Annotated in this window: 47 protein-coding genes and 6 pseudogenes (1 of these 53 running past the window's edge); 23 read left to right on the forward strand and 30 right to left on the reverse strand. The window is 44.0% G+C overall.

Annotation, left to right across the window (positions count from 1 at the left end; genetic code table 11):
* Positions 1-413 precede the first annotated feature (413 nt).
* Entirely contained in the window at positions 414-686 is a 273-nt protein-coding gene (locus tag IQ209_RS09515; RefSeq protein ID WP_193851078.1) for a hypothetical protein, read from the forward strand.
* Positions 687-815: 129 nt separating this feature from the next.
* Here IQ209_RS09515 and IQ209_RS09520 read toward each other — a convergent pair whose 3' ends face one another.
* Complete coding sequence (locus tag IQ209_RS09520) at positions 816-1328, reverse strand: putative adhesin (protein WP_193851079.1); 513 nt, start codon at positions 1326-1328, stop codon at positions 816-818.
* 368 nt (positions 1329-1696) lie between these two features.
* On the opposite strand from IQ209_RS09520, the pseudogene IQ209_RS09525 reads away from it, so the two are divergent.
* Positions 1697-2086: pseudogene (locus IQ209_RS09525) on the forward strand (IS630 family transposase); the annotation flags it as partial.
* A 14-nt stretch (positions 2087-2100) separates the two neighbouring features.
* Positions 2101-2450: pseudogene (tnpA, locus tag IQ209_RS09530) on the forward strand (IS200/IS605 family transposase); the annotation flags it as partial.
* Positions 2451-2547: 97 nt separating this feature from the next.
* On the opposite strand, the gene IQ209_RS09535 reads toward tnpA, so the two are convergent.
* Both IQ209_RS09535 and IQ209_RS09540 read right to left on the reverse strand, forming a co-directional pair.
* Positions 2548-3498 (reverse strand): hypothetical protein, encoded by a 951-nt coding sequence (locus tag IQ209_RS09535; protein WP_193851080.1) that lies wholly within the window; start codon positions 3496-3498, stop codon positions 2548-2550.
* Positions 3499-3940: 442 nt separating this feature from the next.
* Positions 3941-4138, reverse strand: a pseudogene (locus tag IQ209_RS09540) (IS1 family transposase); the annotation flags it as partial.
* 439 nt (positions 4139-4577) lie between these two features.
* On the opposite strand from IQ209_RS09540, the gene IQ209_RS09545 reads away from it, so the two are divergent.
* Positions 4578-6251 (forward strand): condensation domain-containing protein, encoded by a 1674-nt coding sequence (locus tag IQ209_RS09545; RefSeq protein WP_193851081.1) that lies wholly within the window; start codon positions 4578-4580, stop codon positions 6249-6251.
* Between the two features lie 100 nt (positions 6252-6351).
* Here the strand turns inward: IQ209_RS09545 and IQ209_RS09550 are convergent.
* A pseudogene (locus tag IQ209_RS09550) lies at positions 6352-6947 on the reverse strand (SDR family oxidoreductase).
* A gap of 333 nt (positions 6948-7280) precedes the next feature.
* Here IQ209_RS09550 and IQ209_RS09555 point away from each other — a divergent pair.
* The gene (locus tag IQ209_RS09555) at positions 7281-8318 is read left to right on the forward strand and encodes a zinc-dependent alcohol dehydrogenase family protein (RefSeq protein WP_193851082.1); all 1038 of its coding nucleotides are present in this window, start codon (positions 7281-7283) and stop codon (positions 8316-8318) included.
* Between the two features lie 198 nt (positions 8319-8516).
* Here IQ209_RS09555 and hpaR read toward each other — a convergent pair whose 3' ends face one another.
* Entirely contained in the window at positions 8517-8966 is a 450-nt protein-coding gene (gene hpaR, locus IQ209_RS09560) for a homoprotocatechuate degradation operon regulator HpaR (protein WP_193851083.1), read from the reverse strand.
* 387 nt (positions 8967-9353) lie between these two features.
* Between hpaR and IQ209_RS09565 the strand changes: the two genes are divergently transcribed.
* From IQ209_RS09565 to dtpB, 13 genes are all read left to right on the forward strand, one after another.
* Positions 9354-9986 carry a fumarylacetoacetate hydrolase family protein gene (locus tag IQ209_RS09565; RefSeq protein WP_193851084.1) on the forward strand — a complete coding sequence of 211 codons (633 nt, stop codon included), beginning with the start codon at positions 9354-9356 and terminating at the stop codon, positions 9984-9986.
* The gene (locus tag IQ209_RS09570; protein WP_193851085.1) at positions 9983-10747 is read left to right on the forward strand and encodes a fumarylacetoacetate hydrolase family protein; all 765 of its coding nucleotides are present in this window, start codon (positions 9983-9985) and stop codon (positions 10745-10747) included. The genes IQ209_RS09565 and IQ209_RS09570 overlap by 4 nt, the downstream gene beginning before the upstream one ends.
* Positions 10744-12210 carry a 5-carboxymethyl-2-hydroxymuconate semialdehyde dehydrogenase gene (gene hpaE, locus IQ209_RS09575; protein ID WP_193851086.1) on the forward strand — a complete coding sequence of 489 codons (1467 nt, stop codon included), beginning with the start codon at positions 10744-10746 and terminating at the stop codon, positions 12208-12210. The genes IQ209_RS09570 and hpaE overlap by 4 nt, the downstream gene beginning before the upstream one ends.
* Before the next feature lie 32 nt (positions 12211-12242).
* Positions 12243-13124, forward strand: a complete 882-nt coding sequence (gene hpaD / locus IQ209_RS09580) for a 3,4-dihydroxyphenylacetate 2,3-dioxygenase (RefSeq protein ID WP_193851087.1) — start codon at positions 12243-12245, stop codon at positions 13122-13124.
* A 12-nt stretch (positions 13125-13136) separates the two neighbouring features.
* On the forward strand, positions 13137-13526 hold the full coding sequence (locus IQ209_RS09585) for a 5-carboxymethyl-2-hydroxymuconate Delta-isomerase (RefSeq protein WP_193851088.1): 390 nt from the start codon (positions 13137-13139) through the stop codon (positions 13524-13526).
* Between the two features lie 119 nt (positions 13527-13645).
* Positions 13646-15118: an NAD-dependent succinate-semialdehyde dehydrogenase gene (locus IQ209_RS09590; RefSeq protein ID WP_193851089.1), complete on the forward strand. Its 1473-nt coding sequence runs from the start codon at positions 13646-13648 to the stop codon at positions 15116-15118.
* Between the two features lie 5 nt (positions 15119-15123).
* Entirely contained in the window at positions 15124-15927 is an 804-nt protein-coding gene (gene hpaH, locus IQ209_RS09595) for a 2-oxo-hept-4-ene-1,7-dioate hydratase (protein ID WP_193851090.1), read from the forward strand.
* 18 nt (positions 15928-15945) lie between these two features.
* Positions 15946-16713, forward strand: coding sequence for a 4-hydroxy-2-oxoheptanedioate aldolase (hpaI, locus tag IQ209_RS09600; RefSeq protein WP_193851091.1), 768 nt, complete (start codon positions 15946-15948; stop codon positions 16711-16713).
* Between the two features lie 170 nt (positions 16714-16883).
* Positions 16884-18254, forward strand: a complete 1371-nt coding sequence (gene hpaX / locus IQ209_RS09605) for a 4-hydroxyphenylacetate permease (protein WP_193851092.1) — start codon at positions 16884-16886, stop codon at positions 18252-18254.
* A 51-nt stretch (positions 18255-18305) separates the two neighbouring features.
* A complete protein-coding gene (hpaA, locus tag IQ209_RS09610) occupies positions 18306-19223 on the forward strand; it encodes a 4-hydroxyphenylacetate catabolism regulatory protein HpaA (protein WP_193851093.1) in 918 nt (305 codons plus the stop codon).
* Positions 19224-19462: 239 nt separating this feature from the next.
* On the forward strand, positions 19463-21025 hold the full coding sequence (gene hpaB, locus IQ209_RS09615; protein ID WP_193851094.1) for a 4-hydroxyphenylacetate 3-monooxygenase, oxygenase component: 1563 nt from the start codon (positions 19463-19465) through the stop codon (positions 21023-21025).
* Between the two features lie 23 nt (positions 21026-21048).
* Positions 21049-21567 carry a 4-hydroxyphenylacetate 3-monooxygenase, reductase component gene (gene hpaC, locus IQ209_RS09620; RefSeq protein WP_193851095.1) on the forward strand — a complete coding sequence of 173 codons (519 nt, stop codon included), beginning with the start codon at positions 21049-21051 and terminating at the stop codon, positions 21565-21567.
* A gap of 579 nt (positions 21568-22146) precedes the next feature.
* Entirely contained in the window at positions 22147-23601 is a 1455-nt protein-coding gene (gene dtpB / locus IQ209_RS09625) for a dipeptide/tripeptide permease DtpB (protein WP_193851096.1), read from the forward strand.
* On the opposite strand, the pseudogene IQ209_RS18290 reads toward dtpB, so the two are convergent.
* From IQ209_RS18290 to IQ209_RS09645, 4 genes and pseudogenes are all read right to left on the reverse strand, one after another.
* Positions 23502-23744 (reverse strand): annotated as a pseudogene (locus IQ209_RS18290) (hypothetical protein); the annotation flags it as partial. The gene dtpB and the pseudogene IQ209_RS18290 sit on opposite strands and share 100 nt — an antisense overlap.
* A gap of 332 nt (positions 23745-24076) precedes the next feature.
* The gene (locus IQ209_RS09635; RefSeq protein ID WP_193851097.1) at positions 24077-30364 is read right to left on the reverse strand and encodes a TcdA/TcdB pore-forming domain-containing protein; all 6288 of its coding nucleotides are present in this window, start codon (positions 30362-30364) and stop codon (positions 24077-24079) included.
* A 39-nt stretch (positions 30365-30403) separates the two neighbouring features.
* Complete coding sequence (locus IQ209_RS09640; RefSeq protein ID WP_193851098.1) at positions 30404-32569, reverse strand: type I secretion system permease/ATPase; 2166 nt, start codon at positions 32567-32569, stop codon at positions 30404-30406.
* Positions 32569-33846 (reverse strand): HlyD family type I secretion periplasmic adaptor subunit, encoded by a 1278-nt coding sequence (locus IQ209_RS09645; protein ID WP_228005808.1) that lies wholly within the window; start codon positions 33844-33846, stop codon positions 32569-32571. Before IQ209_RS09645 ends, IQ209_RS09640 begins: the two co-directional genes overlap by 1 nt.
* Here IQ209_RS09645 and IQ209_RS18755 point away from each other — a divergent pair.
* Positions 33826-34005, forward strand: a pseudogene (locus tag IQ209_RS18755) (hypothetical protein); the annotation flags it as partial. The gene IQ209_RS09645 and the pseudogene IQ209_RS18755 sit on opposite strands and share 21 nt — an antisense overlap.
* On the opposite strand, the gene IQ209_RS09650 reads toward IQ209_RS18755, so the two are convergent.
* The gene (locus IQ209_RS09650; RefSeq protein ID WP_304952575.1) at positions 33954-36083 is read right to left on the reverse strand and encodes a type I secretion system permease/ATPase; all 2130 of its coding nucleotides are present in this window, start codon (positions 36081-36083) and stop codon (positions 33954-33956) included. The pseudogene IQ209_RS18755 and the gene IQ209_RS09650 sit on opposite strands and share 52 nt — an antisense overlap.
* A 777-nt stretch (positions 36084-36860) precedes the next feature.
* Between IQ209_RS09650 and IQ209_RS09655 the strand changes: the two genes are divergently transcribed.
* A complete protein-coding gene (locus IQ209_RS09655; protein WP_193851100.1) occupies positions 36861-37556 on the forward strand; it encodes a hypothetical protein in 696 nt (231 codons plus the stop codon).
* Between the two features lie 243 nt (positions 37557-37799).
* On the opposite strand, the gene IQ209_RS09660 is transcribed toward IQ209_RS09655, so the two are convergent.
* From IQ209_RS09660 to IQ209_RS09725, 14 genes are all read right to left on the reverse strand, one after another.
* The gene (locus IQ209_RS09660; protein ID WP_193851101.1) at positions 37800-38057 is read right to left on the reverse strand and encodes a helix-turn-helix transcriptional regulator; all 258 of its coding nucleotides are present in this window, start codon (positions 38055-38057) and stop codon (positions 37800-37802) included.
* Positions 38058-38334: 277 nt separating this feature from the next.
* Positions 38335-39996: a terminase large subunit gene (locus IQ209_RS09665; RefSeq protein ID WP_193851102.1), complete on the reverse strand. Its 1662-nt coding sequence runs from the start codon at positions 39994-39996 to the stop codon at positions 38335-38337.
* An 11-nt stretch (positions 39997-40007) separates the two neighbouring features.
* Positions 40008-40367 (reverse strand): phage terminase small subunit P27 family, encoded by a 360-nt coding sequence (locus IQ209_RS09670; RefSeq protein WP_193851103.1) that lies wholly within the window; start codon positions 40365-40367, stop codon positions 40008-40010.
* Positions 40368-40502: 135 nt separating this feature from the next.
* Complete coding sequence (locus IQ209_RS09675; RefSeq protein WP_193851104.1) at positions 40503-40922, reverse strand: HNH endonuclease; 420 nt, start codon at positions 40920-40922, stop codon at positions 40503-40505.
* The gene (locus IQ209_RS09680; RefSeq protein WP_047964566.1) at positions 40922-41224 is read right to left on the reverse strand and encodes a head-tail connector protein; all 303 of its coding nucleotides are present in this window, start codon (positions 41222-41224) and stop codon (positions 40922-40924) included. The genes IQ209_RS09675 and IQ209_RS09680 overlap by 1 nt, the downstream gene beginning before the upstream one ends.
* Positions 41217-41555, reverse strand: a complete 339-nt coding sequence (locus IQ209_RS09685; protein WP_193851105.1) for a phage head closure protein — start codon at positions 41553-41555, stop codon at positions 41217-41219. The genes IQ209_RS09680 and IQ209_RS09685 overlap by 8 nt, the downstream gene beginning before the upstream one ends.
* The gene (locus IQ209_RS09690; RefSeq protein ID WP_193851106.1) at positions 41552-42775 is read right to left on the reverse strand and encodes a phage portal protein; all 1224 of its coding nucleotides are present in this window, start codon (positions 42773-42775) and stop codon (positions 41552-41554) included. Before IQ209_RS09690 ends, IQ209_RS09685 begins: the two co-directional genes overlap by 4 nt.
* A 2-nt stretch (positions 42776-42777) precedes the next feature.
* Complete coding sequence (locus IQ209_RS09695; protein WP_193851107.1) at positions 42778-43317, reverse strand: HK97 family phage prohead protease; 540 nt, start codon at positions 43315-43317, stop codon at positions 42778-42780.
* A gap of 44 nt (positions 43318-43361) precedes the next feature.
* Positions 43362-44513 carry a phage major capsid protein gene (locus IQ209_RS09700; RefSeq protein ID WP_193851108.1) on the reverse strand — a complete coding sequence of 384 codons (1152 nt, stop codon included), beginning with the start codon at positions 44511-44513 and terminating at the stop codon, positions 43362-43364.
* A 167-nt stretch (positions 44514-44680) separates the two neighbouring features.
* Positions 44681-45148 carry a hypothetical protein gene (locus IQ209_RS09705; RefSeq protein ID WP_193851109.1) on the reverse strand — a complete coding sequence of 156 codons (468 nt, stop codon included), beginning with the start codon at positions 45146-45148 and terminating at the stop codon, positions 44681-44683.
* The gene (locus IQ209_RS09710) at positions 45093-46262 is read right to left on the reverse strand and encodes a hypothetical protein (RefSeq protein ID WP_193851110.1); all 1170 of its coding nucleotides are present in this window, start codon (positions 46260-46262) and stop codon (positions 45093-45095) included. Before IQ209_RS09710 ends, IQ209_RS09705 begins: the two co-directional genes overlap by 56 nt.
* 4 nt (positions 46263-46266) lie before the next feature.
* A complete protein-coding gene (gene tssD, locus IQ209_RS09715; RefSeq protein ID WP_228005803.1) occupies positions 46267-47010 on the reverse strand; it encodes an Hcp family type VI secretion system effector in 744 nt (247 codons plus the stop codon).
* Positions 47011-47499: 489 nt separating this feature from the next.
* The gene (locus IQ209_RS09720) at positions 47500-49929 is read right to left on the reverse strand and encodes a primase-like DNA-binding domain-containing protein (protein ID WP_193851111.1); all 2430 of its coding nucleotides are present in this window, start codon (positions 49927-49929) and stop codon (positions 47500-47502) included.
* Between the two features lie 3 nt (positions 49930-49932).
* Positions 49933-50334, reverse strand: coding sequence for a hypothetical protein (locus tag IQ209_RS09725; RefSeq protein WP_193851112.1), 402 nt, complete (start codon positions 50332-50334; stop codon positions 49933-49935).
* Between the two features lie 320 nt (positions 50335-50654).
* Here IQ209_RS09725 and IQ209_RS09730 point away from each other — a divergent pair, with 320 nt between their 5' ends.
* Positions 50655-50987, forward strand: a complete 333-nt coding sequence (locus tag IQ209_RS09730) for a YlcI/YnfO family protein (protein ID WP_193851113.1) — start codon at positions 50655-50657, stop codon at positions 50985-50987.
* Between the two features lie 117 nt (positions 50988-51104).
* Here IQ209_RS09730 and IQ209_RS09735 read toward each other — a convergent pair whose 3' ends face one another.
* The 3 genes from IQ209_RS09735 to IQ209_RS09745 all read right to left on the reverse strand — a co-directional run bounded on the left by IQ209_RS09735 (position 51105) and on the right by IQ209_RS09745 (position 52897).
* Complete coding sequence (locus IQ209_RS09735) at positions 51105-51389, reverse strand: AlpA family transcriptional regulator (protein ID WP_193851114.1); 285 nt, start codon at positions 51387-51389, stop codon at positions 51105-51107.
* Positions 51390-51453: 64 nt separating this feature from the next.
* Entirely contained in the window at positions 51454-51678 is a 225-nt protein-coding gene (locus IQ209_RS09740; RefSeq protein WP_193851115.1) for an AlpA family transcriptional regulator, read from the reverse strand.
* Complete coding sequence (locus tag IQ209_RS09745; RefSeq protein WP_193851116.1) at positions 51656-52897, reverse strand: site-specific integrase; 1242 nt, start codon at positions 52895-52897, stop codon at positions 51656-51658. Before IQ209_RS09745 ends, IQ209_RS09740 begins: the two co-directional genes overlap by 23 nt.
* A 168-nt stretch (positions 52898-53065) precedes the next feature.
* Between IQ209_RS09745 and IQ209_RS09750 the strand changes: the two genes are divergently transcribed.
* Positions 53066-53893: a GyrI-like domain-containing protein gene (locus IQ209_RS09750; protein ID WP_193851117.1), complete on the forward strand. Its 828-nt coding sequence runs from the start codon at positions 53066-53068 to the stop codon at positions 53891-53893.
* 516 nt (positions 53894-54409) lie between these two features.
* On the opposite strand, the gene IQ209_RS09755 is transcribed toward IQ209_RS09750, so the two are convergent.
* Positions 54410-55033, reverse strand: coding sequence for a helix-turn-helix transcriptional regulator (locus IQ209_RS09755; RefSeq protein ID WP_193851118.1), 624 nt, complete (start codon positions 55031-55033; stop codon positions 54410-54412).
* Positions 55034-55417: 384 nt separating this feature from the next.
* Between IQ209_RS09755 and IQ209_RS09760 the strand changes: the two genes are divergently transcribed.
* Positions 55418-56113, forward strand: coding sequence for a LuxR C-terminal-related transcriptional regulator (locus tag IQ209_RS09760; RefSeq protein ID WP_193851119.1), 696 nt, complete (start codon positions 55418-55420; stop codon positions 56111-56113).
* 333 nt (positions 56114-56446) lie between these two features.
* On the opposite strand, the gene fbaA is transcribed toward IQ209_RS09760, so the two are convergent.
* Both fbaA and pgk read right to left on the reverse strand, forming a co-directional pair.
* Positions 56447-57523 (reverse strand): class II fructose-bisphosphate aldolase, encoded by a 1077-nt coding sequence (gene fbaA / locus IQ209_RS09765; protein ID WP_193851120.1) that lies wholly within the window; start codon positions 57521-57523, stop codon positions 56447-56449.
* 58 nt (positions 57524-57581) lie between these two features.
* Positions 57582-57671, reverse strand: partial view of a phosphoglycerate kinase gene (pgk, locus tag IQ209_RS09770; protein WP_193851121.1) — the final stretch only. 1077 nt of this gene lie beyond the right edge of the window; only the last 90 of its 1167 coding nucleotides appear in the window; its start codon lies off the right edge, out of view; its stop codon occupies positions 57582-57584.

A 57671-nucleotide genomic window follows, 5' to 3' on the forward strand; every position in this document is an offset into this window, starting at 1 on the left:
GGGTTATCACCGCATCGATTTGGTGAAAGAGAGCCAATACAGTATCAGTGAGACTTAATGACTTGCGAAGAAGACGGACGGCAGGAGCGCTACCGTTTTATTATAAACAGAATAGAGTGGCTCCTATTTCATGTTGTGTCACTATGCACTGAGTTACACAGACGCGCCATTCTTGGCTATCTAGGGGATATATAGAGCAGATCATGGCATAAGTTTTCATTGAAGCTAAAAGAGTAGAGCCCGCCAATAGGCAAAGAAAAAGATATTTTTTCATTTTACTCACCCCATTTCATTGACGGCAACTAAAACCAATTAACCCAGTAAACCTATTTTCACTTAATAACAAGCGAATAATGCTTAATAATTGGTTACCACGTGAAACTCAATGAAATATTTCTGTGTCCATTTCCTGAGTGGATACAGGAATAACACATGCCGCCATCCCATTCCTGCCGCGTACCCAACGCATACGGACTGCATTGCCATCACTACTATTTTTTTATGGTGATTTTGGTGACGGCTCTGAACGCTGCCTGAAAGACAAAATCGACATAACCCGCAAATCAGCTCGCTATCATATCTGCGATGAAATTATCCCACCTAAATCCACAGCCAGATTATCAACATGGGTTTTTGACGGTGAAATCATGACTACCGCTGTTGTACCACCTGTTGTGATGCGATAGCTAAATTCAATGGCGATGATGACGAACTGATTGATGATCGGTATGAGATTCCTGTGCAATTATGAACTCAAGTATGGAACCAGAGGGCGAATAACACCCCACTATCTCAGAGCAAATGATTCTGGGGTTCTAATAATCAGGGCTTGGGTGAATTGGTGATATTATATACAATGCTCTTGAGTCTAGCTTATTTATCCTGCATGCTACATTGTATATGAGCCGGTAGCCTAAATTTAATTTATTGATAGCTTCAAAAACATCTGACATATGCGCTTTGTTATGAGGCTTTATTTCAATAATATCAACCTGATTGTTAGGTTCATAATCTGAAAATTTATCATTATGTGTTAAGGAATAATTTTTAATTATGCTGCCTCCTAAGATCTCATTGGTTCTAGTATGATTTGAATAATTATTGAAATACAAAACATCATCTGCCATTTTTTTACCAATTGACACTCCATCGGGTTTGCAATTAAAAACTAATTCAATCCTAAAGGGTACATAAGTGTGTCCAGAACCTTGACAAAAATAATTTCTTTTTGGGGTATAGCCACCATGGGCCAAAATAATTGCAGTCCTAGCTGAATTTCCAGCCTGTTTAATTATTAAATTTTTATAGGGAACGATTACAGTTGTCATATGTATTCATGCTCTATTGATTAGCGATAATTTCAATCTTATTTCACTATTTCCACCCAATAACAAGCGAATAATGCTTAATAATTAGTTACCATCTGAAACTAAAACAAATATTTCTGTATCCATTCCCTGAGTGGTTACAGAAATAACCCATGCTGCCACCCGTTCCTATCGGGAATATCGATATAACGCAGGCGGGGCATGGGGTGTGCATGGTGGCATCTCATCGCCGAAGAACAATAGCGGACTGGAACTCATCTACATTGATGATCAGGTACAAAAAGACGGCTGCATCACCATCAAGATATTCCACCGTCAGCACACGCATTTACCTAAGCAGTTCCAGAACAGGCGGATAAAAGACATTTGCGGGTTGTTTTAATGTTCAAAGCAAAGCAATTTTCTATACGGGTTATAGTAGAAAGAACGCTCAATTATTTATCAAAATGTTAGATGAGTTAAAGCGTCATCATCGTCATGCCAAAACGTTAACAATCATTTTAGACAATTACAGCATTCATACCAGCAAACAAGTCAAGACGTGGTTGAAGCTAAATCCGACAGTCACACTGTTGTTTTTGCCCGTTTATTCTCCATGGTTAAATAAAATAGAGCGATTATGGCAGTCATTGTACGAAACGGTGACACGAAATCATTGTTGCCAATATATGTGGCAACTTATCAAAAGAGTTAAAATTTTCTTGAATGCCGCTTCAGCAAGTAGTTGGAAAGGAATAGGAAATATAGAACGCTCATAATTATGAAAAGTTATATACTGACAGGTGAAGTCGGTATGCGGGTGCGAGAGTTAGTCCGTCAGACATGTGAATCGTTTGAAATTAGGATAGTAAAAGGTGTAGTGAGTAAAGACCATATTCACATACTGGTGAGTTGTCCCCCGACATTAGCGCCCTGAGAAATTATGAGGAGGCTGAAAGGAAGGACAGCGGTAGGTTGTTGGAAGAATTTGCACATTTGAAGAAGCGGTACTGGGGTCAGCATTTTTGGAGTAGAGGCTATTTTTGTGCGACGGTGGGTCAGTTAACAGAAGAAATGATTAAAGCCTATCTGGAGCGTCATTTTGAACCGAACCCAAATGATGACTTCAGGGTAGACAATTGACGCATCGTTTAGCCGATGCGTATCCGGACTTTCAGTCCGTTAATCACTAACCCACCGACTTCAGTAGGTGGTTGTTGAGTATAAATTATTTGTGTCGTTATAGAGCTGTAATTATTACGTTTTTGTCAGGTGATATAATTGCTAAATTAAATACTTTTTTTACACTGTTTTGGATCGTAAGATATGTACTTTTCTTTATAGGAGATTGACAGTTAGCAGAAGGAGGAATGACTTGCCCATTAGGAGTGGGAGTTTCTGCTAGTGTAAGGCATTTACCTATGTAGTGCCATTTATCCATTTTATTTATCCATTGTTCATTATATTTTTCAGCAGGACAAACAATATTTGCCCAAGGATCACATATCCATAATTCTTTTGGTAGATTATGATATAACCTACCCAATATAGGTTTAAACATATTATGATTAAAAGCACCTATTGTTATAAATACATGGTCATACATTCCTAAAGTACCAATTATTTGAATGTAGATATGATTAGGAGTTGCCGAACCAGTATTAAAAAATCTCAAAATATCATCAAGATAGTTATTTATTAAATAATGAAAAGCACAGTTACAGTAATCAGGGCAATTTCCGGTTAAGAGGTTTTCTTTATTACTCAATGTATAATTATATAATTCTTTATAAATAGTAGCTTCTCGTTCTGCTTTATGGATTTTATATAATCTTCTATATTCTTCTTGTTCACGAAAAGCAGATCTTATCTCATTTCTTTTTTTTATATTTTGTTCATTTATTCCTCTTTCATGCATAATATTTTCATATAAATTTTTGTAAATTTTGTTTTTTATTGTGCTGTCTTTTTCAATAATAGATTCATTGAATTCCCTTAATGTACCTACAAAGTTTCTTACTTTATTAAATTCGTTATATTTATGATCATTCATTTTGTCACCATATAAGAATTCCTTATACTTTCCTTTTTCCTTAAGGAGATTATCATCAAAGTAATACTTATTTCCTGCTTTCGCCTTTAGTAACTCCCTGGAATGTTTTATTGCGTTATTTAAAATTGTTTCTATCATAATAAAGCCTCATGAATAATTGAAAGATATTCTAATTCAGAAGTATTCTCCTACTGATATTAATTTCAGTAAAGAAAAATATGAGGTGAAGTTTAGGTATAACATAGTTAGAACCATTATTGATTGATATTGTTATATTTTATACATATAAACTACCTTGAAAATTGTAATTGATATGGATACATGAGATATTGTTCCTTGTATTGTCTATCTTGAAGTTATTATTGCATTTTTTGCATCATTAATTTCATTGATGAATTTTTGCAACAAAAAACCTGTTCTCAACAGTGCTAGCCAAACAAAAATTAGGCAAACAGAGGCGAAATAATATGGGGGTATTACAGGGGGTGTGGTAGATAATTGAACTAATAAAAATAATTTAAAAACAATAAATTAATTAATTTTATCGAATCCTGTAGAGACCATAAAATCAATTACTTACGATACCGGCATTATTCATCGCAAGATCAACAATGTGTTCTTTTATACCCGCTTGGCACGCGCGATAGACGTAATCCAGTTGGAAGGTTCGTTTGCAGGAGAAACAACGATAGCGTTGGTGCCCAGCCTCACCTTTGCCATGCTTTTTGACGTATTCAGTTTGCTGACAAAATCGACATCTTACTTCAACAGTCGCCATGTGATTTCTCCGAAAAAATGGCGATTATACACAACCATCAACAGGTTGAATACGTGACCCAAAATTTTAGGTCTTAATATTTTATAGATATTGATTTACTTAAAATAATCTTTAATCACTTTCAATCTATAGGTATCCTTTCCAAACAAATAGCTAATAATGGCACAACTGCATCAATGAATAAATTTATTATAAATCAATGCACTGACAAAAAATCCCCTCCTTTGCCAGACAATATAATCAAATTATTAGAATGTAAAATGTCATAAAACGATGACATTTAATGTCAATAAATGAGTTCCTGAAATAGTGATTAATTTCATTATTGGAATGGATTTAACTACCTGTTTTTTCATCTAAAAAATACAGAATGAGTATGCTTCAAAAGCAGTTATCAGGCTGTATTGAATATAATTTAGCATCATAGCGGGGCATTCACATGGATAAGATACTGGCTTCTCCATTTATTCATTTCTTTTGGAAATCATGGGTTCTCGAACCTCACTCACCTAAATACAATATTGTTATAGAACAGAGCATTAAGGGAAATTTAGATGAAAGTAGATTAAAATGGACGCTGCAAGAGTTTATTAATCTTTATCCTTTATTCAAATATCGGATTGAAGAAGAAAATGATGAGTTATATTGGATATTTGGCTCAGATAATATTGAGTTTACATACCTTTCTAATAATGAAGAACAATTGAATCAGTTTGCTCTGCGGCCATTTGATCTCAGGAAAGGGCCAGTCGTTCGTTTTGGTTTAATCAAAGAGACAGAACAACAATTTCACTTATTCATTGTACTGCACCATATCATCGGTGATGGCCAGGGTATAGAAGAGTTTTTTCACAATATCGCTGATCTGTACAACCAACGTCCTCTGCGCCATTCCCCCATGACGCTGCAACAAGCGTCAGAGAAATTTGAACAAGATCGTCAACTTTTACAATTATTGGACAAATATAACCCCGAACAATACTGGAAAAAGTGTTTGTCGGGAATGACTGCCAGTAATCCATTACCCTATTTGCCTCAACAAGCGATAGGTGAGCCTGAATTACCGAATGAATTTCGTTTCAACTTGCCATTGGAAGATTGGGAGAACCTCTCAAAATCTTTATCCCCTTGTAAACCGTTCCTCGTATTTAAAACGTTATGGGCAACATTAGTGGCCCAGTATACTGGAACGGGTGACGCTCACCTTATTTATCCCGTTGCAGTCGCTGGCGGGGCATCTGTTTCGCTTGGTGCACAAATCAATGCCGTTGTTTTCCCTCTACATTTTAATGAGACGGATAGCTTTAATTTTCTCTATCAGGCTACGTTAAACTACAGTGCATCATTGAAAGCTCAACCTGATCTGCGTTTTTCAAGTTTGCCTATATTCCAGGCTGTACCCACCGATCTTATCAATAAGCTCAATGTTGGTATCAATCAGGCCAGTTTTAAAGATCTCAACCTGGAATTAGACGGATGTGAGACCCATTACGGTAGTCGTTTCAATAACGATTTAGCCGTTACAGAGTGGATACTGGAATATCATCAGGAAGAGGGCTATTGGGCTTTTCGTATCCGCTATCATCCTAACCTTTTCCATGCAAAACAAATCAAAGCGTTAGGTGAACAATTCCAGCAATTGTTGGTTAATGCCTTGTCTTATCCCGAAACGCCAATATCGCAGTTTCCTTTATTAACGCCTGATCAGGCACAGACATTACTGGAATACGGTAGCCCACAACAACTAAGCGACACAAAATCAGAACGACACGATCCTCTGGTGATGGATTTGATCCGGAAACATTATCAACAGGCAATCGGGCAAGCACAATTCGCTGGAGTATCAGGCATCCAAGCTTATGTGTTGAATGAACGATTGCAAATGACACCAATGGGGTTAAAGGGCGAACTTTATCTTTCTGGGCCAGAATTGGGCAATAAATATTTGGATCACTCAGTATTGGCAGACAAACAACTTATCGCCAATCCATTTGTTCAATATTCCAAAGATAAGTGGCTCTATCGCACTGGCGAACAAGTACGCTGGTTGCCAAATGGAGAGCTGGAATATCTGGGGACTGAGAACTCCGATTTTTTGAAAGAGGCGAGTTAAGTTAAAACAACGGCGTGATCATTATGCTCACCAAGACTACGGATCACGCCAAATTATTACTGCATCAAACGCTGCATGACTACGGTTTATTCACTACCACTTATTCAAAATCCTTAAAAGTTGGGCCCTGGAAATAAATAGCTTTAATGTGACAACTACGGGGTTGAGTGACAACAAACCGGATGGTTTCCCATACTGAACGGCCATTCAGTAATTGCTCCCCCATTTTTTTCTGGTTATCCAGAATTTCATCAAAGCCGTTAAGTTCAAAGTCAGGCGGATAAAGCCCGGTCACGCGAATATTTTCTTTGCTTAAATGATGAGCTAAGTTCTGACTAAAACCACTCATGGCATGTTTGGCAGCGAAGAATGCCGGATGAGCGACGCCAACCATTGAGCCGCACTTAAGATCAAAATATCGATGGGTTGATTGTCTTGCAGCAACTGAGTAGCAAAATCGTTAACGGATTGAGCATGACTCATATCACATTGATAACCTCTGGCGATGCCACCTTCACGGCGAATAATCTCACATGTTGTTTCTGCACGGGTTAATTGGCGGGCACAGAGGTCAACATGTGCACCTTCTCGTGCCAGCCAAACAGAAACCGCTTGTCCAAAATCGCGTCCTCCGCCTGTTACCACCACTCGTTTACCTTGCAAAGCACGCGATCCATTAACTTCATTAAACTTCATGTTGGCTTTCCTTATATCAGTTATTAAAGCTGGATGAGAAACTGTCACTTTGTCGGTCCGATTTATTGATAATTCACTGTCTAGAAAGCCAATCTTACTTGAGCGTTTTCCTTCTGGTTCTATTATTTTGTGCTCATTGCTCTGATTGCAGAAGATCGCATTTAAGTAAAAATAAACAAATTCTACTTTACGACTGACTCTGGAAAGCACGCTGAAAATCGAAAATGTTTACATCTGCTAAACTTTAGGCAACAGATAACGTCAATCGTGTGCTCTGGATTACTGTCATTCTTAACACCATAAATCACAACCACCACCTGTGAAGGGGGTTATATGAAAGCACTTGTTTATCATGGAGCCGGAAAAAAACGCTGGGAAGAAAAGACACCACCCCAACTCATTGAACCAACAGATGCTATCGTCCGTATCGTCAAAACCACCATCTGTGGTACAGATCTGCATATCCTCAAGGGAGATGTTCCTACTGTCGAGCAAGGCCGAATATTGGGCCATGAAGGTATTGGGATCGTTGAATCAATTGGGGAATCGGTTCGCAATATCAAAGTCGGAGATAAGGTAATTATTTCCTGTATCACTGTCTGCGGTAGTTGCAACTATTGTAAACGCCAGCTTTATGCGCACTGTAAAGAGGGGGGCTGGATCCTGGGGCATAAAATTGATGGTACACAGGCAGAAAAAGTGCGTATTCCCCATGCTGATAATAGCCTGCATCGCCTGCCAAAAGGTGTCGATGAAGAAGCCGCATTAATGCTCAGCGACATTCTGCCAACTGGCCTTGAAATTGGTGTTATCAATGGCAAGGTCCAACCGGGCCAGACTATCGCCCTAATTGGTGCGGGACCTGTCGGGCTATCCGCATTACTGGCATCACAGTTTTACTCCCCGGCACATATCATCATGATCGATACTGATGATAACCGCCTTAACGTCGCCCGGCAGTTTGGTGCTAACACGGTTATCAACCCGGCAAAACAAAACGTCGTAGAAGCTATCAATAAACTGACTGACGGTATTGGTGTAGACGTCGCCATTGAGTGTGTGGGTATCCCCGCGACCTTCAAAATATGTCAGGACATCATTGCAGCAGGTGGATTCATTGCCAATGTTGGTGTCCACGGCAAATCCGTTGACCTGCATCTGGAAAGTCTCTGGATAAAAAACATTACCATTACCACTGGACTGGTAAACACAAGCAGTACTCCCATGCTGCTGAAAAGCGTTCAATCCGGCAAAATTGCACCTGAAAAGCTGGTCACTCATCATTATCCATTGAGTGAAATAGAAACCGCTTATGAAATATTTGGTAATGCAGCTCAAGAGAAAGCACTGAAAATTGTTTTGTCAGCATAAGCATAGTGGGTATAGCAGGAAGAGGGCAATCCGACAATTCTTCCTGCTAAATTATGAAATTGCCATTCGCCTGATACAGAAAAGCCGCCGCAATATACTGCATCAATACGCTTATGCAATTCATTACGGCGGCCTTTATGCTGTGTTTGATACTACGCTTGATTTTTTAATTCGTTAATTCATTAATAAACCTTCAACCTACAGTTTGTGTTCTTCATCCAAATCTTGTTGTGAAAGGTTCCCAATAGCAATAAATTCATCCAATAACCCTAAAAGTTGGGTCAATTTTTCTGGAGAAAAAGCGTCCTCAATCGCCTTATATCCCTCAGCAATCTGCCCTTTTGCTTGCTCATAGAGTTCCTGGCCAGCCGGAGTCAAAGAAACATACAGCTTACGCTGATCATTCATAGGCTTCAGGCGGAAGATAAGCCCATCACGCTCCATACGTGTCAAAATGCCTGTTAAGCTTGGACGCAAGATACAAGTGAGACAAGCTAAGTCATGAAAATCAATAGAACGGCTACTCGCAAGTACACGAATAATACGCCATTGCTGCTCAGTTAAATTATAGCTCTTCAAAATAGGCCGAAAAAAACCCATAGCGGTTTCTCTCGCTTGAAGCAATGCAATTGTCAAGGATTCATGCATAAGTAAAAGTGACTCTTTAGTTAATCGCTAGTCATTCTTTATAAGTTTAACGCTCATGCTGTTTATTATAGACAACATGAACACCAAAAAGCCTAACACGCTCAAAATCATCCACAAAGGGGAAAGATTTCAACATTAACAAATAAATAAAACCATCCCACCCACAAAAAGTTAAATAAAAGTTAATTTCAATCTCAAATGACCTTGCTTAAAAATATAACAGGCTGATCTTTATGTAGTAAAAATGATCAACAATAAAGCGTTGTTACATAGATCACAATTAAAATCAACAATTCTCTTAACATATTGAAGATTGCCAATATCTGGTTTATTAATATATTAATAAGTAATCTTGCAACACATCATTCAGGTTTCAAGGAGTTGTCCATGAAAGGCTCTGTCTTTGCCGTTGCCCTCAACCATAGCAGCCAGATCAGTTTCTGGCATGAGGCATTTAACAAAGAACCTTATAAAACACCACCCAAAACGCCTATTTGGTTTATCAAACCTCGCAATACCGTGATCAGTTCAGGGGATGTTATTCCGTATCCTGCCGGGGAAACGGTACAAAGCGGCGCAACTCTGGCGCTGTTGATTGGAAAAACAGCTCGCAAAGTTTCAGTTCAGGATGCCGGACAGTATATTGCGGGTTACGCATTGGCAAACGAAGTGAGCCTGCCTGAAACGTCATTCTACCGACCCGCCATTAAAGCAAAATGTCGGGACGGTTTTTGTCCGATAGGGCAAATGATCAGGACTAATTCGGTAGAATCACTCGATATCGTGACCGAAATCAACGGGCTGGAAGTTGATCGCTGGTCTACCGAAGATCTCGTCCGTTCAGCATCAGAATTATTGTCAGCATTAAGCGAATTCGCCACCTTAAACGAGGGTGATGCCATTCTATTGGGAACGCCCCACCAGCGCGTTACTCTTCATCCTGCCGATAAAGTCACGGTCAAGGCTAATGGCTTCCCTAACTTAGAAAATACGGTTGTATTAGCAGGAGGTCAGGCATGAGAAACGCCAAAATTCATTATCAGGGGCAAGAGCTCAATGTCACCGTTGACGAACAGGAAAATGTCTTCTTACCAGATGGAAATAGGATAAGCGGTGAAGAGGTTGTATGGCTTCCCCCTGCCAGTGGAACACTGCTCGCATTGGGGTTAAATTATGCCGATCACGCAACAGAGCTGGAATTTAAGCCACCAGAAGAGCCACTGGTATTTATCAAAGCAGCCAATAGCTTAACCGGACACCGTCAGGTTTCTGTTCGCCCTGATAATGTGGAATATATGCATTATGAAGCAGAATTGGTTGTCGTGATGGGTAAACCCGCCCACAAAGTTGCCAGAGAAGAGGCCATGAACTACGTTGCAGGTTATACCATTTGTAACGATTACGCCATTCGTGATTATCTGGAAAATTACTATCGTCCTAACCTGCGGGTAAAAAGCCGCGATACACTCACTCCAATCGGTCCGTGGATCATAGAGAAACAACAGATCGCTGATCCGCATAATTTAACTTTGAAAACATGGGTGAACGGTGAACTCCGTCAACAAGGTACAACCGCCGATTTAATTTTCGATATTCCTTTCTTAATCACTTATCTGAGCGATTTTATGACATTGCAACCAGGCGACATGATCGCCACCGGAACACCTAAAGGGTTGTCCAATGTTGTTCCTGGGGATGAAGTCATCGTAGAAGTCGAAGGTGTTGGGCGCTTAGTTAATCGCATTGTCAGCCAGCAAGAATATGAGGAGAGTTTGTCATGACCATGATTAACCATTGGATCAACGGCAAGAATGTCGGCAGTAAAACCTATTTCACAACGACCAATCCTGCAACAGGCGAGGTGCTGGCTGAGGTTGCATCAGGCGGACAGGAAGAGATCGCCCAATCCGTTGCGGCGGCTAAAGAAGCTTTCCCCAAATGGGCAAATACCCCAATGAAAGAACGCGCTCGTTTGATGCGTCGTTTAGGTGAATTAATCGACCAAAATGTTCCCGATATTTCTGCGCTGGAAACCAAGGATACGGGTCTTCCCATCCATCAAACACAAAATGTCTTGATCCCACGGGCTTCGCAAAATTTCAATTTTTTCGCTGAAATTTGTCAGCAGATGAACGGGCGCACTTATCCCGTCGATGACACAATGCTCAACTATACATTAATCCAGCCCGTTGGTGTTTGCGCACTGATTTCCCCATGGAACGTGCCTTTTATGACGGCGACGTGGAAGGTTGCACCTTGTCTGGCTCTGGGAAATACGGCTGTTTTGAAGATGTCCGAACTTTCCCCATTGACAGCCAACCGCTTAGGCGAATTGGCGTTGGAAGCCGGCATTCCGGCTGGGGTATTGAATGTGGTACAGGGCTACGGTAACACCGCAGGCGATGCACTGGTAAAACATCCTGATGTGCGTGCAGTCTCTTTCACCGGAGGGACAGCAACGGGTCGCCTGATCATGCAAAATGCTGGACTGAAAAAATACTCTATGGAATTAGGCGGAAAATCTCCTGTCCTCATTTTTGAAGATGCAGATATTGAACGCGCACTGGATGCCGCCCTGTTCACCATTTTCTCCCTTAATGGCGAACGTTGTACGGCAGGTTCCCGCATTTTCATCCAAGAAAGTATTTACCCCGAATTCGTCAAACGCTTTGCTGAACGCGCTAATCGGTTACGTGTCGGTGATCCCCAAGATCCGCAAACTCAGGTTGGCAGCTTGATAAGCCGGCAACACTGGGAAAAAGTCTCCAATTATATTCGGTTAGGGATTGAAGAAGGCGCCACACTGCTGGCCGGAGGCCCCGATAAACCTGCCGATTTACCTGCCCATCTGAAAAATGGCCACTTCTTACGTCCTACTGTCCTGGCAGATGTGGATAACCACATGCGCGTAGCACAGGACGAGATCTTCGGCCCTGTCGCTTGTCTGCTGCCATTCAAGAGCGAAGAAGACGGGTTGCGCATGGCTAATGATGTGGAATATGGCCTCGCTTCCTATATCTGGACACAAGATGTCAGCAAAGTTTTGCGTCTGGCACGTGGCATTGAGGCTGGCATGGTGTTTGTTAATTCCCAGAACGTTCGCGACCTGCGTCAGCCATTTGGTGGCATAAAAGCTTCCGGTGTGGGGCGCGAAGGCGGGGAATACAGTTTTGAAGTGTTTGCTGAAGTGAAAAACGTCTGTATCTCAATGGGAGAACACCCTATTCCTCGTTGGGGTGTTTAAATAACCGCCATCCTGATACCAAGTGAGGGTTTATGGGAAAGTTAGCGTTAGCAGCGAAAATTACACATGTCCCTTCTATGTACCTGTCTGAATTACCAGGTAAGCATCATGGTTGCCGCCAAAGCGCTATTGATGGACACAAAGAGATCAGCCGGCGCTGCCGTGAGATGGATGTTGATACAATTATTGTCTTCGACACACACTGGCTGGTTAACAGCGCCTACCATATTAACTGTTCCGACCATTTTTCCGGCATCTATACCAGTAATGAGTTGCCACATTTTATCCGCGATATGACCTATGAGTATGACGGCAACCCGGAATTAGGCAGGGTGATTGCACAAGAAGCACGCCAGATGGGTGTTCGTGCCCAATCACACGAGATCCCAAGCCTGAAACTGGAATATGGCACGCTGGTCCCCATGCGTTATATGAACAGCGACCGCCATTTCAAGGTAATTTCAATTTCGGCCTTTTGTACTGTCCATGCGTTTGAAGACAGCCGCAAACTGGGAGCAGCGATTTTACGGGCAATTGAGAAATACGATGGTACGGTTGCGGTGCTGGCAAGCGGTTCGCTGTCACACAGTTTCATTGACGATCAACGTGCCGAAGAGGGCATGAACAGCTATACCCGTGAGTTCGATGAGCAGATGGATCGCCGGGTCGTGCAGCTTTGGAAAGAAGGCAAGTTCGGGGAGTTCTGCAAAATGCTGCCGGAATATGCGCAATATTGTCGCGGAGAAGGCAACATGCATGATACCGTGATGCTGCTGGGTTTGCTCGGATGGGACAAGTATGACGGTAAGGTTGAATTTTTGACGGAATTATTCGCCAGTTCAGGGACCGGACAGGTTAACGCGGTTTTCCCGCTGCCGGATGATATTGTTAATCAAAATAAAACTGATGCCTGACAGGAGAAAACCGTGCCACATTTTTACGCTGAGTGTACTGAAAATATCCGTGAAGAAGCCAAGTTGCCGGAATTATTTGCCAAAGTGAACCAGACGCTGGCAGATACGGGCATTTTTCCGCTGGGTGGTATCCGCAGCCGTGCCATTTGGTTGGATACCTGGCAAATGGCGGATGGTAAGCAAGATTATGCCTTCGTTCATATGACACTGAAAATTGGTGCCGGACGCAGCCTTGAAGATCGGCAAAAAGTCGGAGAAATGCTGTTTGGCTTAATCAAGGCGCATTTCAGTGAATTGATAGCACGGCGTTATCTGGGTCTCTCTTTCACGATGGAAGAACTTGATCCGGTGCTGAATTATAAATCCAATAACGTTCATAGCCTGTTTAAAGCAAAAGAGTAACGGCGACAGAGCACTCCAATGTTATGTCAAATCGCGGTCAACAAAGTTATGGCTTGCAAGATGAGGGATATAATTGGAGCACACTAAATTTATTCGCCTTTATTTATTGAGAGGAAACTATGACAGATCATCTGGATACAACATTGCTGCGTCACCAGTCTTATATCAACGGTCAATGGGTTGACGCGGAAAATAAAGCGACTTTTGAAGTCATTAACCCTGCCAATGGTAAAATCATTGCCGATGTCAGTGATCTGGGAGCCAAAGAGACACAGTTTGCCATAGAAGCCGCCCAGAATGCCCTTCCTGCATGGCGGTCACTGACAGCAAAACAACGTAGCCAAAAGCTCAAGCAATGGTTCCATCTGGTGATGGAAAACCAAACCGCCTTAGCAAAAATACTGAGCACGGAACAAGGTAAATCTCACACCGAAGCAATGGGGGAAATTGCTTACGGTGCCAGTTTTATCGAATGGTTCGCAGAAGAAAGCAAACGTACTTATGGCGAAACATTACCGTCCCCCATGCCGGGCCGCCGTCTCGCTACGATCAAACAACCGATTGGTGTCGTTGCAGCCATTACACCGTGGAATTTCCCCAATGCGATGATCACCCGTAAAGTTGCACCAGCGCTGGCGGCGGGATGTACAGTTGTCCTGAAACCCGCTGCTGAAACCCCCCTTTCTGCGCTGGCCTTAGTCGTTCTGGCGGAACAGGCGGGCATTCCGGCTGGCGTTTTCAATATCGTCACGGGAATGGATGCCAAAGCGATTGGTGAAGTACTGACCTCAAGTCCTATCGTGCGCAAACTTTCGTTCACCGGCTCTACGCGGGTCGGCAAGTTATTGATGGCACAAAGCGCCGATACTGTGAAAAAACTCTCCCTCGAACTGGGTGGCAATGCCCCTTTCATCGTGTTTGATGATGCCGATCTTGATGCTGCGGTAGAGGGCGCCATGGCGGCGAAATTCCGTAATAGCGGCCAAACCTGTGTTTGTGCCAACCGTATTCTGGTACAGGAAGGGATTTATGAGGCTTTTGCAGAACGTCTGACTAATGCGGTGAAACAGCTACGTGTTGGGCCAGCCACGGATAGCACATCACAGCAAGGCCCATTGATTAATCAAGCGGCAGTAGAAAAAGTACGAACGCATATCCGTGACGCGGTTTCCAACGGTGCGCACCTGCTGGCGGGAGGAAAACCCCACGCGCTGGGTGGGTTGTTCTTTGAGCCAACAGTGCTGGCAAATGTGACCGAATCTATGTTAGTTGCCCACGAAGAAACCTTCGGCCCGCTGGCACCACTGTTCAAATTCCGTGATGAAGAAGAGGCCATCCGTATTGCTAACAGCACTGAATTTGGCCTGGCTGCTTATTTCTATTCCCGTGACATTGGCCGAATTTACCGTGTGGCAGAAGCGCTGGAAAGTGGCATGGTAGGTATCAACGAAGGTTTGATTTCCAACGAAGTCGCACCATTTGGCGGCATTAAGCAATCGGGGCTGGGGCGTGAGGGGTCACGTTACGGTATTGAGGATTATCTGGAAGTGAAATACCTCTGTTTTGGAGGGTTGGAAGCGAAAGGAGCTTAACCCCTATGCTACAGCAAGAAATCGTATCACGAGTCGCACGCCGTTTACATCAGGCAGAGCAAAGCCGTGATCAAATCCGACAAATCTCACTGGATTATCCAGAGATAACGATTGAGGATGCTTACGCCATTCAACGTGAATGGGTAGATTTAAAAATCAGGGAAGGCCGAATTCTCAAGGGACATAAGATTGGCCTGACATCCAAGGCCATGCAAGCCAGTTCACAGATTAATGAACCGGATTATGGTGCCTTGCTGGATGATATGTTTTTTCAGGACGGCGGTGACATTCCTTGCGAACGCTTTATTGTGCCCCGCATTGAAGTTGAACTGGCCTTTGTGTTGGCAAAACCCCTGCGAGGCCCGAACTGTACGCTGTTTGATGTGTATAACGCAACAGATTACGTCGTTCCCGCACTGGAACTCATTGATGCCCGTTGCCACAACATCGATCCCGAAACCCAACGTCCACGCAAGGTATTCGATACGATTTCTGACAATGCCGCCAATGGTGGTGTGATTATTGGAGGGCGGCCGATTAAGCCAGATGCATTGGATCTGCGCTGGGTCAGTGCGCTGCTCTACCGCAATGGCGTAATTGAAGAATCCGGCGTCGCCGCAGCGGTTCTCAATCATCCCGGCAATGGTGTGGCATGGCTTGCCAATAAACTGGCACCGCATGGTGTTCAACTAGAAGCAGGCCAGATTATTCTGGCTGGATCTTTTACCCGTCCTGTTCCTGCACGTAAAGGTGATACCTTTCATGTGGATTATGGCGTGTTAGGTTCAATTAGCTGTCATTTTGTTTAAGTCTATCGAGGTAACACCATGGATCAGCTAACAAATAAATTTAAACATGCCCTGAAAGCAGGGCGTCCACAAATCGGATTATGGCTTGGGCTATGCAGCGGGTATAGCGCGGAAATACTGGCAGGAACGGGGTTTGATTGGTTGTTGATTGATGGTGAACATGCTCCCAATGATATTTCCACTATTCTTGCCCAATTACAGGGGATCGCCCCTTACTCAAGCCAGCCTGTTGTTCGTCCGGCATGGAATGATCCGGTGATCGTCAAACAGTTGCTGGATATTGGTGCACAAACATTATTGTTCCCGATGATTCAAAATGCGGCGCAAGCGCGTGAAGCTGTCAGGGCGACTCGCTATCCCCCCGCAGGCATTCGTGGCGTAGGCAGTGCCCTGGCACGCGCTTCTCGCTGGAACCGCATTCCTGACTATCTGTCCCGTGCTAATGACGAAATAGGTGTATTAGTACAGGTAGAAACCCGTGAGGCCCTGCAAAACCTACCGGAGATAGCGGCTGTCGAAGGTGTTGATGGCGTGTTTATTGGCCCTGCCGATCTCAGTGCAGATATGGGACACCTCGGTAACCCGCAACATCCTGAAGTTCAGGCTGCCATCGAACAAGCCATTGTTCAGATCCTGTCTTCCGGCAAGGCTGCTGGTATTTTGATGACCAATGTCGATGTAGCTAAACATTATCTTAATTTGGGTGCGCTGTTTGTTGCCGTAGGGGTTGATACCATCCTATTAACCGGAGCAGCCAATGCCTTGGCAAAGCGTTTCGGCAAATAATCAGTCAATCATCGACAAAAAACAATGCTCCAGAATGGCTGATGTTGATCGCGACACCAGCCATAGCAATTGAAGTTCCTAATCTCTGTGTAAACAACCACATATAGCCAATAAATTTCAAATCTCCAGCCGAAGGAAAATCAAACCACTAACAAAACAAGGAAACACCGATGAACATTTCACCTGACACGATACCAAAATCCGAAAATCCACCCCATCAACCTAAAAAGCTGACCGCTCAACAGCAAAGTGTCATCAATAAATTATTCCGGCGCCTGATCCTCTTTCTCTTTGTCCTGTTCGTTTTCTCTTTTCTGGATCGTATCAATATTGGATTTGCGGGTTTGACGATGGGAAAAGATCTCGGTTTAACATCCACCATGTTTGGTTTGGCCGCTACGCTGTTTTACGCCACTTACGTTATTTTCGGCATTCCCAGCAATGTGATGTTGAGCATTGTGGGAGCTCGTCGCTGGATCGCTACCATTATGGTGTTATGGGGGATCGCTTCCACCGCCACAATGTTTGCCACGGGTCCCACGAGCCTGTATATCTTGCGTATGCTGGTGGGGATTGCGGAAGCAGGCTTTTTGCCGGGTATTTTGGTTTACCTGACTTATTGGTTTCCGGCCTATTATCGCGCACGTGCCAATGCGCTGTTTATGATTGCTATGCCCGTAACAATGGCGTTTGGTTCACTCATTTCCGGTTATATTTTGGCAATGGATGGCATCTGGGATTTGCGCGGTTGGCAATGGTTGTTTTTGCTGGAAGGTTTCCCTTCTGTTTTGCTTGGTTTTGTTGTCTGGTTTTATCTGGATGATTCCCCCGAAAAGGCTAAATGGCTGACTCGTGAAGATAAGCAATGCCTTCAAGAGATGATAGAAAACGATAAACTTTCTACGACCCAGTCCAATGAGCAGATGCAACCACAAAAAACCCGCTTGTGGCATGAGGTTTTTACCCCGATTGTCTTGATGTACACCTGCGCTTATTTCTGCCTGACCAACACCTTAAGTGCTATTAATATCTGGACGCCACAGATTATGCAGAGTTTCAATCAGGGCAGCAGCCATGTGATGATCGGCATTTTGACTGCCATTCCACAATTCTGCACGATTTTAGGTATGGTTTACTGGAGCCGCCGCTCAGACCGTCTGCAAGAACGCAAAATGCACACTGCCTTGCCTTATCTATTTGCTGCCGCAGGCTGGATTTTAACTTCATTGACGGATAACAGCATGGTGCAACTGCTGGGGATCGTTATGGCTTCCACCGGATCGTTTACAGCTATGGCGGTATTCTGGACAACGCCAGATCAATCGATTAGCTTGCGTGCCCGTGCAGTGGGGATCGCCGTGATCAATGCTACTGGTAATGTGGGATCTGCCGTCAGTCCCCTGCTGATCGGCTGGTTAAAAGATCAAACAGGTAATTTTAATGCTGGGCTTTATTTCGTAGCCGGATTACTGATCGTCGGTGCATTAATTGTTTTTCTGATCCCGATGCAGCATTTACGGCCACAGGCAACTCGTAAGTAACGAACAACTATTGATATACCTTAGCCAACAATAAGATACAGGAGGAAATCAATGACTGTATCCAATGCGTTCAAAGCCAATAAATCCATCATCACCAATATCGATATCAGTAAGGACTATGATGAAACTCAGGGATCGGATGATGTTCACTATCAAACTTTCGGTCGCATGGCGGCATTTTTTGGGCGTAATATGCAGGCGCATCGCCATGACAGTTTTTTCCAACTTCATTATCTGGTGACAGGACGGATCGAACTGCAATTAGATGCACAGCATTATTCCGTACAAGCCCCTCTGTTTATCCTGACTCCACCTTCCGTTCCTCATGCTTTTTTTACGCAGGAAGATACGGATGGTTATGTACTGACCGTCCGTCAGGAGCTGATTACCCCCTTACTCAGTTCGCTTTATCCCATCCACCGAGAACGGGTTGACATTCCGGCTATTTGTCTTTCCGTCGCGGAAAAATACGATGAATTGGAAACATTCAACCATTATTGGGCACTGATTGGACGTGAGTCTGCCAACCAATTTACCGGACGAGAACAATCGCTGACTTTCCTGGCTCAATCTCTGTTTACCTTTTTGCTGCGTAGTATTCCCCTTGACGATCATCATTCCGGTGGAGTCAGAGGAGAGTTGAAACTGTTTCAGCGCTTTAACCAATTGATTGATCAATACTATCACCAACATCTTGCCGTGCCAGAATATGCAGAAAAATTGGGAATTACGGAATCGCGCCTAAAGGATATGTGCCGACGCTTTGCCAATCGGCCACCAAAAAAACTGATCTTTGACCGATTACTGCGGGAAGCAAAGCGGTTATTACTGTTTAGTGATAGCCCCGTATTTGAGATAGCGTATCAGCTTGGATTTAAAGATCCCGCTTACTTTACCCGATTTTTTAATCGGTTGGTGGGGTACTCACCCAGTGTTTGGCGGGAGAGAAATTCAGGTGGACATGTTTGAGTTTTTCAGGACTGCGTAATCATGCAGAAAATAATAATTACTAAAACACAAAGTCGGTCACATTTACGCAACAAATTCTCTGCTTTTATCGAAAAGTACCAGTAAATCCTCCGAAAGTCTCTTCAAGAGGAGCCGTTTAGTCGCTTCAATCAAATAGTGAAATAAACATAAAATTAACAACCATTCCCTCATATGGATAACAAATCAAAATAAGGGGATTTTTGGAGCATGAGATTACTATGAGACTAGAAAATTTGCGTGCTGATCATAAACGCCCATTTACCAGTAAAGAATACCTGAATTCACTTCAGGATAGCCGCGAAATTTACATCTATGGTGAACGGGTCAAAGATGTCACAACACATCCGGCTTTCCGCAATTCGGCTGCTTCAATTGGTCAACTGTATGATGCCCTGCATGCCCCGGAAACCCACGATGTACTCTGTTGGGATACCGATACCGGAAGTGGTGGCTACACGCACAAATTCTTCCGTTTCGCCACCAGCGCTGATGATATCCGCCAGCAGCGCGATGCCATTGCCGAATGGTCACGCCTAAATTATGGCTGGATGGGGCGTTCACCCGATTATAAAGCGGCATTCTGCTGCTCATTGGGCGCCTATCCTGAATATTATGGACAATTCGCTGACAATGCCCGTCTCTGGTATAAGCGCATTCAGGAAAGTTGCCTCTATTTCAATCATGCGATTGTTAATCCACCGATTGATCGCCATAAACCCGCAGATCAGGTCAAAGATGTTTTTATCAAGATAGAAAAAGAGACAGATGCTGGAATTATTGTCAGTGGCGCCAAAGTCGTCGCAACCAATTCAGCCCTGACTCACTATAATTTTATCGGTTTTGGCTCTGCGCAAGTTATGGGAGATAACCCTGATTTTGCCCTCATGTTTGTTGCACCAATGGATGCCGATGGCGTGAAATTAATCTCCCGCGCCTCTTATGAATTGGTGGCTGGTGCTACTGGCTCACCTTTTGATTATCCCCTTTCCAGTCGGTTTGATGAAAATGATGCCATTCTGGTCATGGATAAGGTATTAATTCCGTGGGAAAACGTGTTAATTTATCGCGATTTTGATCGTGCCCGTCATTGGGCGGTGCAAAGTGGTTTTGCGCGGCTGTTCCCCATGCAGGCCTGTATACGCCTTGCTGTTAAGCTCGATTTCATTACGGCATTGTTGCAAAAAAGCCTTGAATGTACTGGCGTGGTGGAATTCCGCGGTGTTCAGGCCGATTTGGGTGAAGTTGTTGCATGGCGCAATCTGTTCTGGTCACTGACAGATGCGATGTGGGCAGAAGCCAAGCCGTGGGAAAATGGCGCTTACCTGCCTGATACGCAAGCGATTCAGACTTATCGCGTGATGGCGCCCATAGCTTACACAAAAATCAAGAATATTATTGAAAGCAATGTCACCAGCGGCTTGATTTATTTGCCATCCAGTGTGCGTGACATGAATAATCCTGAGATCAATAAGTATCTTGAAAAATATGTCCGTGGCTCTAATGGTATTGATCATGTGGAACGAATCAAGATCTTGAAATTAATGTGGGATGCCATTGGCAGTGAGTTCGGTGGTCGCCATGAATTATACGAAATCAATTATGCCGGCAGTCAGGACGAAATTCGCCTGCAATGTCTGCGTCATGCCTATGGCTCCGGCAATATGAAGAAAATGATGGAATTGGTCGATCGCTGTCTCTCTGACTATGATGTGAATGGTTGGACCCGTCCCCACTTACACAATAACTGTGATATTAACTTGTTAGATAAGCTGCTGAAATAAATCAGTAGCAGAGGAGGCCTATTATGTCTGTAGAAAATAAACATCGCTTGCGTTTCAGGGATGCGATGGCAAGCCTTTCCGCTGCGGTGAATATCATCACCACGGATGGTCCTGCGGGACGCTGCGGTATGACTGCGACGGCGGTGTGCTCTGTGACAGATACGCCTCCGACTCTGATGGTATGTATTAATCGCAATAGCGCCATGAATCCAGTATTTCAGGAAAATAGCCATCTGTGTGTCAATATCCTGAATCATGAACAGGAATTGATGGCACGCCATTTCGCTGGCATGACAGGTATCAGTATGGAAGAGCGCTTTAATTGGGATATCTGGAAAACGGGGATACTGGGACAACCCTTGCTACAAGGAACACTCGCCAATTTAGAGGGATGTATTAAGCAAGTACAGGAAGTCGGTACTCACTATGTATATCTGGTAGAAATAAAACAGATTATTGTTCGTGAAGAAGGTCATGGTCTTATTTACTTTAAACGTAATTTTCATCCAGTGATGGATAAAAACATGGCAGCCGCTGTTTAAAAAAAGCACATTAAAACAGAAATATTCTCAACACAGCCTCCTAACATGAAGGTTCCTTAATAAAGAGCCTTCATCTCTAAATTCTTATTAATCTCTTTTTAATTGATATTTAATAGACTTATCGCTGAATAGCAACCTAAAAATTCAGTCTAAAAATCCTCAATCTCACGTCAAAATACATAATAAAAATTTCATATATAGATAAAAATGATTTCATTTCATACCTATTTTATTTCATCTACCTCGTTTAAACAAATAACAAACGTCAGAGATTAAATGGCAGTCAAATTGATTTATTTGCGAGCATAAAATCCACTTATTAACAATTTTTGATATTAATTTAGTGAATATTCTGCCAGATCTGGTATTACTTTTTTTCGTTAGTGTGATCAACCATCGAGAAGATACCATACCAGTATATTAACCTCCCTCGCTTTACGATCACTTTGAATAAATCAACAAAAGCATAACTTACGCGATACATTTAAGTTACAAATATGTTAACAACAGTATAATTATCTGAATATATTTTTATCTGAGTGTACTGCCCATCTAATGATAGCAAACAGAGGCATCACTATGAGTAAAACCGCTCCGATCGGTTTATGGGATCAACCCAAACCTTTCTTCATGATATTTTTTGTAGAACTGTGGGAACGATTTGGCTACTACGGTGTTCAAGGCATTTTGGCTGTTTACTTCGTTCAACAGCTCGGTTTTTCAGAAGCACAATCATTTATCACTTTTGGTGCATTTACTGCGCTGGTCTACGGCCTGATTTCCATCGGCGGTTATGTTGGTGATCACTTACTGGGGACAAAACGAACCATTGTTTTGGGCGCTATCATACTGGCAATAGGCTACTTTATGATTGGCCTTTCCATCATAAATCCTGAACTGATTTTTTATGCCTTGGGAACCGTCGCTGTCGGTAATGGTCTTTTCAAAGCCAACCCTGCCAGCCTGCTGGCAAAATGTTACCCGCCGCAAGATCCACGTTTGGATGGTGCATTTACGCTTTTCTATATGTCCATCAATCTTGGCTCTCTGGTTTCCCTCTCTCTTGCCCCCGTTATTGCCGAAAAATATGGTTATGCAGTCACCTATAATATCTGCGGTATCGGTCTGATTATTGCTCTGCTGGTTTATATCGCCTGCCGTCGTATGGTACATAATATCGGTTCGGAGCCAGACCATGCCCCTTTGAACTATGCCACCTTGTTTTTGGTCTTGGTAGGTGCAGTAGCTATGGTTGGTATCTGTGCATGGTTATTGCACAACATCAAAATTGCCAATATTGTCCTCATGGCGATCTCAACCATTGTTGTGATGATTTTCTTCTGGCAGGCATTCAAACAGGACAGAGTCGGCCGCAATAAAATGTTTGTGGCATTTATTCTGATGCTTCAGGCGATCGTGTTCTTTATCCTGTATAACCAGATGCCAACTTCCCTCAACTTCTTCGCCATCAATAATGTTCACCACCAGATTCTGGGTTTTAATGTCAATCCCATCAGTTTTCAAGCACTGAATCCATTCTGGATCATCGTCGCCAGCCCTGTCTTGGCCGTGGTTTACACCAAACTGGGTAACAAAGGTAAAGATTTTTCCATGCCAACAAAATTCACCTTCGGCATGTTCTTGTGCTCCCTGGGCTTCCTGACCGCCGCTGCTTCTGGTTTATTTGCCGATGAGAATGGTATTACATCCCCATGGTTTATCGTACTGGTGTATCTGTTCCAGAGCATCGGGGAGTTAATGATCAGTGCATTGGGATTAGCAATGGTGGCAACGTTTGTTCCTAGCTACCTGACTGGTTTTATCCTGGGCATGTGGTTTCTGTCACAAGCCACAGCATCAGTATTGGGGAGTTATGTAGCAACCTTTACTGCCGCACCAGAAGGCGTGACGAATCCACTGCAAACCCTGCCAATTTATACTGGTGTTTTTGGTAAAATTGGGATTGCCACGCTGATTGTCGCCGTGATTATGGCCTTTATGGTGCCATGGTTGAACAAGATTATGAAAGCGTAACCTGCGTGACTGTTCCCCGCCGTAAACGGCGAAGCTTCCCACTTCTCAGGCCGCAACCGTCGATATGACGTATTTTTGTAACCGCAACAGTGGCAGGTTTTCGAACTGGCGAACCACTGATCCAGTTTGACCAAGTCAACTCCTGCCGCTGCTGATACCCACAAGGGCGCTGATTTCGTGACGTGAAAACTTATCCAACTCAGGCAATTCTGCCTATAAAACCGCTTTAGTTTAAGAGGCCTTCATTGCCGAACTAGTTAGGACTGTTCATACTGGCGATATCTGCTTCCAAAGGTGTGCAGATGTCTAACCCTGAGCTGGCAAAAGGGTTTGCGCGAGTGGTGTTTGATATGTTGAAAGGGGCTTGAGTTTTACAATGAAAGTTTGGGATAGTAGAGCTGAACATCACAAGCAGTTTCGTTGAGTAAACACAGAAATAGGAGAGGCATTTAGCCCCTCCTGTTATTTCTCGTTCTTATCCTATGACAGAGTTGGAGTTAGGCAACAAAAGTGGTTGTTCGGCCTTAGCCGGTTGTATATTTTGCCGTAAATACTCGTAAGCCCCTCCCATATCAGGGAATGAAGCCATAGCTTCGCTCAACTTCACCAGACTTGGGCTTTCTATCGCTGAAACAGTAGTGTCGGTATGAGCGGTAATATTGGACTGCCTGCTGGCCCAGGATAAATCCATCAACATATCTCCTTGCTTACTCATGTTCTCGACTAGATGGGCCACATTAATCGCCGACGAAATTCCCTCCACGTTAATATGCAAATGCTGATGAGATTTGGCCTGATTACCAAATACCTGACGCACCACCAATGCTGTTCCTGTGCCAGAGTCGGTCAACATCAAGTCATCATCGTGTCGGTTCACGAGAACATTTTTCAGATTAGCTATCGGTAAGATCAGACGATCTAAAGACTGTCTCGGATCGTTATTGTCGATGATCACTGTACGGTAGTGAGTCCACATCTCTTTACTGAATCGATAGGTATCGTGATTGGCTCCACCATACAGCACCAGACTATCGACACCATCGATGATCGGTAGCGTTAGATTATCACTGGCTTCGCCTCCTTGAAGTAATAAGGATGACTTGATTCGCTCCATTCCAATGGATTTATTGAGTATTCTTACCCCACTGCTATCGCTCTGGTATAACTCCTGCGTCACCGGGTTATACACATATGCCACCTTATTTTTGGCATTGATTCCCAGAAAGCGCAGATTGCCTGAAACGGGAATGCCATTACCTGAAAAGACCTGACTGCTGCCAATATCAAACCAGTCTTGCATATTGTTATTTTGCAAGGTCAGTACCCCTTTGGCATGCCATTGGGCAGCAAGTTCAGTGAGTGCCTGTGATAAATTAGCCGCATTGTTCTGATGCCAGTCTTTATCAACACCAACTAATCGCAATTCACCCGTATTGGCTCGTACCAAGATCTCACCCTTAACGGTGATCAGACGTATTCCAGCATCGACCTGTTGTGCCGCCTTAAGAGATAACTCAGGTGTCAACTCACTGGCAACGGGAAGTTGTGCCGAAGTATTAAGTACAAGATCAGAACCAAAGGCAGTCGCCAGCGCATTCGTAGTCATAGCGGGTTGGTGATATAACTTACCACTTCCAGGTTCAAAGAGCCGCGCAGAGGTGCCATCAGCTTCGAATCCCAGGAACTGTAGCGATTTATCCTGTAGTGTTGTTGAAGCCACAACTACTTGTCCATTGTGATACCACACGGGCAACACGCTTTTGCCATCGCTGCCCTTGACGCCAAATACCGCCAGAGTGGTCCCCCCATTTGTGACACTCGCCAGATCCTGCCACCAGTGGGTACGCCCCTTGAGCCAATGCTCGTTAACGGCTTCGTAGTTAAGCTGCCCCAATGCATCAAGTTGCGCTACTCGCCCATCCTCAGTGATGGCGAGCAGGCTACCATTCAGGTTGACTACATTGGCTAACGGTGGTGTGTTGATGCGCAAGGCAGTGGGGTGATTAGCGTCAAAAACAGCCTGACCTGGGCCTTCCTGACGGAACAAAGCATTCTGCTCTTTACTGTAGAAGAAGAATACTTCCGTACCAACGGGGCGGGAAATGCTTCCCGCTAACACAAGGTCAGCCGGGATCTGCCAGGCACTGCGGATCTGTTCGTCCTCGTTAAAGTGTAAGGTCTGTTCCTTCGGGGGTGCCAGATTCGGTTTAATCAGTGTTCCATCGCTACGTATCCAGTAACGATGTGCTACACCGGCCGCATCCGTCCCGAATAGAGTGACCAGCTCGGCACTGGTCGGTTGGATAAGCCGCGCACCCAGTGTATACACCGAAGTCTCACGTTGTGTGCTATTGCTCTCGTAACCTCGAAGTATAGTCTTAAGTGCATCACCATGCCGATCTCTGTTTGCCGAAAGCTGGAGTAACTCATCATCACCCACCGCACTAACTAACTCCATGCGATCACCGGTGATCCGGTAGCTCAACTCAGCTTCTCTTTCCTTCAACTGATAACGGCGCGCCAGGTAGACTGCATCACCTTCTTGCCATAACCGACTAATCTTGCCTGCATTCTGGTTGAACCATGGCTCAAACTGTGCGTTAACTTGTCCAGTGGCAATGTCTACCCGCCACGCTACCGCATTATCGGCATCGTAGAAATAAGCATGGTCACCCACCACCGCGCCCAGTTGAGCATGTTTAGCTTGTTCGTGGGGAGTATCGGTGAACAGCATCCGCTTCCTGGAGACATCATAGAAAGCCCGGCCAACATCATGCCCGTTGTGATTGTAGTTCTCCACTACCACATACTGCCCGTGTAACTGATGCGCCTCGGCCAGAGCATTGAGGTGTTGCTCTATTTGCTGGCCGGGCACTTGCCACTTGCTCGCATCTTCGCTTATCACCTGCGTTGTCAGATTGGAAAAATCGACTTTACTCACCTCATTTTTGCCGTTGACTATCAATACCTGACCGCTCTGAGAGGGATCGAGTTCGACCACTACGCCACCGACTACCAATCGGTCCTTCGAGACGCTGATAGTATTACTGGCGAGCTGGCTGCTATCGATGATCCAGCGCGACGATACAGGGTTACTGCCATCCACGTTGGAGACGTCACTTATGAGCTTCACGCTGGTGCCTTCATTCAACCCGATCAGGTACTCGCCCCCTGCACCCTTAATCTCGTAATGCAGATAGCCGTGCAGTTCTTTGGGAAGCTCAGGCACTATCAGTTTCCTGTCGTGTTGATCGAGTACCACTTCAATCGGTGTTGCTACAAATTCCTGATGGATCCTGCGGATCGTCGCTTCACCTGGGAAGATGTAGAAATCGTAATCGAAACGTTTATCCTCTTCGAGTCTGCGGATAACATCAAATCCCGTATCGTGACGTGTCGTTGCCCCAGGAAGTTGCATATATTCGTACCTGATGAAGGACTTAGGTGTCCCCGGCAGGATTAATACGCTACTGTCACTGTGATCGAGTTTATGAGAGACATCCTTGTAGCCGATACCGCTGCGTATCTCTATCGCCTGGCTGCGGTCATGAACCATCCTGGGAAAATCGCCGATCCAGAAGAAGTAATTGATTTTTCCTGAACCAGTAGGACCTGAATGGGTGCGATAAATGTACTGGCTATCAAAATCAATCTGATTATTGCGCAGATCCAGAGTCTTAATCACAGCGCCGGCTAATGGTATCAACACCTTCTTCTCGCTGTCATACCGATAGCCATTGCCCTTGTAAGCCTTGTCGAGCATATCGAAGTAACGACCTACTGCTTTCGCATCCTCCGCAACGGCACCAAACGCTTGCGCCAGCGCGGTAAAGCCCACGGCAAGCCCGCCTAGGAGCACGCCTGCGCCACCCAATACAGCGGAGGCCGTTGAAGCACCAACCATCCCGGCACCCACCCCGGCAGTACCTGTAACGAAGCTGGCCGAATCGAATGCGAGCTGGGTTCCGAACACGGCCTTCTGTGTATCCGTTTCGGCATGGGCTAGCTCATAGGCATCCAACCCAACCAAGGCTCCACCAAGCAGCACACCTATGCCTTCATTGGCAGTATGAGCCAGAGTTGAAGAAAATTGATTGAGTGAGGTTTCAGCAACCACCACTTCACCACGTAATGCCGTGCGCACCAACTCGATAACGTTGGTGGCGTCGTTCACACCAGCGTGAATCATCTGGGCATAGTTAAGGTAACTGTGGATTTTGAGTGCGGTGGCCAGATCAGGCGAAACATTCTCATGGGCCGCATCATTGCGATTTTTGTCGGCAAACCACTGGATTAGCGTTTGTACTGCAAACCCAGCATTCAGCCCATCAACCGGAGCTGCTTCACCGCCAACGCCATTGAACCGTAACTGCCCGTGTTCAAGGTTAAAATGCTTGCCCAGAGTGAGCATATGTTCATCGACGAAATGGCGGAATTCAAAAACAGTGGCATCGTTACTGCTCACCAAACGCGTCTCCTCTAGGTGATCGCGATTGATGAATTGGACACTATAACGGCCTTCCTCCTGTTCCTTAATGCTGCCAATTACGGGCATCCAACGATGATCAAGATTATGTTCCTGAGCCAGCGCTGTAATGGCCTTATCGAATTTTGCTCCCCACTGTTCGGTATCAAGAGTAACCAATGAAGCGCGTAACTGAGCATCCTCGGCAATTTTCACTTGAGCATTGACTGCTTGCTTGACCCACTGTCGTTGTTCTATCACAGTGGCAAGTTCATCGGGACGGGTTAAATCGGCAACATCTAAGCCATTGCCTACGGGGACACTTGCCATCTTGACGGGATCGATCTCCACCAGATTGAAGGTAGGTGCAGACTTGCTACCAAACGCACTATAGTGAACAGCCAAGCCACGCTTCACTAAATGTTTTTCCATCGCACGTAAAAAATTGGCTGAATTATCGAATGCAAATATCCCGAAATTTGGATCATAGAAATAGTAACGACGCCCTTTAGCGCCGACAGTACTCCCCACCATCATGGCATGGTTTTGGGTATTGAGAGCGAACGTCGAAGTTTCAGTCGCTTCCTGCAACAAAGAAACCACCTTAGATAAGGTAACCTTCTCTTCCAGCGTTTTTGACGCCTGACTAGCCTCAACATTAGAGTGCAGCCTTGCCAGACTGTTTTTTAGCAGTGTGGAACTGCCTGCCTGGGGTGAAGCGGCGGCAAAGAAGAGTTTTTCCACCAGACTATTGATACTAGTTTCACCACCATTGGCGAGTGCTACCGCCATAGCTCTGACCAGGGGATAACAGCGGCCACCCGATGCGTCCCCAACCAACGACAGATAAAAATCTTGTGGTATCAGACGACTGAAGCTGCTATCGGCCCGCTGAAAGTCTTCGCTGAACACCGCTGTCTGTTTCAATACCTTGTCGATATATTCAGCCCGGCTAATTTCGGTAATACGACCGCTCAAAGCCCCCCGCTGTTTAGGGGTAAGCGGGCTGTCAAGAAACAGTTTTTTCATCTCCAGGATTGACATTCCATCGTTAAAACCTGGGATGGTAGTATCCTGAAAGTTCTGTAAGCCATCGGTAAATTCCGTGCTCCTCGACCCATTTCGCTGGTAAGCTTCGACAATAGCATAACGCTCGCCCACGTTATAATCGTGTTCCTGTCCACCTTGGAGAGAGGTATCATCAATCTGCACTACTGCATCTGTACCGTTTTTGGCCTTGATCTGCTGCCACAACCAGCTTTGTTCCACAGAAAACACTTCACGCAAAACTGAATCGTATTGCTCCTTGTAGTGATCCAGCGTGATATTGATATACCTTATCTTTTCATCAATCCGAGAAATCTCAGAACTGTCTCTGGTTTTTCTTCGCTTTTCATAGAGTGTGTTGCGGGTATCCACCAACGGCTGAGTTTCTGCTCCGACCGCGGCCTGGACCTGGTCACGCAACTTAATCCACCCAGCAATTGCCGGATGATGAGGAGAAAATTCTCCTTGTTCATATACACCATCCGAGATCCCTTCAACTGACACACTAAAGTCTGTAGCCGCCTTTTTCAGTTTTTGATGGATCTCCTCACGATAAGTGGCAAATTGGGCCTTACTACGCTCAGTCGCTTGACTGTCAGCTTCCTGAATTAATATGGGTTCCTCACCACGACGCAATGTCGGCCAAATATTCTGACCTTCTCGCTGATACTCCTGACGTTGGAACACTAATTGCCATTTACCCTCAACGTATTGCATGTAGGCCGCGGCGAGACCTTCAGCGGTGTTTGCTACCTGATAATCCTTAAAATCCACTGCCATGACCACGTTATCATATAGCAGCGAACTGTTGACCCGTCCGTCGTGATAGACTCGGTAAGTATCAGTATCAAGGTCGGTCACCACCAGTGAACATCCCGACAACGATCCCGTGAACAGAAAACTTCCCGGAATGGGATGTTTGGGAATATCTACATAGGCCGGCAACGCATTAGCCTGGTTTGCACCGTTATAGCCAAGGAAATAGGCTGGCACGCTGTTAGCATTACTACCGGCTATCTCATTCGGGCTTCGATCAGCGTATTCAATCTCGTATAAGCCTGACTTAACTTTCACCAATTTGGCGTTTCCCTCTGTCGGGAGTCGCCCTGCTCTAACCAATGTCTCGGCACTGATAGTGTTGGATTTTGCAAATAATTCAGGATTGATAGCAAACTGCTGGATATCAGCACTGCCCTGACGGGATACCGCCTGAGCGGGCGCAAGCAGTGATGGGTAGCTGTTATTGGGCATGAACACTTCTCCTTATAAAAAAAATCCTACTGATGCTCTTTACGGGGTTACTTTCTCTTTCATCTGCAAGGCCCACAACCGGGCATAGAGTCCGCCCATGGTAAGCAATTGCTCGTGGCTGCCCTGCTCAACGACTTGCCCCTGATCGAGTACCAAAATTCGATCAGCATGGCGCAAGGTATTGAGGCGATGAGCAACACTGATCACAGTGCGACCTTGAGCAATGTGCTGCAAGTTAGCTATCACCGCCGCTTCCGATTCATAATCCAAGGCACTCGTGGCCTCATCCAGTAGCAGAATACCTGGATTAGTCAGCAAGGCTCTGGCCAGAGCAATGCGCTGACGCTGTCCACCAGACAGGAGCACGCCCCTCTCACCTACCTGAGTGCTGTATCCCTGTGGCAGGTGGCGAATAAATTCGTCTGCCCCAGCCAACGTTGCTACCTGAATCATTTCGGCATCACTGGCTTGCGGCCGACATTGGCGGATGTTTTCTGCGACCGAGCCTGAAAACAGTAAACTCTCTTGGGGTACGACACTCATGTTGCGACGCAGCTCCACCGGATCTGTAATCGACAGGTCGATCCCATCCACTAAGACTTGCCCGTGTTGGGGTATATAAAGGCGCTGTAACAACCGCGTCAGGGTGGATTTGCCCGAACCTGATGGCCCTGTAATCCCAACAAATTCACCAGGTCTAATTTCGATATTGAGGTTACGTAATACTTCCTGACCTTCCTCGCTGTAGCGAAAACGCACACCTTTGAAGCTCACTCCACCTTGCAATCTGGGGATTGAAGCCAGACCACCGCTACCGTTTTCTCCCTCTTCATCGAGGATGTCACCGAGCCGGTTCAGTGAGATTAAAGCATGTTGAAAGTCCTGCCAGACCTGAGCTAAGCGTAGGATCGGTTGGGTAACGTGCTCAGAAAGCATATTAAAGGCCACCAGCTCCCCCAGACTGAGTTTCCCCTCCATCACCATAATAGCTCCCCACCACAGTAGCAGGGCGGAGGTCAGTTTCTGGATCAGCCCTATCCCCTGTCCGGCGAGGAGTCCTGCCACTTTGGCACGAAACGAGGAACGAACAAACGCAGATAGCTGGTGCTCCCAACGGCGCGCGAAACCCGCCTCAGTAGCGCTGGTCTTAATCGTTTCAATGCCGGTCACTGATTCGATCAGGAAAGCGGTGTTATCAGCCTTTAACTCATATTCCCGCAATACACGGGCACGCAGCACAGGTCCAACTACCATCCAGAACAGGAAATAGAGCACCAGAGAGCCAAGTACCAGCCATGTTAGCTCAGGGGCATAGAAGAACATCACCGCCACAAACAAGCCGACAAAGGCCAAATCCAGTACCATCGTCAGGGCCGAACCGGTAAGAAACTGTTGTATCTGGCTCATTTCACGCACTCTGGCGATGATTTCTCCCGTCTGACGCTGCCGGAAATAGTCCATTGGCAGAGCGATTAAGTGCTGATAGAGACGACTGGAAAGCTCAGCGTTGACTTTACTGGCAAGGTTAGCGAACAGCCAGGAACGGAGAAAACTATAAACAGGCTCGCACACGGCCAAAATAAGCATGGCAAATCCGAGCACCTGTAAACTTGACAGACTGCGGCTGACCAGAACCCTATCGATCACATTCTCGAACAACATGGGGGTGACTAAGGCAATCAACTGTAGCATCAAAGACACGAGGAGCACGTTTCTGAACTGGGCGGCATGTTTACGAATGGAAGGCATAAACCAGCCAAAGCCGAACTTCTGTCGTTTCGGTTGCTCAGCCGCCTCCGCCAGTAACACAACCCTGCCTTGCCAATGGTCGGCGAGAATAGTCCGGGGATAGTACTTCTCTTTACCCAAGTTTGGCTGATACAAGACAACAAACTCGCCTTCAACCCTTTCCAGTACTAACCATCCCTGTTCTGTATCCAATAAGACAGGCAGGGGAAGATGTTCGAGACGGCTCATCTCTGTGGTGATATAGCGAGCCCTCAAACCGATCCACTGGGCACAACGGCAAAGATCTTGGTAGTCCGTGCTCCCTTGAGTGCGTCCGAGACGGTGACTCAATAACTTCGGCTCCACCGCCACATTGAAATGGCGGGCGGCGTAGGCCAGAGCCAAAAGCCCACTATCTACGACGGTGGACTCGTCTCCGCCAGATGGCTCTAATAGGGTAGATTCGATAGTTGGCATTATCGTTCCTTCAATGCTTCGGACTGGTACTGTTGCAACGGACTGATCAGGTAGTCGATCACCCGCCTATCGCCGGTACGGATTTCGGCGGTAACACTCATACCTGCTTGTAATGGGACTTCACGCTCATCCACGGCAATAGAGGTTCGTTCCATTCGCACCCGCGCCGGGAATACCAGCCCCAGTTGCTCATCCTTAACTGCATCCTTAGAGACATGAGCCACCTTGCCCCGTACAGTGCCATAACGGGTATAAGGGAAAGCATCGACCTTAATTTCTACCGGCTGACCTGCGTGCACAAATCCCACATCTTTGTTCAAGACCATCACTTCGGCTTCAAACAGAGTATCATCAGGTACGATCACCATTAGTTGTTGGGCCGATTGCACTACGCCCCCCCGCGTGTGGATCGCCAATTGCTGCACCACCCCATCGACAGGTGCTCGCAGGGTATACAATCGCAACCTTTCTCGAGTTTTAATTAACTGCTGTGCCATAACAGCAATTGCAGCCTGAGTTTCATTCAACTGGTCATAATATTCACGTTTGATCTTAGCCAGGTAGCGCTCTCGGCTTTCCTGTAATCCCTGATATTGTTCTTCAAGGACAGCCAATTCGGCATGTTGTTGAGAAAGAGAACGTTCTACCTCCAGTCTTTCTTTCTCTTGCCCCAGTAACTCAACTTTTGATAACAGCTTTTTGGTAGCCAGAATCCGGTGCGCGTCAAGACGTACCTTGATATTGGCTGCAAGATCCGCTAATGCAGAGATGTCGGCACGACGGGCGTACTGGTTCGCTTGGTTAACCTTCATTTCGCCATCCAGACTGTCTAGATTGGCAACCACTTCTTTCCAGATACTCGCCAAATGCTCTTTCGCTTGCATGGCCTGTGCGGGCGGCATACTTTGCGGAACCACGAAATTTGCGATAGGTGCATCGGTCAGCAGGGCCTGTAACCTCGCCTGCGCCAACTGTTTGAAGTTCAGCTGCTCCTGCAACTCCTTCAATTCAGCTTCAACGCCTAGGGGGTTGAGTGTAATAAGTACATCGCCCGCTTTTACTCTCTGGCCATCACGAACCAATATCTCTGCAATTTCACCGGCCTCAACGGGCTGAATTACCTTCGAATTGCTGGACACAAGTAATTTTCCCACAGCATTAGCATGGATATCCAGACGACCAACAATTGACCAGATCAAAGCGATTAGCAGTAACAGCGTCAGCGCCCCCGCAGTGAGCCTTGCCCAAGGTGCTGGAGGGCGTTCGACGATCTCCAGGTAGCCGGGTTGAAACTCGTACTCGTCACGGGTACGCTTTGGTGCCTTGGGTGCATAACGTTCCTGACGCCAGGCCAAAAGTGCGGTTTTCAGATGGTTAAACAACATCACACCACCTCCTGCCGCAGTTCCTGTTGCAACTGCCACAGTCTGGCGTAGCAACCTCCCTTCGCCAGCAACTGGTGATGGCTGCCCGATTCAGTGATCTGGCCCTGTTCTATCGTGATGATGCGATCACAGTCACGCACCGTAGACAGGCGGTGAGCAATGGTGATAACGGTGCGTCCCTGAGAAATCTCAGCCATGTTGGCCTGGATTAAGGCTTGAGACTCATCATCAAGGGCGCTTGTCGCCTCGTCAAAAATCAAAATCTTGGGATTAGCCATCAGCGCCCGAGCGATAGCAATGCGTTGGCGCTGCCCTCCAGACAGAGAACTACCTGCTTCAGCCAGCACAGTGTCATAACCCAGAGGCAACTGGAGGACAAAATCATGAGCACCTGCTAATTTGGCAGCAGCTATCACGTCCTCCAACGAAGCAGTGGGATCCTTGAGTGCAATATTATGGCGCACACTGCGGTTAAACAGGTAATTCTCCTGCAATACGACACCGATCTGGCTACGCAGGCAGGTAGGATTGAGTTGATGCAGAGGAATACCATCGATCAAGATCTCTCCTCCATCTGGAACATAAAGTCTCTGTAGCAGGCGGGCCAGAGTACTTTTTCCTGAGCCGGAAGGACCAACTATTCCCAAAGACTCGCCGGCCTTGATATGCAGAGTGATCCCTTTCAGTACAGGCTCTTGATCGGGTTGATAACGGAACACCAAATTACGCAGCTGTAAATCACCGTTGAGCGGCGTCTGGGGATAAATATCCCCCTGTGCCTGCTCAACAGGCAGGTTGAGCATGTCGCCAAGCTTGTCAACAGCGACTCTGGTCAGGACAAACTGCTGCCACATATCGATCATCTTAGCGATAGGCTGGCTGATGTGTGACACCATCATATTGAACGCGATTAGCTGACCAATGGTAAGCTCCAGAGCAATAACCTTGTTCGCTCCTAACCAGATAATCCCGACACTCGTTACCTTCTGTAGCAACATCACCCCGTGGCTGACAAAGCTATTAAGAACCTGAGTACGGAAACTGGCTGCAACCCTATTTGCGGTCTGAGATTCCCAACGCCGCTGCATATTGGGTTCCATTGCCAGGCTCTTGATGGTTTCGACACCGCTAACAGATTCGTTCAAAAAAGAAGTATTGCAGGCCGCAGTCTGGAACTGCTGTTCAATCCGTTGTTGCAGCGGTTTTGAACTCAACCAGGCCAGCAAGAAATAGAGAGGCAATAACGCCAGTACCACGCAAGTCAGAGGCCATGACAGCCAGGCCATGACTCCGAAGAAGATAAAAGTGAAGGCAACATCTACGCATAAGGTCAGCATAGAGCCAGTCAAAAAGTCACGAATACTATCAAGCTCTTGTACCCGAGTGATAATAGAACCTACCTGACGGTGTTTGAAGTAGAGCAGAGGCAACCCCAGCAAATGCCGGAATAATTTAACACCCAAGGCAATATCGATACGGTTAGCGGTATGAGCGAACAGGTATTCACGCAACCCTCGGAGTATCACCTCGAACACTCCTACCACTATTAGCACGATCACCAGCACATCCAGAGTAGACAATGCCCTGTGTACCAGCACCTTATCCATCACTACCTGGAAAAGCAAAGGCGCCACAAGCGCGAGTAGTTGCAGCATCAGGGAGAAAATCAGCACCTCACCGAGGAGGTGACGGTGATGAATAAAGGCAGGAATAAACCAGGAAACATCAAACCTGTGGCAACCCTCCCGCAACTGGATTACTTCGCAACTCCATCTGGCTTCAAGCTCATCAATAGGGAGTACTTCAGGTGAAGCGGAATAAGGAGATTGGATCAGCGCCTGATCAGGAGAAAGGCGTACTAATACAACAAATCCTCCCTGTTTGTCTCGAAAAGCCAAAGGTAGCTGTTTTGGTGTTAGCTGATGGAATTTTAAACGGCATAATGCCATATCAACATTATGTATTTTACCGTATTCTTTTACTGCAAATTTCAGCTTGCTATCAGAGGACAAAGAAGGCGTTTCTTGAGCGTCACCTTTAATCAACTGCAACAATAATCGACAACAGTCAAAGGCAGAAGACAACGTATCGGCAGATATATTGCCCTTATCAATCGTAGCACCCATCATGTGATTCCATTCTCATGTTATTGGAAAAAACATATTAGTAAGATGGTTAATCCACATTAACTAACGATATCTATCGTGGCTGTGGAAGAAATTTTTTATAGTCAAAATAACTAAAAGGTATGATCACCATTGATGATAATTATCAATACTATAATTATTGCCAACATCAATCCAGAAAAATAATTACATTTAAAATCAATGATTTAATTTAAAGTGATGATGTTTGTTATTGGATTGTTTTTTATTTTTGCCTGTTTTGTATCTAAATATGATGCAATAAATAAACCTCGAAGAGACTATTTATTGGCAGGGAAATTCATGAAAGATATAAATCAGCAATAATCATCATGTCCTGCTACAGGAAGCTATATAACATCACCTTGTACCAGATAGGTTGGATATATGATGATGATTAAACAACGATTGAACGCCCTTCTTCATTACATTGATGAGGAAATTGCAAATTTCTAATTTTTTGTTTAATTACAAATAGATATATAGATTACCGTCTGTATCTATCTTTGATATGCAATACACATTGCAATGCACAATGATTTTATGAAAAGCGTAAATGAAATGAAGTCAGTACACTAAATACCTTGAGCTAATGACTGCCGACGAATGACAAATGTCGTATTCAGTGGGATGTTGTATCAAAAGTACATCAATTTATTATTAAGTTAGAGATATTCACATTAGGTAATAGAATATTGAGTCAGCTATACACCTCGCTATACAATGTGTATTCATTCTCACCCGCTTAATACAAGAGATCACATGGAAAAATTCTTAGCTGCAACCTCAACATTTATAGAAAAAGCTACTGATATACGTTATTTTTTGTTGTTTGCAAGTTTTTTAATTGTTACTGATACTGTTCTATGTAAAACAATCAACACTCCTTTATTGCAGTTCACATACTCAGATGTAACTAACAAATTGCATTTAGGGGCTGTCCTTGTTTATATGTCATTCTTTCTTTTTTATACATCTGTTTTGATTCCTTTTATTGCTTATGTAATAGGATTGATATTGATTTACTTACCATCATGGGTGACTAATATATTTCCTGATATAAACGAAGATAAGCGTAAAAATCCCAATAGATATTCCGATCAAATTTCAATTGATATATTAAGAAACGAAGCTGTTGCAGAAAACAACAGTGTAAAATTCAATTTGTATATAAAGAGAGAAAATGAAAACAATGATGAATATCAACTTTATAAATTATCATTTACTTTTTTATTTACATTGATTCTATCTTTTTTTATCAACTTCAATAATCAGTCATCTATATTAAATACACTTTTTAATTACGCTTTTAATCTTGGTGACTTCATGAGTGGAATCATACTTATAATTACAACTATCTTTATAATTTATTGCATAGGTTTAGGAATTGGTGGTTATTGTTTAAAACGTTATACTGATAGTTATATTTACATTGGCAATAAAAATATAAAACCCTAGTGAGTTGACACACATATTCATTTAAAAACACTTCTTTATTTTTGGAAGTGTTTTTTATTATTTACACATAAATTGATACGCAACTAAATGAACATTTAATAAGATAAAAAGTAATTATAAAAATAACTAACTATTACATTATCAGAAATTAATTGATTAGTATGAAAAATGTTTTGAATCAGTGAGAAGATACCCCGTTACGACTATCTTCCCAGTGTTGTTCAAGTGAAAGACTGGTTATTTTTATGATTTATCCCGCACCTTACGCTCAATAAGCTGACCACGCTGATCAAAATACCGACTAGGCCAGATTTCAGAGGGATGCATTTCGAGATAGTTAGCGATGATCCATTCGCCTTTAGGCCACGGACGGCTAAGCGTATTTGCCAGTGTAGATGAACTCAATCCCGCCTCACGAGAAACAGCCGCTAAGGTTGTACCACGCTTACGCAATGCTGCGATAATGTCGGCTTGATGCCAGTCATTTTTAACGTTATTCATTCCTGCTACCCCTTCCATTAATTAATATTGATGGTGGCGATTCAAGGCAGGGTTCGCGGACCGGGAACCATCTTCCGGCAAGGCGTTAGCCTTCCCTACCTGAACCGCCATTGAAAGGGCGATAGCAAGCACACTGGCAGAAACTTCCTACCAGTGGATGGTTCTTAACAAGGCCGCGACGCCTTGACCATTAGATTTTGCTAATGGCGTGGCTACTTTAACTGATTGGTTTATCAGGTTCAATAAGCGAATCAGTAAAAGCGATTACCTTTTTACGTTATACCCCATCAAAGTTAGCCAGTCGCTGCTGCTGTTCATCACTTAAGGTAAATGCAAAGTCTTCATGCTCTGCTTGCCATGTGCCAAAGCTCATCAGGAACGCAATTGCAGGATCAACTTTGTTCGCGGATTTCTTCTTGTTCGGCTTGATATTGGCGTTGGCGTCCGTTTCCATCACGACATTAGCAATAGCCCACGCGAGTACCGGATCGCCATTGTGACGAATGACTTTGCGATTCACGAACACCTCAGCGGATTTCGCTACCGGACTAAAGCGCATATAGGTTTGTGGGAATGGCTCAACATCCAACCCCGCGCCCTGTAATTGGGTTCGTAGGTGTGTGGCGTTCCATGTATCGAAGCCTACCAGTTTGATATCAAAGTGCAGGCTGTCTTTGAGAATGTCATCACGAATACGGTCATAATCAATACAATCGCCTGTGGTAGTGCGTAACCAGCCCATTTGCGCCCATTGACGATAGATTGCCCGGTTCTTGTTTGCCGGGTTCTGTAGCTGGGCTTCGGGTAGATAGTGGCGAGTCAGTAATAACAGTTCGTTATCCACCGGGAACGTATAGCAAATACTGGTGATATCGCCTGTGGAAGATAAATCCAGTCCAGCGTAACACTCTAGCCCCTTAAGGTCGTTTTCATCATAATCTGTCTGGCAGGCCTTCCATGCCCCTTCACCCATCCACGGGGTTTCGCCCTGGCACCAGATATTAAAGCGTTTGGTTAACATCTCTGTCCATTGTGAGGGAATGCCGCGCGCTTTCTGGATAGTGTCATGCAATGAGGTGCTGTCTACGGACACATTGAGATTAGGATTGGCCTTAATCCAGAGCGTTTCATCATCAATCTCGTTCTCGTCGTCCAGCTCGTAGATCAGGGCGAACAAGGATTCGTTTTGCTCTTCGCCTGCCAGTATCTGACAGCAATAATCATAATGCTGTTTACAGGCCGATATCACGTTACTGCCCGCTGTCGTAATAGCAAACAGAATACCTTCGGAACGGGCGCCCATCCCCAACTCAAGGGCAGAGTAAACGGCGTTATCCGGGTGCAAATGGTATTCATCGACAATGGCAAGGCTGGGGTTTGTGCCCTCAATGGTGGAGGCTTTGGCTGCCAGTGGTTTTAACAGGCTGTTGCTCTTAGCATAAGTGACTTTGTGTTGCTGAATAGCTACCCGTTTCTTGAGGGGTTTGGATAACAGGCACATCTGGCGGGCATCATCAAACACAATACGCGCCTGATCCCGACTCACGGCGGCGGTGTAAATATCCTGCTGTCCCTGTTCCATGACTAAGAACCAGTTCGCCAGCATTGCCGCTACGGTAGACTTGGCATTTTTGCGTGGCACTTGAATGTAGGCACTGCGATATTTCCGGCGTCCGGTCGCCTTAACTTTGAAGCCGAACAGATTAGCAAACGCGAATTGTTGCCACGGCTCAAGAATAATCGGCTTACCGCGCAAGTGGCCTTTGACGTGGGGACAGAGACGGGAAAAGCCAATAAAGCGTTCCACAACCTCGGTATCGAACGTATAAAGCGGGTTATTCCGGTCACTATAATAGCGTTTCACGGCCTGTTTCAGACGCTTACAGGCCGGAATAGTGCCATTTTCGATATCAAAAGCGTACTGCTCCCATGCGTTCATCGGTAATCTCATCAGGAAATCAGCACATCTAATTCGTCGGGTTCGTCCGTTTCTACCGGATTTCGGCGACGGGATACCGGATCGAAGCCCAGCAGTGATGACATTTTTATCATGATTTTTTCTGCATCAGCCTTTGCTTTCAATGAAGGGTTACTGGTTGCCGCGCCGCGTGAACCTTCCACCGCGAACCCACGCAACTCAATATCTGCCACGGCTTTACGATAGATGGCATAGTTGACGCAATACAGTTCTAGGTTGTTCCAATCAGCCGGGCTGAGATCCTCCCGTTCGTTGAGAATCTTAGCTTTCGATTTCCATTGTTGCGCGGCGATATCGTTTAAATACTCAGGGGGTTTGGGTGCTCTTGCCATAATAGATTGTTTCCTATGAAGATTACTGCTATTGAAAAAAGTGCCGTGCATAAAAATTTGAGGACGCGGCGGTTCTTTTTAGCGGGGCGTTTGTCATTTTTGATACCCCCACCTAGTTATCTCATTGCGTTATTATCATTCAATCAACCAATCACGACGCCTTGCTGCTTCTACTTCCTGTTCCCGATACTCACCATTCTTACGCCGCTGTTTGGTGATGGGATCTGTCTGTACCGTCTTACGGTTATGGCAGCCATGACACAGGGCTTGATGATTGAAGTCAGGCCAAAACAGCACATCACTGTCACCGTCTATCGGGATAATGTGGTCAACGATAGTTGCAGACGTGTAACTGTTCTGTTTGAGGCAATACACACATAAGGGGTTAGCCTTGAGGTACATCAATCTATATCTGCCCCATCGGTTACTGTAGCCACGTTCGGTACGTGTACCTCGCTGCCTGTTCTGTTCCCGTCGATGTTCCTCACAGCGACCAGACTTCACACGCTGCTTACAGCCGGGATAGCTACAGCGCTTTAAAGGTTGCCATGGCATCAGTAGATCCCCACATCTCGATAGACAGACCACAGGGATTTGATAGAGAACGGGACTTCTTTCAGTTCCACCTCTACCGCCATCGCCCGATTCTCATACAGCAAGCCAATATAGAGTAAGCAGCCCACTTTGATAGCAGGGGTAAACACCAAGCCCTCCTCGAATCGCTTACCGATATGTTGCTGGCAGACTTCCAATGCAGCCTCGGCATAGCCCTTAAGCAGTTCGTCTTCAAGCGTATTGCTTTCATCCAGTCGGCAATGTTGCTTGATTTCGTTCAGGGGAATATCAATCTTATCCATTCGGTAAGCCTCCCTTACAAAGCAACTCTAAGCGGGTGTGTTTTGGATCGGGGATAACCGCCACAATGTTAAAGAATTGACCGCTGGTACTGTCACCCTGATAGAAGATGCGATTTGCTGTAGTGATATCAGCACGGTAACGCATCCAGATACGTACGGTGGCTTCGGTGAACACTGCACCGGAAGCCATCAATTCACGCCCGCTAATGTGTTTCACTTCTGCCCATACCGTGGCGATATCCTGCCATTTCTGCATGCGCTGTCCTGACGGTAATTTAACCTGAGTAAAATTCTGCAACGTAACGCGATGCCTTAATGCGCCTGCTCTCATTCCTTGTCCTCCGGTTCATTGGGTTTCTTCACTTCTACCGTTTGCTTCCATGCCTGACTGAATTCATCACCCCCTTCACGGGGCGATAATCCTTCACGCTCACGGGCTTCATTCGGGCACATCACGCCGGATTTAATCGCCGTCTCATAACTCTGGAAACGTTCTTTCGGATTGGTGCGCAGTAAGTCGGCTGTATCGAATTCAACTTGATAGCGAATGCCTCTTTTGGGTGAGGTCATCAACAAGGCTGATTTGATTTGTTGCTCAAAGTTGGCAAGCCACGGGCGCATGGTGATCGTGAGCAAAGCGCGTGATGCTTCACTAAAGTTGCTGTAGGTGCTGTTCGAATACTCTTGCAGAAAGATCGGACTGATATTGAACATCCGGGCAATATCTTCAATGGTGAAGCGACGAGAGGCTAGCCACTCCGCATCTTGGTTACTCATACCCAATTGCTGATAATCCATGCCACCCTCAAGAATGGGCGTTTTGCCGGCATTGCGAGCGCCTTTATAACGTTCGAGGGCTTCCAGCGCCTTAGCGCCTTTCGTACCATCTAACCAATCAGCCGACTTAATCACACCTGCCGCCATCATGCCATCTTTCATGATACTTGAACCGTGGCGTTGTTGTGCCAGTCCTAATCCCAGTGTTTCACGGCAAATCGTAACCGGGGAACGGCCTAAAAAACCGTCTTCGGTGGCATAGCGTAAATGCAAGATTTCTTCTTGCAGGTAAGTCTTGACTTTACCGCTATAAGGTTCGGTGATGGTGTAAGCGAACCGGTGATCGGATAATCGTTGTGGTACAACGGCGGACGGCGGGTAAGGGTGCAAGGATTGTGGCTGTCCATCATTTCCCCAGCCTATCACGGCATAGGCATTACCATTCAGCAGGCAATGGCGCATTAGGGTGCGCTTAAACTGAAACGGTGTTTGGCAGTCATTCGGGCATTCATTGAGCAAATAATCCACGGGGTGATCACTCAACCACTCGCGGGATTCTTTTCCGTTCTGGTGTCGAACCCGATAAAGGTAACAGGGCATGGTGGCAACGGCTTCACTAATCACTGTGACGGCATTCATCACGGCGGGCAGACCTTCGGCTGTCGAGGGTGAAACATGCTCCTCTGATTTGGTGTTAGGTACGCCTGCCAGAGAAAGAAACTCATCAATCGTCATGCTTCGGGTTTCTGGGGCTTTACGCTTAAAAGGCCACATGGTTACACCTCGGACAGTTGCAGCCAGTAATGACGCAAATCAGGCGGTTTCGTGGCATTGAGTGAGCGCTTGGCAATCTCTACACCACTTTCAGGATAGGCGGGCATACTGGTGATCGTGATTTCCCGTAATTCAGCCTCTAATACCGTCCTGATATAAGGCTCCTGACCAATATCCCATTGGTCTTTTAGCGCCCTGAACCCAAAGGACATGCCTGAGATATCACCCCGTTCAACCAACGTGAGTACATCACGCCCTAATTGGGTATCAGGCGGGGTTAGCTCGAAACGTAATCCGGTAGTATCTTCACTCAATTGCAATGTGCCGGACGTGGTACGGCCTAACAGATTCATGTGGTCATGTTCATAAAGCGCCCTGACATCGACGCCAGTCGTTAAGCTGGCACTAAACGCATTCGGGGCGAACTGTTCGACAAACTCATCCCACAGGATTTGTGATCGGCTGTTCCACTTAATCACGTAACCAGTCAGTTTCTTATCACTGGCAGAAAGTGATGCCGTTCTTAATTCAATATCATTCATTCGATGAACTCCAAGACTGAAAAGGGGCGTTGTGCCCCTCTTGCTTATTTGCTGGCTGCTTTAACTTCCAGCACCTTAATTGCGTTGGAGTCCACCAGCCCACCGCCCAAATATTTATCGGTATGTACCTTATAAAATCCCGGTTCGGTGATATTGTCCGGGCGGGTACGGGTGCCGGTTTGATGGTCAACAATGAAGTAACCGCGTTTGAAGTCGCCCAGACCAATGATGTTATCCGGCATGAATTCGAGGTAATGGACAGGCAAACCCAGCAGCATGTCAGGGTCACCCGCTTGCAGACGTTCACGCCAGATATAATCGCCGTTGCCGTTTTTCAGCTTCTGCACCTGCGCCGCAGTGGTTGAGTTCATCACCCACACTGAGTTCTTGCGGTATTTGTTCTTGAGCAAGAATTTAAGGTCAATCAGGCTATCCGCCTCAATTTTGGTCGCTTCCAGCTTTTGCAGTGTACCGAATGCACGTACCTTGTCGGCTTGGGTATCACGGGGATAAGACAGGAAGCCTTTAGCCTTCTTACCACCATCACCGCTCACAAGATCTGTTTCTTCGGTATCCACAAAGGTGTCGGCAATTTCAGAGGTCAGCCAGCCTAAGATATCGACATCGCTAAAATCGATAATCTCTTGGGTAGTCTTGGGGTAAGCGTAGATAGGAAACAGCTTAATGCTGACTTCTTCCATCTTCGGTGTCGTTGTCTCACCACGCGCCTTGCCTTCTTCCCCGTGTGCCACCGCTGCACCACCGACCGAAACAAGTTGTTTATACTCGTTACTGCGCGTGGTTTTAATCGTACAGATTTGACGCATGACCGACTCATCAGCCAATTGCTGCATGATCTGCGTATTCAGCTCCGGGATAACGGTATAGCCACCGTCTGCCGGAACACCTGTAGACAAGGAGCGCGTTTCTCCGGTCAAAATGTAATTGCGTAATTCGTCATTGCTGAGTTTGCTATTAGCTGGCTGGCTCTTGGCCTGATTGCGTTCTTCATCCGATAACACCTCATAACGGGCAATTTCCGTATTGAGGGAATCAGATTGCATGCGCAGCTCGTCGAACTGTTTTGCTTCATCGGTAGATAGTGAGCGCTTTTCGTCTTCCGCTTTGGTGAGCAGCGAACGCATCTGGGTAGTCAGTTCAGCTTTCTGTTGGCGTAATTCGAGTAGTTTTTTCATGGTGTTTTTCGGAATAGTTATTTTCTTTAAAACACTATTTAACACCGTGAAAAATAATTAAAAAGCCTCTGAAATTTAGAGGCTAAACAAGAGAAAACATGGGAACGGAATATTTGCAAAAATTTTCATTTTAAATGGCTAATTAAATCTCCATTCTGTTATATTTATTATTCACTTACTTTTATGATGTATTTTTTTTGAAACTCTCCAGAACCATTTAGCATGGTGCCATACACACGGCCAACTACTGTTACATATATTTCCCCTGATTTTAATGGTTTTCCACTTATTACTAAATGATTATAATCCTCCCAACTTTCTTCTTTTCCAGAATATATCAAACTCTTTTTACGGGGCTTCCATTCTATCCCAGAATCGTCGGGTTCTATGATGACAAAATTAGTAGGTTTTTTTTCATCACTCACAATTACTGGTCCTCCTACTATAGAAATAGAAGCGTGATAATTTTTACCTACCATAGCATCAGGCAGATAATTTTCTTTAGGTTGAACAGATACCGAAATTGTGCTGCATGATGAGGTTAATATAATAAAAACTAACAAGATTATTTTTTTCATTTTATTTAAGTGGCTTGAAGACCAATCCTCCAAATGTGTGTTTGATAAAATACTCATACGTAGCATTCTCTTTTACCCAAGTCTTCACTCTCCCCCATGAAAATGCTTTAACGTTAGTACCATTTTCACTTTCTTCTACTTTATCCACCCAAACAATCCAATGATTTTTTCCTGATGTTTCCTCCATATTTTGCAACATACCAGCAGAAATTAAAGAAACCACATGGTAACCTTGTTCTATATAATTGTTCAGAGTTTCAATATCTTCTTTATTACTATGCATCAAACTAATATTACTAAATATTTTTTCATAGCCCGCTTTTTCAAACCACTCAGTCAATTTCCCCCACATAGTCACACCAGCAGCCTGATCATCAACTTCATCATAGCTAAAAATCATATTTTCTGAGTCTCTTAAGCTTGCCAGTGTTATCCAATCTAATCCTGATATTCTTGAACCATATTGGTCATAAAAAGAACCTTTAGGGTGAAGGCAACCATCACCCGGCTTAATTTCTAATTGGCCTATTTTAGTTTTGCCATATTTCCATAATTCACGAGCGGCTTGCTCATAAATATCAGGTCTGTCCATTTGCAAACAATAAAAAAGTGCCGCTGGACCACATAAACTTGCCCCATTTTGATCTGGAAAATTTTTTTTAGATAACCTATTTTGAATTTGAGATTCAACTTTATTTTTTTCAAATGGGTCGTCAGGATGACCAATTGGATATTCTTTAGCAATAAACGGTCTTTCAGGAATAGTAATTTTTAATTCTATCGTATTATCGCCATCACTGACAGGTTTTGTTTCAGCCGTACTTTCAAAATAGCAGACATTTTCTCGTTTATTATCCGAACAGGCTTTACCAGCTACGAATTCACCAAGCGTATACATTTTTTTAAAAGGCGTTTGCAATGCCTGAATCGTATTTGAACCATGCTTGCGGTAAAGCATGATTTGCATAATATACGTCACGGAAAGATCGTCATCGGTTTCCTGAGTAACATGGTGTTGAGTCTCATAATTACTCTGTAATTGCCCCTGAAAAACATCAAGCAATACATGATGATTTCTTTCTGCATCCTGACGATAAATAATCAAATCATACAGTAACTTTTCAGCAGGCACATTCGATTCAATTTTAGTGTAAACGGTATAAGTTGGCATGGTATTAATCCTTTAAAATATGAAATTCAAGTTTCTTTTTGTCATCAGTGAGATGCCATTGAGTAAGACCTTGTTTATCGGTCTTCCCTTCTTTTATCTGACCATCTGGCAGACAAACCCGATACTTGCGTTCGGTTAAAAGATTGCCGTCATCATCCACACAACGATAACGAGCATGATGCTTAGCGGGTTTTACCGGAGTCTCTTCAACCAGCGGCTTCTTAAGTGGCTTAACATTCGAGAACCCAGACAATAGTGGCCTGCCTTCTTCACGTCCGGATAATTGCGTAATGCTATAACCCGATGTGCCCGCGGTAAGATGCCTGCATGAAATAGACTTATAATCAATCTGCACCGTTTCATAGGGTATCTGATCATTGCTGTCTATCGAGTGAGGATAATGGCAGGAAAAATCAACAATGGTTGCCCCTGTCAGCTTGATTTCATAAAAGGCTTCTAATTGCCCTAACTGACTGGTTCGATAACATAAAAAAACGGCTTCCAGCAATTCGTTCCCGTCAATTGCCATAGCCAACAAAGGCGAGGATTTATCAATAGGTTTGGTAAAGCTGACAGGGTGATGATGTGCGTTCTGGTCGCGGCTCACTGAATGGCTGATACCCAGTATTTGTATTTCGTTTTCCCGCCCTGCCTGATAGCGGTTTCCTATTGATTCGGGCGTTGAGCACCCGGCTGAAATTAAACCTTGCTTCTTGCCTTTGAGTGACAAGTAAATAATATGTGACATCTTGTCTCCTGTGATCTGACTTCCGATAAATTCTAAATTAAGCAGAATACAACAGGTTTATTTACGAATTCCAGTATGAATAATATGCAATTAATTAATTTGTGATTAATCTCTATTATTATGTAAAATCATGAAATTAGATCATTCAAATTTTAGTAAATACCGAAAGATAACGATCAGATTGAACACTGTATTTGTTTTCTCTGATTTATCGGAATTTTATTTACCTGCTAGAGAAGCTCCCTAAAAATCTTTTTCGTCCTCTCAACTATGCACCCTCTGCATAACCCACTGAAAGCCTTGCTACAACTGGATTTATGGCAATTAACACCCTGTTCACCCACTGTATCACCTGTTCACCCTTTAGATTGGTGTAGAGTATGTACAGTTAGTGTATAGATAAAAGATAACTATACATCTGTTATTTTCCTTTAAATACAAACACATATTTATATCGATGTATAGAATGCATACTTAAACTCAAAAGTTTTATAGAGTGGACTCAAAATCTTTTCGATCAGGCACGGAGGGTAGCCACTCTTCCGCTTCTTCTGATAATTCAACAGCATAACTATAGCCTCTCTTGGTTCGCACTTTCTGATAATCCTTGCGGTATTCCAGCATAATCTTTGGTATCGACTCGCCAAATTTGGTCAGTGTGAGCGGACGTTCAAAACCGTGCGCCTCCATAAAAGAAAGATAAGCATGATACAGGTACAACCTCGGTACACGTGGGCTAATATTTTTATTTCCCATCTTCATCCCGGCAGAATCAGTTACGGGCATCAGATAATCACAAAAGCGATATAGAGGATCTGAACTGCTTTTCACTGTTAATGCCTCGCTGGAGTCGCGTTGCGCCTGTAGCAGTTTTTTGGCCTTATTCTGGTCGGCAAATTCCGTTAATAAATGCCGGATAATCACAGGCAGTTCCTGGCTGATTTTCTCCGGCAAGTGTGGATCTTTCTCTGACTCTTTGACCGGAATGTTAAATGGGAATATCACCCGCCGCCGTGCTATGCCGCCATTACGTTCGGTAAAGCTCATCGGTTCATTATTGGTGGCTAATACCACGGCTTTAATAATGGTTGAGAACTGTTTCTCATATTTTCCGTCAACTTCGATCAGATCGCCGCCTGTAATTGCCTTAATGCCTGCCCCCTCACCGACATATTTGACCTGATCGGGCAATGTAATCAGGCTTTTCCCGACAAACTGATAGCGGCCTCTCGCCTCATCTAACGCCTTCATATTGCCACTGGCGGTATTATGTTCTCCCGCTAATAACGTGGCGATATAAGTAAATACACTTTTACCGCTGCCACCTTCCCCCGTGACTTCAATAAATAACTGCCAGTCGTAACGGTTAGCCAGAATCATAAATAGTGCGGCTTTAATGCGATTCATCTTGTCTTCATTATTTCCTGCCGCATGGGATAACCAGCGATAAAAGACAGGAGCATGATCTGACAGATTTTCACCAACAGCAGGCGAAGTGAAAGCAATCCCGTTATGATTGATTAGCCAGTTTTCCGGCTGGTGCGGGGTAAATTGTTGTGTTGATAAATTATACACACCATTACTAAACCCAATTACGTTCTGCCGTTGATTACCAATGACAGGAATTTGTAGTTTCATCGCACTGATTGCGTTATTGATTCCGTTCGGGCTGTAAGGGGTTTCATACTGGTCGAAAATTGCCACCATTGCGCGACATAATTCGCTATCTGGCACGGTCTGCCATATCGCGCCGTTATAGCGGTAAACAATTTCGCTTTCAGGGTTAACCGCCACCTTGCCGTAACGTTCCACCAACAGCGCCCCGCATTGACTAGCTGCCATTTGTGCCAGATTGTTACTGACCTTTTTAAGCTTTATTTCGTGGGTCACTGCTTCTTCTATTGCCTGCATAGGTGCTTTTCCTCCGATTTGGTATAACCCGTTATTAAATGCCTGCTTTGCTGCCTCGATGCCGTGGCGCTGGCGATAATCATCCCAATCAGCTTTCAATGCCGTAGGCGGTAGTGTTATCCAGCCGTTAATCGCTATAGCGGTCTTTTCTGCCGCTATCTTGCCGACATTCTTTTTTAGCCTGCCGTTCTTGTCGCGTTCCTCCGATTTATGCCAGTCATTATCGGCGGCAATGATGATTTTCGCGTCTGGCCACTGTTCTCTCACCAGCCCGGCAACTGTGGATAAGTTGCTTTCATCAATGGCTGCCAGCACGACGCCTTTATATAACTGACTGACCGTTAAAGCGGTGGCGTAACCTTCGGTGATGATGAAAGTGTCTGGTGTTCCGGTAATCTCAGATATCGGGATAAAACTGCCTTTTTTCTGCGTACCGGTAACAAGGCGTTTTTCGCCATTTGGTTTGATAATCTGCGCGCCCGTGGTTGTGTCATCCAGTGTTTGAGTCACCAGCAATAACGAACCATCTTTCAATAACCGCTGATTGGGGCATTTCAGCCCCTTTTTCACCAGATATTGAGATTCACCCATAACAGCGCTGGCAACCAACGCCGCGATGCGTTCTGCAATGGGTTTCACTGTTCGGAACTGCTCTTTGATGGATTTGGGTTCCGGCAAAGGCATTGCCAACACATTAGAAACCAGCTTAGCCGCTGCAAAGACGGTAATTCCCTTGGTTCTCGCCACCAAATCCAACCCGTCACCGTGGCTCGGCTCATCACACTGGCGACAATGCCAGTCTCCATTGTGGTTATCATCAATAAAATGAAAGCGATCAGTACCTCCGCATATTGGGCAAGCGCCATGCTTGCCTTTTGCCGGAACATCAACACCACAGGCAGGTAACAGGCTTTGCCAGTGATGGGTGGAAGATTTCTTCACCGCATGGATAACGTCTATCGGGCGGACTTTTTGGTTGTTATTTCCCTGTGAAGCGCGTTGGCTCATGATTCACTCTCCATAAACCGCTGCATAAAGCACATGGTAGACTTCCTGATTGCTATCACAGGCCAGTGAAAGCAAATCATGTAGCTCTTCCGAACAATGATGGCTGGTCTGGTCAAGAATGACTTCAAATAAAGACGTGCCCAGTCCCGCACGATACATCGCCTGATCTAATGAAACGGATTGCCTGTGCACCACGTAATTTAACAATTTATTGACGAGTGGCTGCGGGGCATGTTTCAACAGCGCGTGGTGCACCTCCTGATTGATATCTCGCGCCAGTGCAATCAAATTATTTATGTCAATTGAGCATTCATCCTTCGATTTTTCGAGAATAAATTTAAATAAAGAAGTTGCCTGATTGGCACGATATAACGCCTGTTTTAGTGAGGTAGGTTTATTATTCATGGTATGCCTCCTGACGAGATACTAAGATCAGAGAGGGCATACCAGCTAGCCGCTGAGTACCAGATGCAATTAGGAATGTAAATTTTAGGCGAGTTTGGTTAGACTGAGTGTCAGCCATAGCATTAGCTCCAATAATGTTGTGGTTAAACGCCTCGATAGTGTTCGCGCACTTCGGGGCGTTGCTGTTTTTACAATTTACACTCAATGAGGTGTTTAGCACCAAATAAATCAAGTGACAGACACCATACATTAAGGTGATATGCACTTCAATAGTTTTTTCATGTATACTGCTAAGCACCAATTCAAACGGAGTGTTTAGCATGTCAACAGGTAGTATTAATAATAAATCGGTGCAATTAGCTTCTCGTGTTCCGCATGAAGTTGCTGAATTGCTTGATGCAACGAGAAAAGAGGGTGAAAGTGTTGGAAAATTTATTGTAACAGCTATAAAAAATGAAGCCGATCGTCGGCAATATAAAAAAAGTGATGAAAACCATCTTTTATCTGATTTAGATGACACCCTAAAAGCACTCAAACAAATTGAAAGCATCGGAATAAAAATTGGTTCTGATTTGCAAACTCTCGTTACTACAGCTCGCAATAATATTGAATGCCGCCAGCGCAAAGCCAAAGCATCATCTGAGCAAAAATAATAATTAACCCTCTTAATGAGGGTTGTTTTTCGTCTTTATTCTCAAAAGTAAAGTTGTTTTTAAAATTAGCTTTACCGCTGCCAATTAAGAAAGTTAATTTTTTCATAATGTGATTCTTTAATTGATCGGTTTACGGCTATACGGATTATTTACATTGTCTACTGTTGGCGGATTACGCACCCACCATAAAACATCACTTAATAACCATGAAACGGAATTACGGCCTAATGGAACACGCTTAGGAAATTTTCCTTCTTCCTCTAATACCCAGCGACGAGAACGCGATAAACTGGAAAGGTGTTCACATTCTTTCTCTCTGATCCTGCGATCATATTTCTCACCATATTCATTTAATATTGATTGTCGTTCTTGTGGTGTCGGTGATGTGAATTTTATTACCATATTTCTCTATTCCCAAAAATAAAAAACCCCGATGAACGGGGCTATTATTAAATTCATGTTAATTTTATTCAGACTTCCAAGTGCCTTTTATCCAGTCCTGAATCTCAGATAATCGATAAACTTTGGTTTGTGGTCCTATTGTTATTTTTAAAGGGAATTGACCGTCTTTTTCGAGTAAAGATCTGTGTCTTCTTCCTAATGAAGTTAACCACTCACATTCTTCTTCTCTAATTAACCTATCAAGTCCATCTAAACCCTCCAATTCTTCACGAGTTAATATGTGTATCATTTTCTATAGCCTCCGATTCCTTAATTAAAGAATCTAAATAATTAACCCACCAGTAGAGCGCATTTCTTTTTTGTTCAATATACTGACTTCGGTTATATATTCCAGCGACGCCATTTAACGAATGGCCTAATAATTGTTCAACAACATTATGCTCAAATCCGTGATCACTGAGCGAGGTAGCAAATACTCTTCGTATATCGTGTGCCGTCCACTTCTCTTTATGATTTAATCTTTTCCATATCTTCGCAATAGTTACACTAGCTGTACATTGCTTCATATCAAAACCAATAACATGTTCTCGATTTTTTGTTGCTTTATTTAATAACAAAAGCCAACTTTTAAAATTACTCGGAATTGGCCTGATTATTTCCCTGCCATTTTTACTGTGCTCTGGTGGCACTCGCCATATATCATTCAAAAAATCCCATTCATTCCATTTTGAAAGTCGTATTTCGGAAAGCCTACAACCAAAAACAATTAAAAACCTAAGAATAATTCTGTTTTCGTGTGACATAATATGATTGTCATATTCTTTATTCACATGACGCCATACTTCTCTTAATTCATCATTTGTTAACACTCTGTCTCTCCTATTTGCTTTTTCACCAACATCACCAACATCACCAATATCTAAATCATCTATTTCATGATTAATTGCATATTTTCTTACTCGACAAAACTTCAATGCCTGTTGTGATATTTTTAAAAGTGCTCCCGATTGTACTGGTGCCTTTCTTTTAATTTTATCAAAGCACCTAATCCACATTGATAATGTGCATTCCTTTAATGGAATATGTCCTATCTCAGAATAAATATGCTTGGAAAAACAACCTCTAATATGATCTACTGCTTTTCGTTTATTGATAGCGTAATTATTAATCCAATACTCTATTGCCTCTTTTACCGTGACAGGTTTTAAAGAGTCCTCTTTTGTTATTTTTATTTGTATTCTTGGATCTTTTCCTTCGGCTAACCATACCCGGCATTCATCTCTCCGTTCCCTTGCTGCCTTAAGGCTCAAATCTGGGTATTTACCCAACGTCAGCCATATAGGAGCACTTTCACGCCCATAAAGGCGGTAGAAAAAAACAAAGCTGATTGTACCCTGCTTACTTACCCTGATTGATAACCCGTTCCCATCCGCTATCGTCTGCTGTTTTTCAACTGGTTTACCGTATAAGGATTTGAGTTTTTTATCACTGAGCTTGTTTACAGCCATTTAGCGAACCTTTTTCTATTTTGCAATACACATTGCAATACGCAGGGTGGTGTAACAACCCGCAAACACCAAAACGGATGAAAACACCAAACATCAATTTATTCTTATTTTTCATTTAATTACAAACAACACGAGTACATGTAACCCCATATCAGTTACAGAGTTTATATGCTTGGTGAACATATTGATACACATATGGATGGCGAAAGCTTGAGTAACATTGCAGCTTGTTCTAAATATCACTTTCACAGATTGTTTTCTGCAACTTATGGTATCGGTGTTGCTGCATATATCAGGCAAATTCGATTGAAAAGAGCTATTTTTGAATTAGCGTATAACGATAATTCAGTAATAGATATTGCTCTTGCATGTGGATATGAAAGTCCTGAAGCATTCTCCAGAGCGTTCAAAAGTTCGGTTGGTCAAAGTCCTATTGAATTCAGAAAAAAACCTGATTGGTCTGTCTGGCACAGACACTACCAAATCATAAATAATATCAGGACTAAAATGATGAGTGAGAAATTATCTCCTGTTGAAGTAAAAATTGTCAATTTTCCAGAAACCACTGTGGCAGTTATGGAACACAAAGGTTCGCCATCCAATATTGGCAATACAATCAGAGAGTTCAAAGAGTGGAGAATCAATAATAAATTATCCCCAGAACGTCACCGAACTTTTAATTTTGTTTATGCAGATCCCGCAAACATTGACCCGCAAGAGTATCAGTTTGATTTGTGTGTAGAGATCTCGCCAAAGTTTGAGGTTAAGAATGCAAAAGTTGCATTAAAAACAATCAAATCAGGAAAATGTGCTTATATTAGATACACGGGTTCAGATGAGGGAATAACTCCCATAGTCAATTATTTGTATACAAATTGGTTAGCGGAACATAATCAAGAAGTTCGGGATTTCCCGCTCTTTTTTGAACGAGTAAAGTTGTTCCCAGCTGTGACCGAAGCCGAGGCTGTCACTGATATTTACTTGCCTCTGGTGTAAAACACCTTGCCGGTTATTGCTACGTTAGCTTGTAATATAATGGCGTGATGATAGTTCCAGTCTCTTAATCAGACATCTTCGATTAAGAGACTGGCGACTATAATTATAGTTCAAAAAACGAACTAACATTGCCCTGGTGTGGGCGAGTAATATTTTAATTCAAAATAATGAAAATAATTTGTCCGCACAGAAGGAGAAGTGTCTCCCTAATCTAACGTCCAGACAAAATATAAATTTTATCTTATGTTTTGATAATGAAATTAATACACCAGACAAATATCAAAATCAACATATAAAAACACAAATGTTGATTTTGATGATGGATAAATGTGTCATTATTTAATGATGAATAAACAAAAAAACAAATAAATAAAATTAACTCGTTGATATTATTAAATATTATTTAAACCGCGATACCTCTGTTGTCAACAGCAAGACAAAAATCAAGAATATTATTTACCTTATGTATAGCATGGTTATTAACCGCTAAGTTGTATAAATATTCATATGATACATCTATGTGATAAGGAAGTTTTCTCCATATCCGAACCTTTCTTCCATTATGTCTCCAATGACTATCCAATTATCCAAACTCTCTTTATTCGATTCTTTGATATGAAACTGCTGCTGTTTTGGATCGAAACATAGTTTTGGATTGTTACTCTGGTAATTACCTCTCCTGATTATTAATAAATCCCCTGAATTATGTTTACCTGATAAATCATCCTCAAGTAAAACGGCAACAACATTAGGCCCAGTGCCAAAATAATAGGTCAGCTGCCTTCCAACAAGCAGGGTACCTATCTTACCGTCCAGAAATTCGGAAGTAACACATTCAGATTGCATAAATAATGGAACAGCACAGGGATTCATATTTCCCTCATAAGAAATGCTCCTATCCAAACGCTCTTTTTCTGCGATATCAGTTGATTCTATTTCACTATATGATACGCCAAAGAAATTGGAGATTTTCTGTATTGTGGAAGAGTGAACGTTTTGCACTCTATCTTCTAAGATATTATAAATAGTTGTACGATTAAGGCCTGTTTTCTGACAGAGCGATACTCTTGTTTCCCCTCTGGAATCGAGTAAATATTGCAAGTTTTTTCTCAGGTGTTCCATTTTTTGCTTCTTATACATATTAACGCCCAGAAAAATATATAACTAGCTAATTTATATGATTTTTTAGACTAAACTTTTTTTATAAGAGCAGGAAAGGGTGAAAAACACTCTTGCTATTGAACAGTAAAAGTGATACCAATTTTTTCTTGGATGCAATTATTTATTATAAAAAATATTAATTGAGTAAATTATATTTTTGGAGAGATTTGCAAAAAACAGATAATAAATAGCATAAAAGCAGACAAAAACAGATGAAATATGACTTGCACCGATATTTTAAATTTCAACTCAACAATTACCTTGGAAAATTAACCTTGATGAATATGGAATCAATACAAGTAGAAACATAAATACAAACATCCTTATTTACAATGAATAAACTAACAATTATTTGAGATAGAGATGAGTTTATCCTATAAAAATAATGAACCCTATTTCAAGGGACTAATTGCCATGATGGAACATCTCAGCGATCCTTGGGGTATTAAGGATTTGGACTCCAGACATATCTATATGAATAAAGCGGCTTATCTTTACACCAACACACCAGAATACTTTGATATTGAAGGTAAGTTAGACTGTGAATTTCCAACTGATTGGTCTGACGACCAATTTTCACAAGATCTCAAAGAGCATGACCGGAGAGCTGAGGAAGCAAAAGATAGAGTTTCCATTATCGAAACACATTATTGGTACGGAAAAAACAATTTGGCCCCTTTCATCAGTGAAAAATTTCCCGTGTATAACGATGAAAAAGAGTGTATCGGGATAGTTTGGAATGCTAAGCCATTAAGTAGCTTCTCTCCCTTAAAATACATTAATCGTCACAAACCCAGCATACTCACTACAGAAGCAACCACAGACCTGTTTACTCGTGGTGAGTTGGACATTATTTTCTTCATGCTGCAAAGGCGCGCAAATAAAGAAATTGCCCAAATATACAACGTTAGTCACAAAACGATAGAAAATAGAGTTTATAACATCTATCAAAAAGCGAATGTTCATTCACTCCAGCAATTTGAGGAGTTTTGCAAACACTTACAATTAGATAGCTATATACCAGAACGTCTAATTGAAAAAGGCGTTCTATTTCTCTAAAAGATATCAAAAAAAGTAATGGTAATACTAAAAATTGAGCGCTGTCCACTAAAGCGAGTACCACAAACACAACGTGTATCACTGTTAAGTGTGGCTATTGTGCTTATAGGCATGTTGACAGCATTGGATCAGTTTATGCTTGGGGCTGGGTAAAGGCCATCAAGGCGCCTTTTCTGTCCGTGATATTGGCCGTTGTGTTTGGTGCGATACTGACGCACTGCGCTTGTCTTCTCCGTGTTACTGGGCTAAATACATTAACCCGGTAACACGGAGAGTTGAAAAACACCTGAAGGAATGTTGCTAAATCATAAATTTCATATAAATAACAATTTATTACAGCACATCAACCGCATTCAGTTCTTTAAAGGCTTGCTCCAGACGAATAACCATAGAAGCCTGAGCCGCACGCAGCCAAACACGTGGATCGTAGAATTTCTTGTTAGGTTTATCTGCGCCCTCTGGGTTACCCAACTGGCCTTGCAGGTAGCCTTCGTTCTTTTTGTAGTAGTCCAGAATACCTTCCCAAGTTGCCCACTGGGTATCGGTATCGATATTCATTTTCACTACACCGTAGCTCACGGCTTCCTGAATCTCTTCTGCGGTAGAGCCAGAGCCACCGTGGAAGACAAAGTCCAGGCTGTTGTGTGGCAGGCTGAATTTTTCAGAAACGTAGTCCTGTGAATTGCGCAGAATTTTTGGCGTCAGTTTAACATTGCCTGGTTTGTATACACCGTGGACGTTACCGAAAGAAGCCGCGATGGTGAAACGTGGGCTAATAGCGTTCAGTTTCTCATACGCATAGGCCACATCTTCCGGCTGTGTATACAGGGAAGAACTGTCCAGATGGGAATTATCAACACCATCTTCCTCACCGCCCGTACAACCCAATTCGATTTCCAGTGTCATGTCGATTTTCGCCATACGTGCCAGATATTGGCTGCAAATCTCGATATTTTCTTCCAGAGATTCTTCTGACAGGTCAATCATGTGGGAGGAGAACAGAGGTTTGCCAGTTTGCGCATAGTGTTTCTCACCCGCTTCCAGCAAGCCGTCGATCCATGGCAGCAGTTTACGTGCACAATGGTCGGTATGCAGGATAACAGGCACGCCATAATGTTCTGCCATTTGGTGAACGTGGTGAGCACCAGAAATAGCACCGATAATCGCGGCTTGTTGACCTTCTGCTTTCAGGCCCTTACCAGCAATGAAAGAAGCACCACCGTTGGAAAACTGGATAATGACCGGAGCACGTACTTTTGCCGCCGTTTCCAACACTGCGTTGATGGAATCAGTACCGACGCAGTTAACCGCTGGTAACGCGAAATTGTTTTCTTTAGCGACGGCAAAGACTTTTTGAACATCATCACCAGTGATGACACCCGGTTTTACGAAATCAAAAATTTTAGACATGTTACGTGGTCCTGTATTGACATTGAACAGGCAGCCAATGCTGCCTGTTTATTACAACTTAATTACTTTTAGCACGTTCTTCCAGCATCACAACGGCGGGCAGTTTTTTGCCTTCAACGAACTCAAGGAAAGCACCACCACCAGTAGA

Source organism: Xenorhabdus sp. BG5 (genome assembly GCF_015163665.1).
GTDB lineage: Bacteria > Pseudomonadota > Gammaproteobacteria > Enterobacterales > Enterobacteriaceae > Xenorhabdus.

Bases quoted from the DNA above. Each gene is read 5' to 3' on its own strand.
- IQ209_RS09520 (WP_193851079.1), bottom strand. From the start codon at position 1,328: ATGACAACTGTAATCGTTCCCTATAAAAATTTAATAATTAAACAGGCT.
- IQ209_RS09535 (WP_193851080.1), bottom strand. From the start codon at position 3,498: ATGATAGAAACAATTTTAAATAACGCAATAAAACATTCCAGGGAGTTA.
- IQ209_RS09545 (WP_193851081.1), top strand. From the start codon at position 4,578: ATGGATAAGATACTGGCTTCTCCATTTATTCATTTCTTTTGGAAATCA.
- IQ209_RS09555 (WP_193851082.1), top strand. From the start codon at position 7,281: ATGAAAGCACTTGTTTATCATGGAGCCGGAAAAAAACGCTGGGAAGAA.
- hpaR (WP_193851083.1), bottom strand. From the start codon at position 8,966: ATGCATGAATCCTTGACAATTGCATTGCTTCAAGCGAGAGAAACCGCT.
- IQ209_RS09565 (WP_193851084.1), top strand. From the start codon at position 9,354: ATGAAAGGCTCTGTCTTTGCCGTTGCCCTCAACCATAGCAGCCAGATC.
- IQ209_RS09570 (WP_193851085.1), top strand. From the start codon at position 9,983: ATGAGAAACGCCAAAATTCATTATCAGGGGCAAGAGCTCAATGTCACC.
- hpaE (WP_193851086.1), top strand. From the start codon at position 10,744: ATGACCATGATTAACCATTGGATCAACGGCAAGAATGTCGGCAGTAAA.
- hpaD (WP_193851087.1), top strand. From the start codon at position 12,243: ATGGGAAAGTTAGCGTTAGCAGCGAAAATTACACATGTCCCTTCTATG.
- IQ209_RS09590 (WP_193851089.1), top strand. From the start codon at position 13,646: ATGACAGATCATCTGGATACAACATTGCTGCGTCACCAGTCTTATATC.
- hpaH (WP_193851090.1), top strand. From the start codon at position 15,124: ATGCTACAGCAAGAAATCGTATCACGAGTCGCACGCCGTTTACATCAG.
- hpaI (WP_193851091.1), top strand. From the start codon at position 15,946: ATGGATCAGCTAACAAATAAATTTAAACATGCCCTGAAAGCAGGGCGT.
- hpaX (WP_193851092.1), top strand. From the start codon at position 16,884: ATGAACATTTCACCTGACACGATACCAAAATCCGAAAATCCACCCCAT.
- hpaA (WP_193851093.1), top strand. From the start codon at position 18,306: ATGACTGTATCCAATGCGTTCAAAGCCAATAAATCCATCATCACCAAT.
- hpaB (WP_193851094.1), top strand. From the start codon at position 19,463: ATGAGACTAGAAAATTTGCGTGCTGATCATAAACGCCCATTTACCAGT.
- hpaC (WP_193851095.1), top strand. From the start codon at position 21,049: ATGTCTGTAGAAAATAAACATCGCTTGCGTTTCAGGGATGCGATGGCA.
- dtpB (WP_193851096.1), top strand. From the start codon at position 22,147: ATGAGTAAAACCGCTCCGATCGGTTTATGGGATCAACCCAAACCTTTC.
- IQ209_RS09635 (WP_193851097.1), bottom strand. From the start codon at position 30,364: ATGCCCAATAACAGCTACCCATCACTGCTTGCGCCCGCTCAGGCGGTA.
- IQ209_RS09640 (WP_193851098.1), bottom strand. From the start codon at position 32,569: ATGCCAACTATCGAATCTACCCTATTAGAGCCATCTGGCGGAGACGAG.
- IQ209_RS09650 (WP_304952575.1), bottom strand. From the start codon at position 36,083: ATGATGGGTGCTACGATTGATAAGGGCAATATATCTGCCGATACGTTG.
- IQ209_RS09655 (WP_193851100.1), top strand. From the start codon at position 36,861: ATGGAAAAATTCTTAGCTGCAACCTCAACATTTATAGAAAAAGCTACT.
- IQ209_RS09660 (WP_193851101.1), bottom strand. From the start codon at position 38,057: ATGAATAACGTTAAAAATGACTGGCATCAAGCCGACATTATCGCAGCA.
- IQ209_RS09665 (WP_193851102.1), bottom strand. From the start codon at position 39,996: ATGAACGCATGGGAGCAGTACGCTTTTGATATCGAAAATGGCACTATT.
- IQ209_RS09670 (WP_193851103.1), bottom strand. From the start codon at position 40,367: ATGGCAAGAGCACCCAAACCCCCTGAGTATTTAAACGATATCGCCGCG.
- IQ209_RS09675 (WP_193851104.1), bottom strand. From the start codon at position 40,922: ATGCCATGGCAACCTTTAAAGCGCTGTAGCTATCCCGGCTGTAAGCAG.
- IQ209_RS09680 (WP_047964566.1), bottom strand. From the start codon at position 41,224: ATGGATAAGATTGATATTCCCCTGAACGAAATCAAGCAACATTGCCGA.
- IQ209_RS09685 (WP_193851105.1), bottom strand. From the start codon at position 41,555: ATGAGAGCAGGCGCATTAAGGCATCGCGTTACGTTGCAGAATTTTACT.
- IQ209_RS09690 (WP_193851106.1), bottom strand. From the start codon at position 42,775: ATGTGGCCTTTTAAGCGTAAAGCCCCAGAAACCCGAAGCATGACGATT.
- IQ209_RS09695 (WP_193851107.1), bottom strand. From the start codon at position 43,317: ATGAATGATATTGAATTAAGAACGGCATCACTTTCTGCCAGTGATAAG.
- IQ209_RS09700 (WP_193851108.1), bottom strand. From the start codon at position 44,513: ATGAAAAAACTACTCGAATTACGCCAACAGAAAGCTGAACTGACTACC.
- IQ209_RS09705 (WP_193851109.1), bottom strand. From the start codon at position 45,148: ATGAGTATTTTATCAAACACACATTTGGAGGATTGGTCTTCAAGCCAC.
- IQ209_RS09710 (WP_193851110.1), bottom strand. From the start codon at position 46,262: ATGCCAACTTATACCGTTTACACTAAAATTGAATCGAATGTGCCTGCT.
- tssD (WP_228005803.1), bottom strand. From the start codon at position 47,010: ATGTCACATATTATTTACTTGTCACTCAAAGGCAAGAAGCAAGGTTTA.
- IQ209_RS09720 (WP_193851111.1), bottom strand. From the start codon at position 49,929: ATGAGCCAACGCGCTTCACAGGGAAATAACAACCAAAAAGTCCGCCCG.
- IQ209_RS09725 (WP_193851112.1), bottom strand. From the start codon at position 50,334: ATGAATAATAAACCTACCTCACTAAAACAGGCGTTATATCGTGCCAAT.
- IQ209_RS09730 (WP_193851113.1), top strand. From the start codon at position 50,655: ATGTCAACAGGTAGTATTAATAATAAATCGGTGCAATTAGCTTCTCGT.
- IQ209_RS09735 (WP_193851114.1), bottom strand. From the start codon at position 51,389: ATGGTAATAAAATTCACATCACCGACACCACAAGAACGACAATCAATA.
- IQ209_RS09740 (WP_193851115.1), bottom strand. From the start codon at position 51,678: ATGATACACATATTAACTCGTGAAGAATTGGAGGGTTTAGATGGACTT.
- IQ209_RS09745 (WP_193851116.1), bottom strand. From the start codon at position 52,897: ATGGCTGTAAACAAGCTCAGTGATAAAAAACTCAAATCCTTATACGGT.
- IQ209_RS09750 (WP_193851117.1), top strand. From the start codon at position 53,066: ATGCTTGGTGAACATATTGATACACATATGGATGGCGAAAGCTTGAGT.
- IQ209_RS09755 (WP_193851118.1), bottom strand. From the start codon at position 55,033: ATGTATAAGAAGCAAAAAATGGAACACCTGAGAAAAAACTTGCAATAT.
- IQ209_RS09760 (WP_193851119.1), top strand. From the start codon at position 55,418: ATGAGTTTATCCTATAAAAATAATGAACCCTATTTCAAGGGACTAATT.
- fbaA (WP_193851120.1), bottom strand. From the start codon at position 57,523: ATGTCTAAAATTTTTGATTTCGTAAAACCGGGTGTCATCACTGGTGAT.